This window comes from Isoptericola sp. NPDC057559, assembly GCF_042801555.1.
GTDB lineage: Bacteria > Actinomycetota > Actinomycetes > Actinomycetales > Cellulomonadaceae > Isoptericola.
Genome location: NZ_JBHVFQ010000010.1, coordinates 94,578 through 151,062, shown reverse-complemented (window position 1 = coordinate 151,062; position 56,485 = coordinate 94,578). Strand labels below are relative to the sequence as shown.

The 56,485-nt window shown below is 74.8% G+C and carries 48 protein-coding genes; 25 read left to right on the top strand and 23 right to left on the bottom strand.

Features of this window, described 5'->3' with window-relative positions; genetic code table 11:
• The first annotated feature begins 181 nt into the window (after nt 1-181).
• The 8 genes from mtrA (at nt 182) to secA (ending at nt 12,456) form a co-directional block, all read left to right on the top strand.
• The gene (mtrA, locus tag ACFU5J_RS12110; protein WP_430577195.1) at nt 182-862 is read left to right on the top strand and encodes an MtrAB system response regulator MtrA; all 681 of its coding nucleotides are present in this window, start codon (nt 182-184) and stop codon (nt 860-862) included.
• On the top strand, nt 849-2,630 hold the full coding sequence (gene mtrB, locus ACFU5J_RS12105) for an MtrAB system histidine kinase MtrB (RefSeq protein ID WP_430578864.1): 1,782 nt from the start codon (nt 849-851) through the stop codon (nt 2,628-2,630). The genes mtrA and mtrB overlap by 14 nt, the downstream gene beginning before the upstream one ends.
• Nucleotides 2,627-4,351, top strand: a complete 1,725-nt coding sequence (locus ACFU5J_RS12100) for an LpqB family beta-propeller domain-containing protein (RefSeq protein ID WP_430578863.1) — start codon at nt 2,627-2,629, stop codon at nt 4,349-4,351. Before mtrB ends, ACFU5J_RS12100 begins: the two co-directional genes overlap by 4 nt.
• 131 nt (nt 4,352-4,482) lie before the next feature.
• A complete protein-coding gene (locus ACFU5J_RS12095; RefSeq protein WP_430578862.1) occupies nt 4,483-5,355 on the top strand; it encodes a ComF family protein in 873 nt (290 codons plus the stop codon).
• Nucleotides 5,356-5,547: 192 nt separating this feature from the next.
• Entirely contained in the window at nt 5,548-6,210 is a 663-nt protein-coding gene (gene hpf / locus ACFU5J_RS12090) for a ribosome hibernation-promoting factor, HPF/YfiA family (protein ID WP_430577199.1), read from the top strand.
• A gap of 231 nt (nt 6,211-6,441) precedes the next feature.
• Nucleotides 6,442-7,677, top strand: coding sequence for a winged helix-turn-helix domain-containing protein (locus ACFU5J_RS12085; RefSeq protein ID WP_430578861.1), 1,236 nt, complete (start codon nt 6,442-6,444; stop codon nt 7,675-7,677).
• 94 nt (nt 7,678-7,771) lie between these two features.
• The gene (locus ACFU5J_RS12080) at nt 7,772-9,376 is read left to right on the top strand and encodes a cation:proton antiporter (protein ID WP_430578860.1); all 1,605 of its coding nucleotides are present in this window, start codon (nt 7,772-7,774) and stop codon (nt 9,374-9,376) included.
• Between the two features lie 170 nt (nt 9,377-9,546).
• On the top strand, nt 9,547-12,456 hold the full coding sequence (gene secA / locus ACFU5J_RS12075) for a preprotein translocase subunit SecA (RefSeq protein WP_430577202.1): 2,910 nt from the start codon (nt 9,547-9,549) through the stop codon (nt 12,454-12,456).
• Between the two features lie 78 nt (nt 12,457-12,534).
• On the opposite strand, the gene ACFU5J_RS12070 is transcribed toward secA, so the two are convergent.
• Together ACFU5J_RS12070 and ACFU5J_RS12065 are read right to left on the bottom strand one after the other, a co-directional pair.
• Entirely contained in the window at nt 12,535-13,167 is a 633-nt protein-coding gene (locus tag ACFU5J_RS12070; RefSeq protein ID WP_430578859.1) for an Rv3235 family protein, read from the bottom strand.
• Between the two features lie 43 nt (nt 13,168-13,210).
• Nucleotides 13,211-14,011 carry a LysM peptidoglycan-binding domain-containing protein gene (locus ACFU5J_RS12065; protein WP_430578858.1) on the bottom strand — a complete coding sequence of 267 codons (801 nt, stop codon included), beginning with the start codon at nt 14,009-14,011 and terminating at the stop codon, nt 13,211-13,213.
• A 157-nt stretch (nt 14,012-14,168) separates the two neighbouring features.
• Between ACFU5J_RS12065 and ACFU5J_RS12060 the strand changes: the two genes are divergently transcribed.
• Nucleotides 14,169-14,717, top strand: a complete 549-nt coding sequence (locus tag ACFU5J_RS12060) for a hypothetical protein (protein ID WP_430578857.1) — start codon at nt 14,169-14,171, stop codon at nt 14,715-14,717.
• Between the two features lie 12 nt (nt 14,718-14,729).
• Here ACFU5J_RS12060 and ACFU5J_RS12055 read toward each other — a convergent pair whose 3' ends face one another.
• Entirely contained in the window at nt 14,730-14,939 is a 210-nt protein-coding gene (locus tag ACFU5J_RS12055) for a helix-turn-helix domain-containing protein (protein WP_430578856.1), read from the bottom strand.
• A gap of 133 nt (nt 14,940-15,072) precedes the next feature.
• On the opposite strand from ACFU5J_RS12055, the gene ACFU5J_RS12050 reads away from it, so the two are divergent.
• The 6 genes from ACFU5J_RS12050 to ACFU5J_RS12025 all read left to right on the top strand — a co-directional run bounded on the left by ACFU5J_RS12050 (nt 15,073) and on the right by ACFU5J_RS12025 (nt 20,938).
• Nucleotides 15,073-15,729 (top strand): hypothetical protein, encoded by a 657-nt coding sequence (locus ACFU5J_RS12050; protein WP_430578855.1) that lies wholly within the window; start codon nt 15,073-15,075, stop codon nt 15,727-15,729.
• Nucleotides 15,729-17,087 (top strand): hypothetical protein, encoded by a 1,359-nt coding sequence (locus tag ACFU5J_RS12045; protein WP_430578854.1) that lies wholly within the window; start codon nt 15,729-15,731, stop codon nt 17,085-17,087. Before ACFU5J_RS12050 ends, ACFU5J_RS12045 begins: the two co-directional genes overlap by 1 nt.
• Nucleotides 17,088-17,131: 44 nt before the next feature.
• A complete protein-coding gene (locus tag ACFU5J_RS12040; protein WP_430578853.1) occupies nt 17,132-17,665 on the top strand; it encodes a DUF6912 family protein in 534 nt (177 codons plus the stop codon).
• Between the two features lie 119 nt (nt 17,666-17,784).
• Entirely contained in the window at nt 17,785-18,315 is a 531-nt protein-coding gene (locus ACFU5J_RS12035; protein ID WP_430578852.1) for a PadR family transcriptional regulator, read from the top strand.
• A complete protein-coding gene (locus ACFU5J_RS12030) occupies nt 18,312-19,019 on the top strand; it encodes an ABC transporter ATP-binding protein (protein ID WP_430578851.1) in 708 nt (235 codons plus the stop codon). Before ACFU5J_RS12035 ends, ACFU5J_RS12030 begins: the two co-directional genes overlap by 4 nt.
• On the top strand, nt 19,016-20,938 hold the full coding sequence (locus tag ACFU5J_RS12025) for an FtsX-like permease family protein (protein WP_430578850.1): 1,923 nt from the start codon (nt 19,016-19,018) through the stop codon (nt 20,936-20,938). Before ACFU5J_RS12030 ends, ACFU5J_RS12025 begins: the two co-directional genes overlap by 4 nt.
• A gap of 9 nt (nt 20,939-20,947) precedes the next feature.
• On the opposite strand, the gene hisN is transcribed toward ACFU5J_RS12025, so the two are convergent.
• The 8 genes from hisN to ACFU5J_RS11985 all read right to left on the bottom strand — a co-directional run bounded on the left by hisN (nt 20,948) and on the right by ACFU5J_RS11985 (nt 27,711).
• The gene (hisN, locus tag ACFU5J_RS12020; RefSeq protein ID WP_430577210.1) at nt 20,948-21,769 is read right to left on the bottom strand and encodes a histidinol-phosphatase; all 822 of its coding nucleotides are present in this window, start codon (nt 21,767-21,769) and stop codon (nt 20,948-20,950) included.
• A gap of 76 nt (nt 21,770-21,845) precedes the next feature.
• Nucleotides 21,846-22,418 (bottom strand): hydrolase, encoded by a 573-nt coding sequence (locus ACFU5J_RS12015; RefSeq protein WP_430577211.1) that lies wholly within the window; start codon nt 22,416-22,418, stop codon nt 21,846-21,848.
• Nucleotides 22,415-23,878 (bottom strand): MFS transporter, encoded by a 1,464-nt coding sequence (locus ACFU5J_RS12010; RefSeq protein WP_430578849.1) that lies wholly within the window; start codon nt 23,876-23,878, stop codon nt 22,415-22,417. Before ACFU5J_RS12010 ends, ACFU5J_RS12015 begins: the two co-directional genes overlap by 4 nt.
• Nucleotides 23,875-24,357: a MarR family winged helix-turn-helix transcriptional regulator gene (locus ACFU5J_RS12005; RefSeq protein WP_430577213.1), complete on the bottom strand. Its 483-nt coding sequence runs from the start codon at nt 24,355-24,357 to the stop codon at nt 23,875-23,877. Before ACFU5J_RS12005 ends, ACFU5J_RS12010 begins: the two co-directional genes overlap by 4 nt.
• Before the next feature lie 80 nt (nt 24,358-24,437).
• Nucleotides 24,438-25,487 (bottom strand): ribosome small subunit-dependent GTPase A, encoded by a 1,050-nt coding sequence (gene rsgA, locus ACFU5J_RS12000; protein WP_430577214.1) that lies wholly within the window; start codon nt 25,485-25,487, stop codon nt 24,438-24,440.
• On the bottom strand, nt 25,487-26,854 hold the full coding sequence (gene aroA / locus ACFU5J_RS11995) for a 3-phosphoshikimate 1-carboxyvinyltransferase (RefSeq protein WP_430578848.1): 1,368 nt from the start codon (nt 26,852-26,854) through the stop codon (nt 25,487-25,489). The genes rsgA and aroA overlap by 1 nt, the downstream gene beginning before the upstream one ends.
• 59 nt (nt 26,855-26,913) lie before the next feature.
• A complete protein-coding gene (locus ACFU5J_RS11990) occupies nt 26,914-27,468 on the bottom strand; it encodes a DoxX family protein (protein WP_430578847.1) in 555 nt (184 codons plus the stop codon).
• A gap of 96 nt (nt 27,469-27,564) precedes the next feature.
• Nucleotides 27,565-27,711 (bottom strand): hypothetical protein, encoded by a 147-nt coding sequence (locus tag ACFU5J_RS11985; protein WP_430577217.1) that lies wholly within the window; start codon nt 27,709-27,711, stop codon nt 27,565-27,567.
• Between the two features lie 93 nt (nt 27,712-27,804).
• On the opposite strand from ACFU5J_RS11985, the gene ACFU5J_RS11980 reads away from it, so the two are divergent.
• The 3 genes from ACFU5J_RS11980 to rsrA all read left to right on the top strand — a co-directional run bounded on the left by ACFU5J_RS11980 (nt 27,805) and on the right by rsrA (nt 29,976).
• Entirely contained in the window at nt 27,805-28,770 is a 966-nt protein-coding gene (locus ACFU5J_RS11980; RefSeq protein ID WP_430577218.1) for a helix-turn-helix domain-containing protein, read from the top strand.
• A gap of 238 nt (nt 28,771-29,008) precedes the next feature.
• The gene (locus ACFU5J_RS11975) at nt 29,009-29,698 is read left to right on the top strand and encodes a sigma-70 family RNA polymerase sigma factor (protein WP_430577219.1); all 690 of its coding nucleotides are present in this window, start codon (nt 29,009-29,011) and stop codon (nt 29,696-29,698) included.
• On the top strand, nt 29,695-29,976 hold the full coding sequence (rsrA, locus tag ACFU5J_RS11970) for a mycothiol system anti-sigma-R factor (protein ID WP_430577220.1): 282 nt from the start codon (nt 29,695-29,697) through the stop codon (nt 29,974-29,976). Before ACFU5J_RS11975 ends, rsrA begins: the two co-directional genes overlap by 4 nt.
• A 92-nt stretch (nt 29,977-30,068) precedes the next feature.
• Here the strand turns inward: rsrA and ACFU5J_RS11965 are convergent, their stop codons facing one another.
• Together ACFU5J_RS11965 and ACFU5J_RS11960 are read right to left on the bottom strand one after the other, a co-directional pair.
• Nucleotides 30,069-30,143 carry a 50S ribosomal protein bL37 gene (locus tag ACFU5J_RS11965; protein ID WP_375791718.1) on the bottom strand — a complete coding sequence of 25 codons (75 nt, stop codon included), beginning with the start codon at nt 30,141-30,143 and terminating at the stop codon, nt 30,069-30,071.
• A gap of 65 nt (nt 30,144-30,208) precedes the next feature.
• The gene (locus ACFU5J_RS11960) at nt 30,209-34,909 is read right to left on the bottom strand and encodes a hypothetical protein (protein WP_430578846.1); all 4,701 of its coding nucleotides are present in this window, start codon (nt 34,907-34,909) and stop codon (nt 30,209-30,211) included.
• Between the two features lie 220 nt (nt 34,910-35,129).
• Between ACFU5J_RS11960 and ACFU5J_RS11955 the strand changes: the two genes are divergently transcribed.
• Together ACFU5J_RS11955 and ACFU5J_RS11950 are read left to right on the top strand one after the other, a co-directional pair.
• The gene (locus ACFU5J_RS11955; protein WP_430577222.1) at nt 35,130-35,930 is read left to right on the top strand and encodes a DUF4097 family beta strand repeat-containing protein; all 801 of its coding nucleotides are present in this window, start codon (nt 35,130-35,132) and stop codon (nt 35,928-35,930) included.
• A 35-nt stretch (nt 35,931-35,965) separates the two neighbouring features.
• Nucleotides 35,966-36,493 carry a DUF664 domain-containing protein gene (locus ACFU5J_RS11950; protein ID WP_430577223.1) on the top strand — a complete coding sequence of 176 codons (528 nt, stop codon included), beginning with the start codon at nt 35,966-35,968 and terminating at the stop codon, nt 36,491-36,493.
• Between the two features lie 6 nt (nt 36,494-36,499).
• On the opposite strand, the gene ACFU5J_RS11945 is transcribed toward ACFU5J_RS11950, so the two are convergent.
• Nucleotides 36,500-37,102, bottom strand: coding sequence for a GDSL-type esterase/lipase family protein (locus ACFU5J_RS11945; RefSeq protein WP_430577224.1), 603 nt, complete (start codon nt 37,100-37,102; stop codon nt 36,500-36,502).
• A 125-nt stretch (nt 37,103-37,227) separates the two neighbouring features.
• Nucleotides 37,228-38,154: an aldose 1-epimerase family protein gene (locus ACFU5J_RS11940; RefSeq protein ID WP_430578845.1), complete on the bottom strand. Its 927-nt coding sequence runs from the start codon at nt 38,152-38,154 to the stop codon at nt 37,228-37,230.
• Between the two features lie 137 nt (nt 38,155-38,291).
• Between ACFU5J_RS11940 and ACFU5J_RS11935 the strand changes: the two genes are divergently transcribed.
• Nucleotides 38,292-39,287 carry an aldo/keto reductase gene (locus ACFU5J_RS11935; protein WP_430577226.1) on the top strand — a complete coding sequence of 332 codons (996 nt, stop codon included), beginning with the start codon at nt 38,292-38,294 and terminating at the stop codon, nt 39,285-39,287.
• Nucleotides 39,288-39,395: 108 nt separating this feature from the next.
• Here the strand turns inward: ACFU5J_RS11935 and ACFU5J_RS11930 are convergent, their stop codons facing one another.
• The 3 genes from ACFU5J_RS11930 to ACFU5J_RS11920 all read right to left on the bottom strand — a co-directional run bounded on the left by ACFU5J_RS11930 (nt 39,396) and on the right by ACFU5J_RS11920 (nt 45,402).
• Nucleotides 39,396-43,172, bottom strand: coding sequence for a multifunctional oxoglutarate decarboxylase/oxoglutarate dehydrogenase thiamine pyrophosphate-binding subunit/dihydrolipoyllysine-residue succinyltransferase subunit (locus ACFU5J_RS11930; RefSeq protein ID WP_430578844.1), 3,777 nt, complete (start codon nt 43,170-43,172; stop codon nt 39,396-39,398).
• Nucleotides 43,173-43,516: 344 nt separating this feature from the next.
• Complete coding sequence (locus ACFU5J_RS11925) at nt 43,517-44,656, bottom strand: sensor histidine kinase (RefSeq protein WP_430577228.1); 1,140 nt, start codon at nt 44,654-44,656, stop codon at nt 43,517-43,519.
• The gene (locus ACFU5J_RS11920; protein WP_430577229.1) at nt 44,656-45,402 is read right to left on the bottom strand and encodes a response regulator transcription factor; all 747 of its coding nucleotides are present in this window, start codon (nt 45,400-45,402) and stop codon (nt 44,656-44,658) included. Before ACFU5J_RS11920 ends, ACFU5J_RS11925 begins: the two co-directional genes overlap by 1 nt.
• A gap of 205 nt (nt 45,403-45,607) precedes the next feature.
• Here ACFU5J_RS11920 and ACFU5J_RS11915 point away from each other — a divergent pair, with 205 nt between their 5' ends.
• The 3 genes from ACFU5J_RS11915 (at nt 45,608) to ACFU5J_RS11905 (ending at nt 49,111) form a co-directional block, all read left to right on the top strand.
• A complete protein-coding gene (locus tag ACFU5J_RS11915; RefSeq protein WP_430578843.1) occupies nt 45,608-46,990 on the top strand; it encodes a hemolysin family protein in 1,383 nt (460 codons plus the stop codon).
• On the top strand, nt 46,987-48,051 hold the full coding sequence (locus ACFU5J_RS11910) for a hemolysin family protein (RefSeq protein WP_430577231.1): 1,065 nt from the start codon (nt 46,987-46,989) through the stop codon (nt 48,049-48,051). Before ACFU5J_RS11915 ends, ACFU5J_RS11910 begins: the two co-directional genes overlap by 4 nt.
• A 211-nt stretch (nt 48,052-48,262) precedes the next feature.
• Nucleotides 48,263-49,111, top strand: a complete 849-nt coding sequence (locus tag ACFU5J_RS11905; protein WP_430578842.1) for a D-alanyl-D-alanine carboxypeptidase family protein — start codon at nt 48,263-48,265, stop codon at nt 49,109-49,111.
• Between the two features lie 246 nt (nt 49,112-49,357).
• On the opposite strand, the gene ACFU5J_RS11900 is transcribed toward ACFU5J_RS11905, so the two are convergent.
• The 5 genes from ACFU5J_RS11900 to ACFU5J_RS11880 all read right to left on the bottom strand — a co-directional run bounded on the left by ACFU5J_RS11900 (nt 49,358) and on the right by ACFU5J_RS11880 (nt 54,503).
• On the bottom strand, nt 49,358-49,984 hold the full coding sequence (locus tag ACFU5J_RS11900) for a CYTH domain-containing protein (RefSeq protein ID WP_430578841.1): 627 nt from the start codon (nt 49,982-49,984) through the stop codon (nt 49,358-49,360).
• A 96-nt stretch (nt 49,985-50,080) separates the two neighbouring features.
• Nucleotides 50,081-50,872: a class I SAM-dependent methyltransferase gene (locus tag ACFU5J_RS11895; RefSeq protein WP_430578840.1), complete on the bottom strand. Its 792-nt coding sequence runs from the start codon at nt 50,870-50,872 to the stop codon at nt 50,081-50,083.
• Nucleotides 50,869-52,023: a bifunctional 2-methylcitrate synthase/citrate synthase gene (locus ACFU5J_RS11890; protein WP_430578839.1), complete on the bottom strand. Its 1,155-nt coding sequence runs from the start codon at nt 52,021-52,023 to the stop codon at nt 50,869-50,871. The genes ACFU5J_RS11895 and ACFU5J_RS11890 overlap by 4 nt, the downstream gene beginning before the upstream one ends.
• A 30-nt stretch (nt 52,024-52,053) precedes the next feature.
• Entirely contained in the window at nt 52,054-52,965 is a 912-nt protein-coding gene (prpB, locus tag ACFU5J_RS11885) for a methylisocitrate lyase (RefSeq protein WP_430578838.1), read from the bottom strand.
• Nucleotides 52,966-52,985: 20 nt separating this feature from the next.
• Nucleotides 52,986-54,503 (bottom strand): MmgE/PrpD family protein, encoded by a 1,518-nt coding sequence (locus tag ACFU5J_RS11880; protein ID WP_430578837.1) that lies wholly within the window; start codon nt 54,501-54,503, stop codon nt 52,986-52,988.
• A gap of 398 nt (nt 54,504-54,901) precedes the next feature.
• On the opposite strand from ACFU5J_RS11880, the gene ACFU5J_RS11875 reads away from it, so the two are divergent.
• Entirely contained in the window at nt 54,902-56,395 is a 1,494-nt protein-coding gene (locus tag ACFU5J_RS11875; RefSeq protein WP_430577238.1) for an MFS transporter, read from the top strand.
• Nucleotides 56,396-56,485 lie beyond the last annotated feature (90 nt).

Genomic DNA, 56,485 nt, shown 5'->3' with positions numbered 1-56,485 from the left:
GGGGGGGGGGCGTGGGGGCGGGGGGGGGGGGGGGGGGGGGGGGGGGGGGGGGGCGGGGCGCCCCGGCCCGGGGGGGGGGGGCCCGGGGGGGCCGGCCGCCCCCCCCGACCCTAGTACGCGGGACGGCGTCGCTCACGCGGCGCTCCACAGGACGTCCCGCCGGACCTGGCAGAATGGGCCCATGAAGTCCCGTGTCCTGGTGGTCGACGACGACACTGCGCTGTCCGAGATGATCGGCATCGTCCTGCGTTCCGAAGGGTTCGAGCCGACGTTCTGCGCCGACGGCGACGGCGCGCTCGTCGCCTTCCGCGACGAGCAGCCCGACCTCGTCCTGCTCGACCTGATGCTCCCCGGCAAGGACGGCATCGAGGTCGCCCGCGAGATCCGCGCCGAGTCCGGCGTGCCGATCATCATGCTCACCGCCAAGACGGACACGGTCGACATCGTGCTCGGCCTGGAGTCCGGTGCCGACGACTACGTGACGAAGCCCTTCAAGCCGAAGGAGCTCGTCGCGCGCATCCGGGCGCGCCTGCGCCGCACCGACGAGCCGGGCCCCGAGCGCCTGCGCGTGGGCGACGTCGAGATCGACGTCACCGGCCACAACGTGGTGCGCGACGGCGAGCGCGTCAGCCTCACCCCGCTCGAGTTCGACCTGCTCGTGGCCCTCGCCCGCAAGCCCTGGCAGGTCTTCACGCGCGAGGTGCTGCTCGAGAAGGTCTGGGGCTACCGGCACAGCGCCGACACGCGCCTGGTCAACGTGCACGTGCAGCGGCTGCGCTCCAAGGTCGAGCGCGACCCCGAGAACCCGACGGTCGTGCTGACCGTGCGGGGCGTGGGCTACAAGGCCGGTGCCCCGCGCTGAGTCCGCCGCGCGCCGCGTCCGCCGGACGTGGCGCCGGTGGCGCGCCTGGACCGTCTCGCGGACGCGGTACGTCGTCCGTCGGTGGCGGTCCTCGCTCCAGCTGCGGGTGGTGACGTCGGGCCTCGCGCTGGGCGTGGTCGCCGTCGCCCTGCTGGGCCTGTACCTGTCCGTCTCCATCCGCGACGGCCTGTTCGAGCAGCGCGTCGACCGCATCGAGCGCGAGAACGCGTCCATGACCGAGCAGGTCCGCACCTCGTTCTCGAACTCGCCCGCGACCTCCACGTCCGACCTGCAGCTCCTGCTCGCGCAGATGGTCAAGACGCTCGACGCGGGCGCCTCGAGCGCGCAGGACTTCCTCTTCCTCAACCCGCCGGACCAGCCGCAGCGGCTCGCCGACACCGGGACGCAGACCGGGCTGAAGTCGATCATCAGCGAGAACCTGCGCGCGGCGACGCTCGCCAGCGACGGCCAGGTGCTGCAGTCCGTGCAGATCCCCTCGGAGTTCACGAACTCCGAGGCGCCCGAGCCCGGCGTCGTCGTCGGGTCCACCGTCGAGGTGCCGTCGATCGGGACCTACGAGCTGTACGCCATCTACTCGCTGCAGTCCGAGCAGCAGACGCTGTCGTTCGTGCAGCGCACGCTGGGGATCGGGGCGCTGGCGATCCTCGCGCTGCTCGGTGTGCTCACGTGGGTCGTGACGCGGCAGACGGTCGCCCCGGTGCGGCGTGCGGCCACCGTCGCGTCGCGCCTGGCCGACGGTCACCTCGACGAGCGCCTGCCCGACGCCAAGGGGCAGGACGAGATGGCGACGCTGACCCGCACGTTCAACGAGATGGCCGCGAACCTGGAGGACCAGATCGCGCGGATGGAGGAGCTGTCCGCCGCGCAGCGCCGCTTCGTCTCGGACGTCTCCCACGAGCTGCGCACGCCGCTGACGACGATCCGGATGGCGGGCGAGGTCATCCACGCCTCGCGCGAGGACCTGGACCCGGCCGCGCGGCGCTCGGCCGAGCTCCTGTACGCGCAGCTGGACCGCTTCGAGGTGCTGCTGACCGACCTGCTGGAGATCAGCCGGTTCGACGCCGGCGCCGCCGTGCTCGACGTCGAGCAGCGCGACGTGCGCGACATCGTCGCCTCGGTCGCGGAGGCGTCGATGCCGCTCGCGGAGACCAAGGACGTCTTCCTGTCCGTGACGCTGCCGGACGAGCCCGCGACGGCCGACGTCGACCCCCGGCGCGTGGAGCGCGTCGTGCGCAACCTCGTCGTGAACGCCGTCGAGCATGCCGAGGGCAAGCCCGTCGAGGTCACGGTGGGGGTGGACCAGGCCGCCGTCGCGGTCGTGGTGCGCGACCACGGCGTGGGGCTGTCGCCCGACGAGATCGAGCGGGTCTTCCACCGCTTCTGGCGCGCCGACCCGGCGCGGGCCCGCACGACGGGGGGTACCGGCCTGGGGCTCGCGATCTCGCTCGAGGACGCGCGCCTGCACGCGGGCTGGCTCGAGGCCTGGGGACGGCCCGGCGAGGGGGCGAGCTTCCGCCTCACGCTGCCGCGCCGGGCGGGCATCCGCCTCGAGCGCTCGCCCCTGCCGCTGGAGGGCCCGTCGAAGGGCGTGTCGGCGCCGCCCACGGGGCAGCTGCCGGTGGTGAACCCGCCGACCGGCCCCACGCCGACGGCGATCCCCGAGCTCGGCGTCGTCGACTTCGACGGGGTGGACATCGTCCACCAGCCCGTCCCGCAGCTGAGGCCGGACCACGAGGAGGACCGATGACCGCAGACCCTGCCCGCCGGCGCTCCCGCGCGGCCGCCGCCCTGGTCTCGGCCGTCCTCGTGCTCGTCGTGACGGTCGCGTGCGCACGCATCCCCACCAACGGCCCGGTCCGCGACGGCGACACGCAGCTCGAGAACCTCAGCGAGATCGGCTACATCCCCGCGGGCCCGACGGCGGGCGCCAACCCCGACCAGATCGTGTCGGGGTTCCTCAGCGTCGCCCAGCTCGGTCCGACGTCGAACACCTCCTACTCCGTCGCGCAGGAATACCTCACGGCGCCGGCGTGGGAGGGCTGGGACCGCTACTCCCGGGTGCTCGTGCTGGCGGAGGACCCGCAGCTCGACCCCGTCGACGTGCCCGAGGACGCGACGGAGACCACGGTCACCGCCTCGGTCCGGGTGGTCGCGACGCTCGACGAGCGCGGGATGTACACGGAGGAGGCCACGCCCTACACGTTCGACGTGGCCTTCGGGCTCACGCGCAAGCCGGGCGGCGAGTGGCGCATCTCCCAGCTCGACGACGGCCTCATGCTCCCGTCGGCGTTCTTCAGCCAGGCCTTCCACACCACGACGCTCTACTTCCCGACGCCGGACCTGACCTGGTGGGTGCCGGACGTGCGCTGGTTCCCGCGTCAGACGTGGCGCACCGACGCCACCAGCGAGATCCTCGCGGGCCCGCCCGAGTGGCTCCAGGACTCCACGACGACCGTCATCCCGGAGGGCACCTCCCTCGCCATCGACGCCGTCACGGTCACGGACGACGGCTCCATCGACGTCAGCCTGACCTCCACGATCACGCAGGCCAGCGCCGAGGACCGCGCCCTCGCGGTCGCGCAGCTGCAGGCGACGCTGGCGGAGGGGGAGGGTCGCACCGTCGTCCTGTCCGAGGGCAACACGCCGCTCACCACGACCGGCACCAGCGCGCTGTCCGTGCCGCGGACGACCGGTGACGCGCTCGCCGTGACGGACGGGCGGCTCCAGCGGGTCGTCGGGCGCGAGCTGACCGAGCCGAAGCAGCCGGTCTCGCTCGCCGGCCTCGACCCGACGGCCCTCGCGGTCGGGCCGGGCGACGACCCGGTCGTGGTGCGCGACCGGTCGCAGGGGATCGTCCGCGTCTCCGGCGACGACGCGCCCTCCGTGCTCATGACCGGGAAGGACCTGGTGCCGCCGTCGATCGATCGGTTCGGCGCGGTGTGGACCGCGCAGGGGTCGAAGCTCCGGGTCGCGCTCGCGTCGGGGCAGGTGCGGACGCTGGACGTCGACTGGCTCTCGTCGCGCAACGTGCGGTCCGTGCGGGTCTCGCCGGAGGGCGCGCGGGTGGCGATCGTCAGCTCGGGGCCCAGCGGGCGGCTCGTGCACGTGGCGGGCGTGGTCCGCGACGCCGAGAACGTCCCGACCGGGCTCTCCGCGCCCGTGCAGGTCGGCGCGTCCGTGCGGCAGGTGTCGCAGGCGACCTGGCAGGACGAGGCGACCCTCGCCCTGCTGGGCAAGGAGTCCGACGGCGACGGCGCGGTGTTCCTGGCCGGCGTGGGCGGCCTCGCGGGGCAGGGCGGGCTGTCGCGGGCGCTGGCCGGGGTCACCGACCCGAGCTGGGTGACCGGCTCGGTCGGCACGGGCGCGATGCTCGCCATCGACGACGGCGGCACCCTCTACTCGCGGCAGAGCTCCGCGCTGTGGTCGATGGTCGCCGACGACGTCGACCTGGTCGCCTACCCCGGCTGACGCGTCCGCGCGCACGCGCCCGGGACGCTCCGCCGCCGCGCACCGGACGGACGCTGCCCCCAGGTCGGTGCCGTCCACGGCACGGCCGCGGGGCCGCCGTCCGGGACGCGGTGCCGGCGAGCCTGGTCGGTATGCGCCCACCGCCCGCCGCGCCCGCCGTCCGACCTGCCGAGACGCCACCGGCCGCCCGCCCGCCCGCGCCGCCCGCGTCGCGCTCCTGGCCGGCCGGCTGGCTGCGCGAGCTGGGTCGGCTGGTCGTCCCCGTGGCGTGCCCGGGCTGCGGCGCGCTCGACGTCCTGTGGTGCGCCGGGTGCGCCGCGCTGCTCGACGGGCCGGCGTCCCGGGTCGAGGGGGCCGCGCCCCGGCTGGACCGGCTCGACGGCGTGCCGCCGCTGCCGGTGTGGGCGCTCGCGGCCTACACAGGCCCGGTGCGCGAGCTCGTGGTCGCCTGGAAGGACCGCGGCCGCGTCGACCTCGACCGGCTCGTCGCGCCCCGCGTGCGCGCCGCTGCCCGGGACGCCGCCCCGGCCGTCCGCGCGGCGTGCCGCGGACGCCGGCTCCTCGTCGTCGGTGCGCCCTCCACCGGCGCCTCCCGACGGTCCCGCGGACGCGACCACGTGCGGGCCCTGACCCGTGCCGTCGCGGCCGGTCTGCGCGACGCCGGGGTCCCCGCTGACGTCGTCCCCGCGTTGGTCCGCCGCGGCCGCGGGCGCGACCAGGTGGGGCTCGGGGCCCGCGCCCGTGCCCGCAACCTCACCGGCTCCGTCGCCGTGCGGCGGGGCGTCGTCGAGAGCCCCGACGGCGGCCCCGCGGCGGTGCTCCTCGTCGACGACGTGCTCACCACCGGGTCCACCCTCGCGGCCGCCGAGCGGGCCCTCGAGGGGGTCGGTGCCGACGTCGTCGGTGCCCTCGTCGTGGCCGCGACACCCCCGCCCGGGACCGTCACGAGACCCGTGACGGATCTCCCGCCGCCCCCGGTATACCTCGCGCTCGGGAGGGGTTAGCCTGGGGGTCCCACGCGGGCGGACAGCCCCGAGACCATGGTCCGGGACGTCCTTCCGTGCGACCCACGAGCGGTCCGGACCAAGCGTCCGGCGACCCGGGAGGTGGTGCCGAACACGGCGCCCCACAGGGTGCCCAGACCGGAACTCGGGGCCGCTCGCGAGGGTGGCCTCACGACGAAGTGGAGCAACACGATGGAGATCGTCGTCGTCGGCAGGCACACGGAGGTGGCGGACAGGTTCCGCCGTCACGTGGAGGACAAGCTGAGCAAGGTGACCCAGCTCGCACCGGCTGCCCGTCGGGTGGACGTGGAGGTGACCCGGGAGAACAACCCGCGGCTCTCCGAGGTCCGCGAGCGGGTCGAGCTGACCGTGCGCGACAAGGGGCCCGTGATCCGCGCGGAAGCCGCGGCGGACGACCGGTTCGGCGCCCTCGACATCGCGTTGGACAAGCTCACGGAGAGGTTGCGCCGCTCGCGCGACCGCCGCAAGGACCACCGCCGCCGCGCCAACGACGTCCTCCCTGCCGTGGACGTCCGCACCTTCGACCAGGTGGCCGCGGCCGAGCCCGTCGCCCCGACGCCCGCGCCCGTCGCGCTGGCCGAGCCCGGCGACGCCGTCGAGCAGCAGCTCGGCGACTCCCCGGTCGTCATCCGCCGGAAGCTGCACCACGCGGAGCCCATGACCGTGGACGACGCGGTGTACCAGATGGAGATGGTGGGGCACGACTTCTTCCTCTTCATCGACAAGGAGACGGCCCGCCCGTCCGCCGTGTACCGGCGCCGGGGCTGGACCTACGGCGTCATCGAGCTCGACTCGACGGTCGGTGGCGTGGAGCCGGTGACCGAGCTGACGTGATCTGACCGCACCTGCGTGGTGCGGTTCGAGCCGGTCGAGGCCTGCGGCGCGGGGACGCGTTCACGGGCGCCAGGGCGCCCTCCACTTCGGGAGGGATACGTCCCGCGCCGCAGGCCTCGACCGGCTCTTTCGTGCCCGCTCGCCCCGGAGGCGGGGTGACCCCGGCCCGGCTCTGGGGGAGGCGGGCGAGGGCTGGCTGGTGCTGTCGGTGGGGTTCGGCAGGATGGGCGGGTGGACTCCCTCTCGCTCGCGCAGGCCCGCCGTGTCGCCCTCGGGGCCCAGGGGCTGCACCGGCCGAGGCCTGACGTCGCGGACGGCGGCGTGACGATGCGGCGGGCGATGGCGACCGTCGAGCGGCTCAACCTGCTGCAGATCGACTCCGTCAACGTGCTGGCGCGGGCGCACCTGATGCCGCTGTACTCGCGGCTGGGGCCCTACGACGTGGGGCTGCTGGACCGGGCGGCGGGCCGGGCGCCGCGCAGGATGGTCGAGACGTGGGCGCACGTCGCGTCGTACGTGCCGGCGGAGACGTACCCGCTGCTCGACTGGCGGCGCCGGGACTACCTCGGGGAGGCGTGGGGCACGATCTCCGGCACGCCGCTGGCGCACGCCGCCGAGCTCGAGCTCGTGCGGGGGATGGTCGCCGAGCGGGGGCCGGTCACCGCGCGCGAGATCCACGACGAGCTCGTCGCGCACGGGCACTCCGGCCCGCGCTCGCGCGAGGAGTGGGGCTGGAACTGGACGATGGCCAAGCGTTGCCTCGAGTTCCTGTTCTTCACGGGCGAGGTGATGTCGGCGCGGCGCAACACCGCCTTCGAGCGGTGCTACGACCTGCCCGAGCGGGTGCTGCCCACCGCGGTGCGCGCCGCCGGCCCCGTGCCCGACGACGAGGCGGTGCGCCGCCTCCTCGAGCTCGGCGCGCGGGCGCACGGCGTGGGCACCCTCCGCTGCTTCGCCGACTACTTCCGTCTCAAGGGACCCGCGGTGCGCCGCGCGCACGCGGAGCTCCTCGAGGAGGGCGTGCTGCAGCCCGTCGAGGTGCGGGGCTGGGGCGAGCGCACGTTCCGGCACCGCGACGCGCGGCTGCCGCGCCGCGCCGAGGCCAGGACGCTGCTCAGCCCGTTCGACCCGCTCGTGTGGGAGCGGCGCCGGCTCGAGGCGCTGTTCGACGTCTTCTACCGGATCGAGATCTACGTCCCCGCGCCGCAGCGGGTGCTCGGGTACTACGTGCTCCCGTTCCTGGAGGGCGACGCGATCACCGCGTTCGTCGACCTCAAGGCCGACCGGCAGGCCGGGGTGCTCCGCGTGCAGGCGGCGCACCCCACCGTGCACGCCGGGCCCGGTACCGCCGGCGCGCTGGGCGCCGAGCTGGACGTGCTCGCGGGATGGCTCGGCCTGGAGTCCACCGGGGTGTCGCCCGCCGGGGCCCTCGCCCCGGCGCTCGCGGACGTCGTGCGCGCGGCGTGACCCGCGCCGCGGCGGCGGCGCTCGTAGGATCGGCGCGTCACGACGTCGGGCGTGCCGCCGTCGGACCCGGATCGGGAGCAGGTCAGGAGCGCTGATGGCCACGGCCGTGCTGTACCTCGCCGCCGCGCTCGTGGGCGGGCTGGCGGCGACCTTCCTGCGCCTGCCGCCCCTCGTCGGGTTCCTCGCCGCAGGGTTCGCGCTCGGGGCCACCGGGGCGCCCGAGCTGCCCGGCCTGGAGACGGTCGCGGAGCTCGGCGTCGCGCTGCTGCTCTTCGCCATCGGGCTCAAGCTCGACGTCCGCTCGCTGCTGCGGCCCGAGATCTGGCTCACCACCCTCGTCCATCTGGTGCTGAGCGTCGCCGTGGCGGTCGGGTTCCTCGGCCTGCTCGCGGTGGTGGGCATCACCCTGCTCGCCGACGAGTCGTTCGGCTCGCTGGCCCTCGTGGGCCTCGCCCTGTCGTTCTCCTCGACGGTCTTCGTGGTCAAGGTGCTGGAGGACCGCTCCGACGCGACGGCGCTCTACGGCCGCATCGCCGTCGGCGTGCTCGTGGTGCAGGACGTCGTCGCGGTGGTCTTCCTCGCGGTGTCCACCGGCGAGCCGCCGAGCCCCTGGGCGTTCGCGCTCGTGGCCCTCGTCCCCGGCGCCTGGCTGCTGCGCCGCATCTGGGACCGTGCCGGGCACGGTGAGCTGCAGGCGCTGTTCGGCGCGTTCGTCGCACTCGTGCCCGGCTTCTGGCTCTTCGAGATCGCCGGCCTGTCCGGCGACCTGGGCGCGCTGGTCATGGGGGCGCTGCTGGCGGGGCACCCGCAGTCCACCGAGCTGTCGCGCTCGCTGCTGACGGTGAAGGACCTCGCGCTGGTCGCGTTCTTCCTCCAGATCGGGCTGCACGGCATGCCGGCCCCGGTCGATGTCGCCATCGCGCTCCTCCTGCTGCTCATGCTGCCGCTGCAGGTGGCGGTCTACGCCCTCCTGCTGTGGCTGATGCGGCTGCGCCGCCGCACCTCTTTCCTCGCGGGGCTCGCGCTCGGCAACTTCTCCGAGTTCGGGATCATCGTCGTGGCCTTCGGCGGCACCGCCGGCCTGCTCGACGAGGAGTGGACCGTCATCGTGTCCCTGGCGGTCGCGGCCAGCTTCGTCGTCTCCGCCGTCGTCAACCGGCGGGGCGTGGAGCTCGCCACGCGGCTCACCGCCCTCCTGCCGCGCCGGGACGTGGACAAGCTGCACCCCGACGACCGGCCGGTCGACATCGGCCAGGTGGACGCCCTCGTCCTGGGCCTCGGACGCGTCGGCTCGGCCACGTACCGGCGGCTGCGGGACGTGCACGGCCTGTCGGTGATGGGCGTCGAGCACGACCGGACCCGGGTGGCCGCGCTGCGCGACGAGGGCATCGCCGTCGTGCCGGCCGACGCCACCGACACCGAGTTCTGGGCGCGGGTCAAGCGGGCCGGTCGCGTGCGCCTCGCCGTCCTCGCGATGCCGTTCCACAAGGCGAACCTCATCGCGCTCGCGCGGCTGCGGGCCGCGGGCTTCGGCGGCCGGGTGGCGGCGATCGCGCGGTACGACGAGGACGCCGCGGAGCTGCGCCGGCACGGCGCCGACGCCGTCTTCCACCTGTACGGCGCGGCGGGCGCCGAGCTGGCGGACCGGGCGGCGAGCGAGCTCGCCGCGGGCGGCGGCCGCGGCGACGCGGCGTCCTGACCGTTCGTCCGTCGCGAACCCGCACCTGACTTTCAGGTGATCGGCCTAGGATGGCTTCGGTGTGACCCAGGCGACGGCGCGGACGGGCGAGCTCCCGCCGCCCCGTCGGCCGTCCGTCGCGCCGCACGGTCCCGGACATCCCCGGGGCGCCACCGACCCTGGAGTACTGCGTGCCTGCGATCCTCGAGAAGGTCCTCCGAATTGGCGAGGGCCGGATTCTCAAGAAGCTCAACAGTCTGGCCGAGCAGGTCAACCGGCTCGAGCCCAGCTTCGAGGAGCTGAGCGACACCGAGCTGCACGAGGAGACCGACCGGTTCAAGGAGCGGCTCGAGCACGGCGCCGGCCTCGACGAGCTGCTCCCCGAGGCGTTCGCCGCCGTCCGCGAGGCCGCGCGCCGCACCCTGGGGCAGCGGCACTTCGACGTGCAGCTCATGGGCGGCGCGGCGCTCCACCTCGGCAACATCGCCGAGATGAAGACCGGTGAGGGCAAGACGCTCGTCGCGACGACGGCCGCCTACCTGAACGCGCTCGAGGGCAAGGGCGTGCACGTCGTCACGACCAACGACTTCCTCGCGAAGTACCAGGGCGACCTCATGGGCCGCGTGTTCCGCTTCCTCGGCATGACGACCGGCGTCATCGTCTCGGGCCAGTCGCCGGAGGAGCGCCGCAAGCAGTACGCGGCCGACATCACGTACGGCACGAACAACGAGTTCGGCTTCGACTACCTGCGCGACAACATGGCGTGGTCGCCCGACGACCTGGTCCAGCGCGGCCACCACTTCGCCATCGTCGACGAGGTGGACTCGATCCTCATCGACGAGGCCCGCACCCCGCTCATCATCTCGGGGCCGGCGTCCGGCGACGCCAACCGCTGGTACACCGAGTTCGCCAAGGTCGTGCGCCGCCTCTCCCTCGACACGGACTACGAGGTCGACGAGAAGAAGAAGACGGTCGGCGTCCTCGAGCCGGGCATCGAGAAGATCGAGGACTACCTCGGCATCGACAACCTGTACGAGTCGCTCAACACGCCGCTCATCGGCTTCCTCAACAACGCCATCAAGGCGAAGGAGCTGTTCAAGCGCGACAAGGACTACGTCGTCCTCAACGGCGAGGTCATGATCGTCGACGAGCACACCGGCCGTATCCTCGCGGGCCGCCGCTACAACGAGGGCATGCACCAGGCCATCGAGGCGAAGGAGGGCGTGGAGATCAAGGCGGAGAACCAGACCCTCGCCACGATCACGCTGCAGAACTACTTCCGCCTCTACGACAAGCTCGCCGGCATGACCGGTACGGCCGAGACCGAGGCCGCCGAGTTCCAGGGCACGTACAAGCTCGGCGTGGTGCCGATCCCCACCAACCGGCCGATGGTCCGCATGGACCAGGCCGACCTGGTCTACAAGAACGAGGACGGCAAGTTCAACGCCGTCGTCGACGACATCGTGGAGCGCCACGCGAAGGGCCAGCCGGTGCTGGTCGGCACCACGAGCGTCGAGAAGTCGGAGCTGCTCTCGGGCCTGCTCAAGCGGGCCGGCGTGCCGCACAGCGTGCTGAACGCGAAGGAGCACGAGCGCGAGGCGTCCGTCGTCGCGCAGGCGGGCCGCAAGGGCGCCGTCACCGTGGCGACCAACATGGCCGGCCGCGGCACCGACATCATGCTCGGCGGCAACGCCGAGTTCCTCGCGGTCTCCGAGATGGCCGAGCGGGGGCTCGACGCTGCGGAGGACCCGGAGGAGTACGAGGCCGCCTGGCCCGACGTCCTCGAGAAGGCCAAGGGCGCGGTGGCCACGGAGCACGAGGAGGTCACCGAGCTCGGCGGCCTGTACGTGCTCGGCACCGAGCGTCACGAGTCGCGCCGCATCGACAACCAGCTGCGCGGTCGTTCCGGCCGTCAGGGCGACCCCGGCGAGTCGCGGTTCTACCTGTCGATGCAGGACGACCTGATGCGCCTGTTCAACTCCGGCCTCGCGTCGTCGATGATGGACCGCGCCGGGTTCCCCGATGACATGCCGCTCGAGTCGAAGATGGTGACGCGCGGCATCCAGAGCGCGCAGTCGCAGGTCGAGGCCCGCAACTTCGAGATCCGCAAGAACGTGCTCAAGTACGACGACGTGCTGTCCCGGCAGCGCTCCGTCATCTACGCCGAGCGCAAGCGCGTCCTCGAGGGCGAGGACCTCGAGGACCAGGTGCAGCACTTCCTCACGGACGTCGTCACGGCGTACGTCGAGGGCGCGACCTCCGAGGGCAACCCCGAGGCGTGGGACCTGGACTCGCTGTGGACCGCCCTGAAGTCGGTGTACCCGGTCACGATCACGCCCGAGGACGTGGTCGAGGAGGCCGGCGGCGTCGGTCGCCTCAGCCACGAGATGGTCCTGGAGGAGCTGCTCTCGGACGCCCGCGTGGCGTACGCGGCGCGCGAGGAGACCCTCGGCGAGGCCGCGATGCGCCAGCTCGAGCGCCGCGTGGTCCTCTCCGTGCTGGACCGCAAGTGGCGCGAGCACCTCTACGAGATGGACTACCTCAAGGAGGGCATCGGCCTGCGCGCGATGGCGCAGCGCGACCCCCTGGTCGAGTACCAGCGCGAGGGCTTCCAGCTCTTCCAGGCGATGACCGAGGCCATCAAGGAGGAGTCGGTCGGGTTCCTGTTCAACCTCGATGTGCAGGTGCAGCAGCCCGGCGCCCCCGGTGGACCGGTGATCTCCGCGGCCAGCGCGGCGGCCGCCGCGCAGTCCGGCGCCGGCCAGCTCGTCGGCGCCCCGGTCGCCGAGCCGACGCCGGTGGTCGAGCCCGAGGCGCCCGCGGAGCCCGAGCCCGCCCCCGTGGCGGAGGCGGAGCCGGTGCTCCTGGCCAAGGGGCTCGACGCCCCGGCGCCGCAGCGGCTGTCGTACTCGTCGCCGAGCGAGGACGGCTCGACCACGACGACGGGCGGCGCCACGCGTCGGTCGCGCCGGGAGCTGCACGGCGAGGCGACCGCGGCGACCAGCGACGGCCGGAGCTTCCCGGGCACGCCGCGCAACGCCCAGTGCCCGTGCGGCTCGGGCAAGAAGTACAAGGTGTGCCACGGCGTCAACGAGGAGTGACCCGGACGCCCTGAACCGCCGGTGAGCACGGAGCCCCGACCCGCGACAGCGGGCCGGGGCTCCGTCGTTCCGGGACGGTCAGCCGATCTCGAGCACGGCCACCCGCCAGGCCCCGCGCCGGGCCTCCAGCCGCACGGCGGCGGCGCGCACCCGACCGTCGTCGTCCAGCACGACGGTGGCCTCGGCGACGTCCTCGCCCAGCCGGACCAGGCGGACCCGCCGCACCTGGACGGGCCGGTGCTGCTCCGTGTGGCGCACGGGGTCGTGGGCGAGCCCGATGCGGGCGCGCTCGGCGAGCTGGTCGCGCACCTGCGGCGTCACCCAGCGGGCGAGCTGCGCGGAGGGCCGTTCGCCGCGCAGCACCTCCACGGCGGCACGCACCACCGCGCAGCACTGCGCCGTGGGGTCGGGCAGGGGCGCCGGCTCGTCCTCGCGGAGCGGTCGGCGCGGGGCGTCCGCGTCGTCGTCCCCGGGCCGCCGCACGCCCTCGGAGCCGACGCGCACCCGCCGCACCCGGGGCCCCGGGCGGGTGCTCGCCTCGGGATAGCCCGCCGGGCGGTCCCGCCGCGGCGGGGCGGAGACGCGGAGCGGGCGGTGGCCGGCGCCCTCGGCGGGGGCGGCGTCCGCAGGTGTCGCGGGGCCGGGCGTCTCCGGCGCGGGCGCACGGAGCTCGGCGGTGGTGGTCTCGGTGGGGGTGGTCGTCGCGGTCATGGTGCCCTCCGGTGGGTGCGGGTGTCGTGGGACGTCCGGGCCGTCAGGCGGGGGCGCGCAGGATCTGGCCGGGGAGGATGCGGTCCGGGTCGTCGCCGACGACGTCGCGGTTGGCCTCGTGCCACCGCGTCACCTCGCGGAGGACCTCCGCGTCGGACGGGGCGCCGCCCAGGGCGTCCCGCGCGATGTCCCACAACGTGTCGCCACGGAGCACCACGCGGGTGCCGTCGGTGTCGTCCGTCGCGTCCTGGACCGCGGAGGTGCGGGCGACGGGAGTCGCGGCGACCGTCTCCGACCGCTCCGCCGCGGGCGGGACGGCGGTGACCCCGGCGGTGTCCGCCCCACCGGCGGCGTCCGCGGGCGCGACGTCCTCGGAGGTGGGCTGCCAGCCGAGGTCGAGGACGACCGACGCCTCCCCGGCGGGCTCGACCGGCGGGAGGTCGGCGGCGAGGGCGGCCGTGGGGGCGAGGGCGAGACCCGCTCCGACACCCACGCCGACGGCGGAGCGGACGAGCCGCCGGACCGCGGCCGGCGCGAGTCGCTCGACGGCGGCCTCGCCCGCGCGCCAGCGGCGGCCCAACCGTGCGGCGGCGACGCACACGAGGGCGAGGGAGCCGCTCAGGAACAGCCACGCGGCGGCGACGAGCCCCGCGGCGAGCACCCCGAGCTCCACCCACCGGTCGACGGTGAGGCCGGTGGCGCCCGCCGACGTCACCGGCACGAGGGACGCCGTGCGCAGCACCAGCGCCGTCCCGACCACGCCGGCGACGAGGGTCAGGAGGACCAGGCGGCCGAGACCGTCGTCGTCCCGCGGGTGCCGTGGGGTGCCGCTGCTGCCGGACATCAGGTCTCCTTCGTCCTTCGCCTCGACCAAAGTTCACATCTGATGATAATGGTTGATAGCGGTTGATGGTGTCTGGTGCTCGATATTGAAGCGGACTGGTGCCGGTCTGTCTACCCGGGCATCCTGTGGGCACCGGTCGCGCGACGAGAGGAGCCTCATGACGGGCACGGGTCCGGCCAGGTGGGAGCTGCTCTTCGCCGACCTCGAGGCGCGCTTCGACGCCGAGGCGGCCGCGGAGCGCGAGGGTGCCGTGGCGGAGCTGACGCGTGCCGAGCAGGCGTCGATCCCGCTGGTCGACCGGCTGCGGGCGGCGACCGGTGCGGTGCTGCGCCTGGAGCTGCTGGACGGGGAGGGCGTCGAGGGTCGCGTGGCGAGGGTGGCGCGCACGTGGGTGCTCCTCGACGGCCGGGGAGCGCGCGGCCGGGTGCAGCACCTGGTGCCGTTGCCGGCGCTGGCCGCGGTGGTCGGGCTCGGGCTGCACGCGGCGCCGTCGCGCGCCCGGACCGACGGGCTCGGGCTCGGTCACGTGCTGCGCGGTCTGCAGCGCGACCGGGCGCGGGTGCTGGTGCGGACCGCCGGGGGGTCGGTCACCGGCCGGATCGGCCGGGTGGGCGCCGACCATCTCGACGTGGAGGAGACCGACCGCGCGCGGCCGGTCGTGCGCACGGTGCCGTTCGGTGCCGTCCTGCGGGTCAGCGAGGCCTGACGGCGGCTCGGCTCAGAGCTCGCCCGAGGCGATCCGCTCGCGGGTGCGGGCGTACTGGTGCTCGATGTACTCCTCGAGCTTGCTGGCCTCGACCCGCCACACCTTCTTGGGGCCCACCTGGATCGCGGGCAGCTCGCCCGAGCGCACCAGGGAGTACGCCTGCGTGCTGGAGATGTTGAGCAGCTCCTGCACGTCGGCGAGGGAGAAGAACCGGCTGGTCATACGGGCATTCTGGCACAGCGATGATCGCCGTTGGCGGCGGTTGTCCACAGTGGATGCCCGAAGCACACGTGGGGTCGCCGATGATAGGTTCCGGCCGGCGCGACGCTGCGCCCCAGAACCCCGGAGGACGTCCGTGAGCACCGACCCCTTGCCGGCACCCGTCGCGGCACGACTGCGCCGCCCCACCTGGCGCGACCCCCGGCTGGTGGTCGGGGTCGTCATCGTCGCGGCTTCCGTGGCCCTCGGGTCGTGGGCCGTCTCCTCGGCGGGGCGCACGGTGCCCGTGTACGTCGCCGACGGCACGCTCACGCCCGGCGAGACCGTGGACGTGGCCCGGCTGCGCACGGTCGACGTGCGGATCGACTCGGGCACCGAGCTCTACGTGCGTGCCGACCAGGAGCTGCCGGAGTCCGTGGTGGCGCTGCGCGTGGTCGACGACGGCGAGCTCGTGGCGCGATCGGCCCTGGGGGATGCGGCCGACGTGGACGTCCGCTCCGTCTCCGTGCCCGTGGACCAGGCGATGTCCACGCGTGTCACGCCGGGCGCCGTCGTCGACCTGTGGGCGGTGCCCGAGGCGCCCGCGGGGTCCGACGCCCCCGCCGCGGACCCGTCACCGCTGGTCACGGACGTCGTCGTGGAGCAGGTGGACGAGGCCGGCACGGGGCTCGTCGTGTCCGACGGGGCGACGCTGCACGTGCTCGTCCCCGCCCCCGACCTGCCCGCGGTCCTGCGGGCGCTGGGCGACTCGGGGACCGTCACCGTGGTGCCGCAGGCCGGGACCGGCGTGTGATGGCCGCCGCGGTGACCGTGCTCTGCGCGGTGCGGGGAGCAGCCGAGACCGACGTCGTCGTCGCGCTCGGCGCGCCCGGGTCGGGGACGACGGTGACGCGCCGCTGCGGCGACCTCGCCGAGCTCCTGGCCGCCGCCGCGGCGGGAGCCGGGACCGTGGCGGTCGTGTCCGCCGACCTCGCGGGCCTGGACCGCGAGGCGGTGGGCCGGCTGCACGCCGCCGGGGTGCGGGTCGTCGCGCTCGGCGACGACACCGCGCCGGTCGCCCGCCTGCAGGGCCTCGGGGTCGACGCCGTCGTCGAGCGGTACGACGAGGCCGTGCTTCTCTCCACCGTCCGCGACGTCGCCTCCGTGCGCACGGGTCCCGGCGGTCCGGGAGGTGGGCCCGCCGACCTCGTGCTCGGGTCCGGCGGCCCGCGCGACCCGCTCGACGACCTGGTCGCCGGGGACGGCGGCGAGGATCTCGCGGCGGACGACGCCGGGCCGCGCCACGGCCGGGTGGTGACGGTGTGGGGACCGGTCGGAGCGCCGGGCCGCACGACGACGGCGCTCGAGCTCGCGGCCGCGCTCGGAGGCCTCGCCGGTCGACGTCGGCGGCACGGCCGGGCACGTCGCGACGCGCCGGCGCCACGGCAGGACGCCGTGCTCCTGGTCGACGCCGACACCTACGGGGCCTCCGTGGCCGCCCGGCTGGGCCTGCTCGACGACGCGCCGGGCCTGGCCGCCGTCGCTCGGGCGGCCGGCCAGGGCGCCCTCGACCTCCCCACCCTCGCCCGCCACAGCCCGGTGGTCGGGGGCCGGCTGCGGGTGCTGACCGGGATCACGCGCGCGGCGCGGTGGCCCGAGCTGCCCGCCAGTGCCGTCGAGGTCGTGCTGGAGCGGGCCCGGGAGCTCGCCGACTGGACCGTCGTGGACTGCGGCGCGCTCCTCGAGGCCGACGAGCTGCTCATGTACGACACGCACGCCCCGCAGCGCAACGCCGCCACGTTCGCCGCGCTGCAGGCGGCGGACGTCGTGGTGGTGGTCGGGGCGGCCGACCCGGTCGGGATCCAGCGGCTCGTGCGCGGCCTGGAGGACCTGCGCGACGTGCCGGTGGCCGTCGCGGGGGAGCGGGTCGTCGTCGCGAACCGGGTGCGGTCGTCGGCGGCCGGCGCCCGTCCGGAGGGCGCCGTGCGGGACGCGCTCGCGCGGTACGCGGGCGTGGACGACGTACATCTCGTCCCGGACGACCCCGCCGGGCTCGACGCCGCGCTGCTCGCCGGGCGCACCCTCGCGGAGGAGGCGCCGGACTCGCCGGTGACGGCGGCGTTCGAGGCGCTCGCGGGGCGCGTCCGGGCGGCGGCGTCCGCGGCCGTCTGACCGGGGTGCGAGCGGCACGGCGCCCGGGGCGGCAGACTGTGCGCATGCGCATCTATGTTCCCGTCACGCTGGACGAGCTCGAGGGTGCGGCCGTCGCCGCCGGGGGCGTGCGCTGGGACCTCCCCGCGCGCCGGGCGCACGCCGTGACGCCGGCCCTGGTGCGCGAGCTGTCCGACGACGACGACGAGGCCCGCGAGTACGAGGCGTTCCTCGCCGCCGCGGACGATTCCCTGGCTCTGGTCGCCGCGCGCCGCGGCGTGCCCCCGCTGCGCGTGGTCGTCTCCCTCGACGCGCCCGACGCCTCCGTGACGGCGGCCGACGGCGCCGAGGAGCCCAGCGCGGTGGACGTCGGAGCGCTGGCCGGGGTCGCGGTCGTCGCCGTCCACGTCGACGAGCCGGAGGCCGCCGCCGACGTCCGGGCCGTCCTTGCGGCCGCCGACGAGGAGAACGACGCCGAGCGCGCGGGCGACGTCGGCGCCCTGTCCGAGGAGGCGCTGGATGCCGCGCTCCAGCGCGTGACCGACCGCGACCTGCTCTGGTACGACCCCACGGAGATCCCGCAGATCCCGCGCCCGTGAGGGCGCGGTGAGCGGGAGGGCCCTGGTCGCGGCGTCGGCCAGGGCCCGACTTCTGCTCGGCGCGGCCCGCCTGCGCCCATGTATTCACTCGGTGTATACACTGGGTGTATGGTCTCCGCATGACGGTCCCGATGGCGTTGCTCGCCCTGCTCGACGACGGCCCCTCCCACGGCTTCGACCTCAAGCGCCGATACGACGCGCTGCTGGGCCAGGACCGGGAGCTCAAGTACGGGCAGGTGTACTCCACGCTCGCGCGGCTCGAGCGGGACGGGCTCGCGTCCGGGGTCGGCGTGGAGGCGGGCGCCGGCGGCGACCGCAAGGTCTACGCGATCACCCCCGCGGGCGTCACCGAGCTCGACGAGTGGCTCGCCGCCCCGAACCCCCCGGGCGGTCGGCCGTCCGAGCTGTTCACCCGCGTGGTCCTGGCGCTCGTCGTGGGGAGGTCCGCCGACCAGGTCCTCGACGCGCACCGGCGCGCGTACCTGGACCGCATGCGCGAGCTCACCGCGTCGCGGCGTGGCGGCGACGTGGTCGACCGGCTCGCGGGCGACTACGAGATCGCGCACCTCGAGGCCGACCTCCGCTGGATCGAGCTCGCCTCCGCCCGGCTCGGGGCGGTCGCCGACGAGGTGCGGGAGGCGGGCCGGTGAGCGCCGTCCTCGAGGGCCGCGGGCTGCGGCACGCGTACGGCGCCACGCCCGTGCTCGGCGGCGTGGACCTGGCGCTGGAGCCGGGCGAGGTGGTCGCGTTGCTCGGCCCGTCCGGCTCGGGCAAGTCGACGCTGCTGCACCTGCTGGCGGGGCTGCTGCGCCCGGACGCCGGGGAGGTGTGGCTCGCCGGGGAGCGGTTCGACCCGCTGTCCGAGCGGCGCCGCTCCGACCTGCGGCTGCGGCAGATGGGCTTCGTGTTCCAGCTGGGCGACCTCGTCCCCGAGCTGACCATCGCCGAGAACGTGGAGCTGCCGCTGCGCCTCACCGGCGTCCGCGCGACGAGCGCCCGGGCGCAGGCGCTCGCCATGCTCGACCGGCTCGGCGTCTCGGAGCACGCGCACAAGCGGGTCAGCGAGGTGTCGGGCGGCCAGGCGCAGCGGGGCGCCGTCGCGCGGGCGCTCGTCCACCGGCCGCCCGTCGTGCTGGCCGACGAGCCCACCGGGTCGCTCGACACCACCACCGGTGAGCTCGTGCTCGAGGCCCTCGTCGACGCGGCCACCGCGCAGGGCACGGCGGTCCTGCTCGTGACGCACGAGCTGCGCGTGGCGGCGTGGGCGCACCGCGACGTCCTGCTCCGGGACGGCAGCGTGCTCGGCGGCGCAGGTTCCGGCGTGGCGGTCGCGGCGACGGCGGTCGGCGCGTGACCGCCACCGTCGCCCTCGGCCTGCGCCTGGCGCGCGCCGGCGGCCCGCTGCGGGGGTGGTCGATCGCTACGGGCAACGCCGTCGGGGTCACGCTCCTGCTCGTCGCGCTCGCCCTGCCCGTCGCGATCCACCCGGACCCGGTCGCGCGGGCCCTCGCGCGGGTCCAGCTCCTGGGGATCGACCTGTTCCTGCTGCTGCCCGCGATCGTGCTGCTCGTCACCGTCGGGCGGCTGTCGTCCGGCGTCCGCGACCGGCGCCTCGGCGCGCTGCGGATGATCGGGGTGACCCCGCGCCGGGTGCGCGCCGTCGCCGCCGTCGAGAACGGCGTCCTGGCGCTCGCGGGGTCCGTCGTCGGCGCGGTGCTCACCGTGCTCGCCGCGCCCGTCGCCGGCCGCGCCGTCGTCGACGACCCGGCCTGGCTCGCGCAGCCCCTGGAGATCTCGTGGGGCGCCGCCGGGGCGGTCGCGGCTGCGGTCATTGCGCTCTCCGTGGTCGTCGGGACCGGCGCCACCTGGAACCGGGAGCTGCCCGGCCGCGCCCGGTCGGAGGCCGTCGCCCGCGTGCCGCGCCCGTGGCGACTCGTCGTCCTCGCCCTGGGCCTGGGACTCCTCGGCCTCCTCGCCGCCGCCGAGCCCGGGAGCCTGACCGGGATCGACACGTTCCTCCTCCTCGCCGGCGCGGCGGTCACCGCGGTCGGCATCGCCCTGGTCACGCCGCTCGTCACGTCCTGGGTGGCGCGGGTCCTCGTGCGCTCGCGCGGCGTGGTCGCGGTGCTCGCGGGCCGGTCCGTGCAGGTCGACGCGGCCGGGGCGTCGCGGGTCGTCGCGGGGCTGGGCGCCGCGACCTTCCTCGCGATCGGTGCCCTCGCGGTGATCGGCGCGTTCGAGAGCACGCCGCAGTACCGCTACGCGCTGCAGAGCGTCGAGGACGGGCCGCAGAAGATCTGGCTCGACGCCACGAACCTCGACGAGGACCCGGACGCGACGCTGGACCCGGTCGCGCTCCGCGCCCTCGACGACGTCCCAGGGGTCCTCGGGGTCATGCCGAGGAGCGATGCGTCCTACGTCTGCAACCCGGAGGTCGAGAGCTGTGGCGAGGTCTTCGTCGGCACCTGCGCGGAGCTGTCCCTCGTGGTCGAGCAGAGCGGCTGCGTCGACGGGCGCCCCGCACGCCTCGCCGCGGACCGCCCCGACTCGGAGATCTGGACCGACCTTCCGCGAGCAGGTTCGCCGAGCCTCGTCGAGCCGTTCACGCTGCAGGTTCGGGCGCCCGCGGAGCGAGCCTTCGAGATCCGCCCGTCGTCCCCGATCGTCGTCGACGTGGCCGCCCAGACCGACCGCTGGGTGTACGGGCGGCCGGACTACACGGTCTTCGTCCCCCCGGCGCTCGCCGGGGTGGCGGGAGAGGGCCTGAGGCGGGCCGACGTGGTCGCCGAGGGCGGGGTCGACGTCCAGGACCTGGTGGTCGCCTGGGCCGAGGAGAACGGCTACGCCGCGTGGCCCTACCCGATGGACGACGTCGCGTCCGTGGACAGGGTCCGGGCGGCGGTGGTCGCCCTGGTCGGCCTGGCAGTCGGCGTCGGTCTGCTGGTGCTCGCGCTGACGGCGACGGACCGCGCCGTCGAGCGCCGTCGGGCTGTCGCGCGCCAGGTGATGGTGGGCGTGCCGGGCGGCGTGCTGCGCTCGGGCCAGCTGGTCCAGGTGCTGGTGCCGGTGGCGGTCTCCGCGGCGCTCGGCGCGGGCTGCGGCCTGGTGCTTGCTGGTGCGTACGCGCGGCTGGCCGGTCTGGACGACCTGCTCGGGCCGGGCCGGTGGGGGATCGCGGTCGCGCTGGTCGTCGGGGGCGGCGTGCTGGTCGCCGTCGCGACGGTGCCGCTGATCCGCACGCGCATCACCCCGGAGCTGCTGCGCCGCGAATAGCGGACACGTTCACCCCAGGTAGACGAGCGCCTCGTCGTGCAGGTGGCCGTTGGTGGCCAGGGCGCTGCGGTGCCACGGGCCGGGGGCGCCGTCGAGGGCGGTGAAACGGCCGCCGGCCTCGGTGACGATCGGCACGAGGGCGGCCATGTCGTAGACCTCGAGCTCGGGCTCGGCAGCGACGTCGGCCGCGCCCTCGGCGACGAGCATGTACGACCAGAAGTCGCCGTAGCCGCGGGTGCGCCAGACCTGCCGGGTGAGGTCGAGGAAGCCGTTGAGCTTGCCGTGCTCCTCCCAGCCGGACAGGGAGGAGTAGGCGAACGAGGCGTCGGAGAGCGAGCTCACGCCGGACACCGCCATGCGCGACGCGGACGCGAGCGACTTGCCCGTCCAGGCGCCGGAGCCCTTCGCGGCCCACCAGCGGCGGCCGAGCGCGGGCGCGGAGACGAGGCCCATGACGACGTCCTCGCCGTCGGCCAGCGCGATGAGCGTGGCCCACACGGGCACGCCGCGGACGAAGTTCTTGGTGCCGTCGATCGGGTCGATGATCCAGCGGCGGGCGCCGCTGCCGGCGGAGCCGTACTCCTCGCCGACGATGGCGTCGCGGGTGCGCGCCCGGTGCAGCTGCGCCCGGATGAACTCCTCGGCGGACCGGTCGGCGTCGCTCACGGGGGTGTTGTCGGGCTTCGTCTCCACGCGCAGGTCGAGCGCCTTGAAGCGGGACATCGTGATGGCGTCCACCTGGTCGGCGATGACGTGGGCCAGGCGCAGGTCGTCCTCGTACGTGCGCGCGGGGCCGCTGGTCGGGCTGGGAGACGGCTGTGTGTACGGCACGGTCACACCGTAGCGGTCCGACGGCGCCGCCAGGGCCCCGGCACGCGGGCGCGAGACAGAAGGCGGGACGCGGAGGTCAGTCGCCCAGGATCTCGAGCAGCTGGGCGGTCGTGCCGCACTCGCCGAGGCGCGGGAAGAGGCGCTCGGTGGAGTGGCGGTGGTCCTCGGCGGACCGGTCGCCCATGGCGTCGGTGACGAGGGAGACGTGGTAGCCGTGCTCCTGAGCGGCACGGGCGGTGGACTCGACGCCGATGCTCGTGGCGATGCCGGTCAGCACGACCTGGGTCACGCCGCGCCGGCGCAGCTGCAGGTCGAGGTCGGTGCCGTAGAAGGCCCCCCAGTTCCGCTTGGTGACGACGATGTCCGACGCGGCGGTGTGCAGGTCGGGGGAGAGGACGTCCCAGCCCTCGGGGCGCGCGCCGCCGCGCGGGGCGTCGGTGCGGCCGGGCACGGCGTCCGCGCCGTCGGGCGCCGCGGTGACGCGCACGAGGACGACGGGCAGGTCGCGGGCGCGGAAGGCGTCGGCGAGCGTCGCGCTGCGGGCGAGGACGGCGTCGGCGGGGTGCGGCTCGACGGGCATCGCGAGGATGCCTGCCTGAAGGTCGACGACGACGAGCGCGGTGCGGGGGTCCAGGGTGGTGAAGGTCATCGGGGGTTCTCTCCGGAGGTGGGGGCGGGCGGGGACGTGGGGGCGGCCGGCCGGCGCCGCAGGGAGCGGTCGGCCAGGGTGAGGACGCCGGCGGCGACGGCGCAGCCGATCATCGCCAGGGCGAGGTCGTGCAGGCCGGTGGTGGTGGGGCCGTCGGCGTAGAGGGCGGCGATCGCCGCCGTGGAGACGAGCGCGCCGACGTACATGAAGGTGCGCAGCAGCCCGGCGGCGGCGCCGACGGACGCGCTGTCCGCCTGCTGTGCGAGGGCCTTCTGGTTCGCGAGCCCGGACAGGCCCTGCATGCCGCCGATCCCGACGCCGGCGACGACGAGCACCCAGGTCGGGCTGCCGGGCTGCACGACGGCGAGGACGGCGCCGCCGACCAGCAGGGACGCCGCTCCGACCAGCAGCGCGGCCCGGACGGGCGCCCGGCGCCCTGTCGCCGACGCCACGGTGACCGCGACGACCGAGGTCGGCAGCATGAGGAGCCCGGCGGCGGCCTCGCCGAGGCCGCGGCCCTGCTCGAGCCACTGCACGTAGCCGAACATGAACGCGTACGTCGCGGTGGCCGTCAGGAGGGCGCGGGCGTACGTGAGCAGCAGCGGGCGGTTCCCGGCCAGCAGCCGGAGGTCGATGAACGGGTGGGCGGTGCGCAGCTCGTGCCGCGCGAAGCCGGCGCCCGTCACGACGGTCACGGCGAGCACCCACCACGGGGTCGCGCCGACCAGCACCAGCATGAGCGAGGTGAGCGCCGCCGCGAACAGGGCCACCCCGGCCACGTCGAGGCGCGCCGCGACGGAGGGGCGGGCGGCGCCGTCGGCGACGGTCAGGTCGGTGGTGCCCGCCACGCGGGGCAGGCGCAGCCCGCCGAGCACGAGGCACGCGACCGCGAGCGGGACGTTGACCAGGAAGAGGGTGCGCCAGCCGCCGAGCCCCACGAGGAGGCCGCCGAGCGTCGGGCCCACGATCATCACGACCTGGTTCGTCACCGCCAGGACGGTGAGGACGGCGGCGGTGCCGCGCCCCTCGCCGGACCTGTCGGTGGCGCGCCGCACCAGCGACATCGCCGCCGGGTACGCGGCGCAGGTGCCCAGGCCCAGGAGGGCGCGGGCCAGCACGAGCAGGCCGAGCGTGGGCGCGAACGCGCCGAGCAGCCCGGCGACGCCCACCAGCGCGGTGCCCACCAGGTAGGGGCGGCGGGGCCCGACGAGGTCGACCACCCGGCCCACGACGGGCTGCGCCACCGCGGTGACCAGGTAGAGCGCCGTGACCAGCCAGACCGTCTGCGCCGCCGGGGCGCCGAACGCGATCCCGATGGGCACCAGGGCCACCGCGATCATCGACGAGTTGATGGGGTTGAGCAGCGAGCCCAGCGCCAGCGGCAGGGTGAGGCGGGTGTCGTAGCCCTCCGCCGCGGCGGCCGTGGCCGGGCGGGAGGAGGCGCGGTGCAGCAGCGTCACGGGCGGGCGGCCCCCCGGGGGAGGGCGGCGTCCGGACCGTCCAGCAGCGTGCGGTCCAGGAGGGCGAGGACGGACGTGACGGCGGCGAGCTCGTCGCCGCTGAGGCGCTCCTGCAGGGCGCGGGTCAGCCACTCCTGCCCGGCCTCGCGACGGCCTTCGACGAACGCTCGGCCGTCGTCGGTGAGGGACACCACCTGGCGGCGGCCGTCGGTCGGGTCGGGGTCGCGGCGCACGAGCCCGCGCACGTCGAGGACGCCGAGGGTGGCGCCGAGCGACTGCGGCCGGACCCGCTCGGCGGCGGCGAGCGCGCTGGGAGACGCCGGGCCGTGCTTGGCCAGCCGCGAGAGCAGCGCGGTCTGCGACGGGGTCAGCTCCTGGTTGTCGCTCAGCTCGATGAACCGGCGGCGGAGCCGGCCGACGAGGGAACGCAGCTCGCGGGCGGCGGCCGCGGCCTGGGCGGGGTCGGGGGAGACGGGCACGACTCCACCGTAGAACTCATCAGTCCAGACTGACAAGTCTTGCCTGACGAATCACCGCCGCCCGCAGCGGGCGCGCGACGTCAGTCGGCGGAGTGGCGCGCGGTCAGCAGGCGCCGGAACGACGCGACGCGGGCCTCGCGGGCCGGGCGCTCGTCGTCGGACGACGCCGCGAGCCAGTCGTCGAGGGCGCAGTCCGGCGCGTCGGCGAGGTGCGTGCAGCCCCGGGGGCACTCGGCCGCGACCTCGGCGAGGTCCTCGAACGCCTGCAGCAGGTGGTCCGTCTCGACGTGCGCCAGCCCGAACGACCGGACGCCGGGGGTGTCGACCACCCACCCGTCGTACCCGTCCTGGCCGTCGGGCCCGCCCGGCACGGGCAGCCGCAGGGCCACCGCGGACGTGGACGTGTGTCGGCCGCGCCCGGTCACGTCGTTCACGACCCCCGTGGCGCGGTCGGCGTCGGGGACGAGCGCGTTGATGAGCGTCGACTTGCCGACGCCGGAGTGCCCGACCAGCACCGACGTGCGGCCGGCCAGGCGCTCGCGGACGGTCTCGACGCTGGCCGGGTCGTCGCGCCGGGTGACGACGACCTCGACGCCGATCGGCGTGTAGAGGTCGCGCAGCGGCGCGGGGTCGGCCAGGTCGGCCTTGGTGAGGCACAGCAGCACGTCCATGCCGGCGTCGTACGCGGCGACGACGCAGCGGTCGATCATGCCCGTGCGCGGCTCGGGCTGCGCGAGCGCCGTCACGACGACGAGCTGGTCGGCGTTCGCGACGACGATCCGCTCGTACGGGTCGGTGTCGTCCGCCGTCCGGCGCAGCACCGACGACCGGTCCTGGATCCGCACGATCCGCGCCAGCGTGCCCTCCTCGCCGGAGGTGTCGCCCACGACGTCCACCCGGTCGCCCACGACGACGCGGGTGCGCGTGAGCTCGCGCGCCTTCATGGCGAGCACGGTCCGCTCGTCCGGGGTGCCGTCGTCGACGACGAGCGTGTACCGCCCGCGGTCGACGCCCGTCACCATCCCCGTGACGGCGTCGGCGTGCTCGGGCCGCTGCTTGGAGCGGGGCCGCGAGCCGCGCTTCGAGGGTCGCGCGTACTGCGCGTGCTCGTCGACGGCGCGGCGGCCCATCAGGCCTCGACCCCGCGCGCGCCGGCGTCCGCCCCGAGCATGCGGAGCCACATCGCGTCGAACCCGGGCAGCGTCTTGGCGGTGGTCCCGACGTTCTCCACCCGCACGCCGGGCACGCGCAGACCCAGGACCGCGGCCGAGGTCGCCATGCGGTGGTCGGCGTACGTGCGGAACAGCCCGCCGTGCAGGGGGCGCGGCGTGATGACGAGGCCGTCGCGCGTCTCCTCGGCCTGGCCGCCGAGGCGCGTGATCTCGGTGGCCAGCGCGGCCAACCGGTCCGTCTCGTGGCCGCGCAGGTGGGCGATGCCGCGCAGCCGGGAGGGGGAGTCGGCGAGGGCGGCGAGGACGGCGAACGTCGGGGCGAGCTCGCCCGCGGCGCGCAGGTCGAGGTCGACCCCGCGGATCTCTCCGGTGCCGGTGACGCTCACGACGTCGCCGTCCTGCCGCACGTCGGCGCCGAGCCGGGCGAACAGGTCCGGGAGAAGCCCGCCCGGCTGGGTCGTCTCCGCGGGCCAGCCCGGCACGCGCACGGTGCCTCCGCCGACCAGCGCGGCGGCCAGGAACGGGGCCGCGTTGGACAGGTCGGGCTCGACCCGCACGTCGCGCGCGGCGACCGGGCCGGGGGAGACCTGCCAGATGCCGTCGCGGGAGTCGTCCACCGTGACCCCCGCGTCGCGCAGGGTGGCCACGGTCATCGCGATGTGGGGCAGGCTCGGCAGCGTGGTGCCGATGTGCCGCAGCGTGAGGCCGCGCTCGAAGCGGGCCCCCGCGAGCAGCAGGGCGGAGACGAACTGCGAGGAGGCGGACGCGTCGACGTCCACGGCGCCGCCCGCCACCCGGCCCGTGCCGTGCACGGTGAAGGGCAGGTGCGTCGGCCGGTCGCCGTCGGCGGCCGTGACGCGCACGCCGAGGGTGCGCAGCGCCTCCAGCACGGGAAGCATCGGCCGGACGCGGGCCTCCGGGTCGCCGTCGAAGCGCACGGGCCCGTCGGCCAGGGCCGCCACCGGCGGCAGGAAGCGCATGACGGTGCCGGCGAGGCCGGCGTCGACGTCCACGTCGCCCCGCAGCGGGCCGGGGGTCACGCGCAGGGTGCTCGGGTCGCCGTCCTCGTCGATCCCGGCGCCGAGGGCGCGCAGGGCGCCGATCATGAGGTCGGCGTCGCGCGAGCGCAGCGCGCCGCGCAGGGTGCCGGGGCCGTCGGCGAGCGCGGCCAGCACGAGGAGGCGGTTCGTCAGGGACTTGCTGCCCGGCACCTCGACCGTCGCGTCCAGTGGGCCCGTCGCGACCGGCGCCGTCCAGCCGTCGTCGGCCGGCCCGCCGGCGTCGGGAACGGCGGGGGCGGAGTGCGGCGGCACGGCGGCGGTCATGGCACCGAGGCTAGTTCACCGGTCGTGGCGGTCGCCGCGCGTCTCGCCCGGTCGAGGCCTCAGACCGCCTCGGCGACCTTGGCACGCAGCTTCGCGGCCTCCGCGGTCGTCGCGGCCTTGACGGTGTCCGCCTTGGCCCGGACGGTCCCGGCCTTCGCCTCCGCGACGCGGGCGGCGTGCTCGCGCGCCTGGTGCACGCGGTAGCTCACGCCGGGGCGGCCCTCGAGGTCGATGCCGGCGATCACGGCGGCGCCGACCTTGCCGAGGTCCTTGACGAAGGCGGCCGTGCGCAGGCTGCGCTCGGCGCCCTTGCTCGTGAACGGCTGGTGCGCGACGGCGAGCGGCGCGGTGAGGGCGGCCAGCGCGAGGGCCGCGGTGCGCGGGGTGCGCCCGACGGCGAGGAGCAGTCCGGCGGCGGCGGTGACGGCGCCGTGCGCGCGGACCACCAGGCCGAGCTGGCGGTCGCTCAGCGGCTCGGCGCCGACGGCGTCCGTGACCAGCGCGGCGCCGTCGCGGGCGGCGTCCACGTGCTCGGCCGGGTGCAGGGCGGCCTGGATCCCGTCGTAGACGAACGGTGCGGCGAGGAGGGGGCGGGCGATACGGCGCAGCAGCATGGGCCCACTGTGGCAGAGGGGTCCGTGGCTTGCGCGGCGACGTGCGGGCGCGCCGCCCGGTGGCGTCGGGTGGTGTCGGGCATGGTCGGAGGGCGCTCAGGCGAGCGGCGCGCCCTCCCACCAGTCGTGGTGCGACCGCGGCGGCCGCCGCGACCCGAGCCCGTCGCGGCGGACCGTGCGGACGAGGCGCGCGCCGTAGGTGGCGACCAGCAGGAGGGCGAGGATCAGCAGGATCGTGGTCATGGCAGTAAGTCTTCGCGCAGCGCACTCCTGCCACGAGTGGCAGGAGTGCCATGATGCATCGACATCCCGCCATGATCGTGGGACGCTGGTCGCATGATCCGCAAGGTCGCCGCCGTCGTCGTGCCGGGCGTCGCGCCGTTCGAGCTCGGCGTCGCGTACGAGGTGTTCGGCATCGACCGCTCGGACACCGGCGGCCCCGCGTTCGAGTTCACCCTCTGCACGCCGCGGCCCGGGCCGGTGATGACCAAGGGCGGCTTCCCCGTGGTCGTGGAGCGCGGCTTGGACGCGCTCGACGACGCGGACCTCGTCGTCGTCGTCGCCTACGGGATCGACGAGGAGGGCGACGAGGTGCTCCCGGGCGCCTACCTCGACGCGCTGCGCGGCGCCCACGACCGGGGCGCGTGGCTGTTCGCCATCTGCTCGGGCGCGTTCGCGCTCGCCGGGGCGGGCCTGCTCGACGGGCGGCGGTGCACCACGCACTGGATGTACACGGAGCGGCTGGCGGCCGAGGTCCCCACCGCCGACGTCGACCCCGACGCCCTCTACGTGGAGGACGGTCGGGTGCTCACCAGCGCCGGCACCGCCGCGGGCATCGACGCGGCGCTGCACCTGGTGCGGTCGGAGCTCGGCGCCGAGGCGGCCCGGAGCATCGCGCGGCGCATGGTGGTGCCGCCCCAGCGGGAGGGCGGGCAGGCGCAGTTCGTCGTCGACCCGCTGCCCCGCGAGGGGGAGTCCCTCGCGGGCCTGCTCTCCTGGATGCGCGCGCACCTCGCCGAGGAGCACACCGTCCCGCGCCTGGCGCGCCGCGCGGCGCTCTCGGAGCGGACGTTCGCGCGCCGCTTCCGCCAGGAGACGGGGACGACGCCGGCCGCCTGGCTGGCGCGTCAGCGGGTGGCCCGCGCGCAGGAGCTGCTCGAGACCACCCCCGCGCCCGTCGACGAGATCGCCCGTGTCTGCGGGTTCGGGAGCGCGCCGGTGCTGCGCCACCACTTCGCCCGGCAGCTCGGCACCAGCCCCGTCGCCTACCGTCGCCGGTTCGCCGCGCCGGTCGCTTCCTGAGCTCTCCCGGGGCGGGAATGCGCGGGGCCCTCCCGCGGTTGCCACCGACGTGAACACCCGCACCTCGCCGACGGCGCTCGCCGCCGTCCCCGACGCCGGACCTGAGTCCGTGCGGCTGTTCGCCGTCCCGGCCGACGCCCTGACGGCGAGCACGTCCCGCCCGGCGACCGGCAGCAGCAGCCCGCAGACCCCGTGGATCGGAGGACCCCTCCCTGTGCCTGGACTAGGCTCGACGGTGATGACCCAGGATCTGGACCCGGCAGGCGGCGACGCGCTGCACGGGAGCACCGGGACCACCCCGGACAGCGAGGAGATCCCCGAGGACACGGAACGTGCCCCCGAGGGAGAGAGCAGCGCGGCGCGTGCCGCGCGCTTCGAGCGTGACGCGCTGCAGTACCTGGACCAGCTCTACTCCGCCGCGCTGCGCATGACGCGCAACCCCGCGGACGCCGAGGACCTGGTGCAGGAGACGTTCGCCAAGGCGTTCGCCGCGTTCCACCAGTACAAGCCGGGCACGAACCTCAAGGCCTGGCTGTACCGCATCCTCACCAACACGTTCATCAACAGCTACCGCAAGAAGCAGCGCGAGCCGCAGCAGTCCCAGGCGGAGGACGTCGAGGACTGGCAGATCGCGCGCGCCGCGTCGCACACGTCGCAGGGGTTGCGGTCGGCCGAGGCCGAGGCGCTCGACCGGCTGCCGGACTCCGACGTGAAGCGGGCGCTGCAGGAGCTGCCCGAGGACCGACGCATGGTCGTGTACTACGCGGACGTCGAGGGCTTCCCCTACAAGGAGATCGCCGAGATCATGGGTACGCCGATCGGGACGGTGATGTCCCGGCTGCACCGCGGGCGCCGGCAGCTGCGCGAGCTGCTCGCCGACTACGCCGCGCAGCGCGGACTGGTCTCGGCTCGTGGAGGAGCGTCATGACCGACCCCGTCACCCCCATCCCGCACGAGCGTGCCGAGGGTGAGAACGAGTGCGAGCACGCCCTCGTCCACCTGAACGAGTACCTCGACTCCGAGATGACCCCCGAGGACGAGCAGCGGATGCGCGCGCACGTGGCGCACTGCTCCCCGTGCCTCGCGGAGCTGAGCGTCGAGGAGCTGGTCAAGCAGCTCGTCCGGCGCTCCTGCTCGGAGCGCGCGCCGGAGACCCTCCGCGTCCGCATCCACGCGCAGCTGACGGTGATGTCGACGGTCGTCTGACCGCCGGCAGGCACCGGACACGTCGAAGGGCCGGGAACCCCGTGGGGTTCCCGGCCCTTCGACGTGTCCGGCGGACGTCCCGGCCCGAGTGATCAGGCGTTGGGACGCTTGCCGTGGTTCGCGCCGTTGCCCTTGCGGCTACGACGCTTACGACCGCGCTTGCTCATGGTGGTCTCCTCACGAAGGATGGACGGGGTCGCGTCCATGATCCCACATGGCTGCCACGACCTGATCAGCCGTCGCGCCGGCGCGAGCGGGAGACGACCACCCCGGCGACGCCGAGCGCGATGGCGGCGAGAGCGGCCGCCAACCACGGCACGAGGTCCGCGCCGGTGATCGGCAGGCTGCCGAGCCCCGTCGGGGGCGCCTCGGCCCCGGGCCCGCCCGGTCCGGTGGACGGCGACGCGGTCGGCGTGCCGCCGGACGGCTCGGGGGAGGGTGACGGGGAGGGCGCCGGACCCGCGTACGAGTTGACGATCACGCAGGTGGCCTCCTGCCCGGGCTCCAGCCCGCTCAGCTCACCCGCTCCGCCGCCGAGGTCCTCCACCGCGGGCGCCGCGCCGGGGCCGTCGTCGAGCGTGCAGGCCCAGCTGCCGTGGGTCCACTCCGACTCGTCCAGGCCCTCGACCGCCGACTCGGCGAGCGAGATGCTCACCTGCGCGGGCACGGCCGTGCCGGGGACGTTCCCCGGTGCTCCGTCGGGGTTGACGATCGTCCGGCCGTCGACGGCGCCCGTGAGCACCCAGTCCTCGGGCGTGCCGTCGCCGCCCTCCACCTCCTTGACGAGGTGGAGGACGGGGTCGACGGCGCGGTTCTGCGCCTCGCACCGGACCTGCTGGCCGGGGGCCAGCGGGGCGAGCGCCGCGGAGCCGTCGTCGCGGGTGACGATCTCGGGCTCGGGGGCCGCGGGGCCGTCGACCACCGCGCACGTCCAGCCGAGCTTGTCGTACCCGGAGTCGTCCCAGCCGTTCGGCGCCTCGTCGAGCACGAACGACTCGCCGAGCCCGACCACCTGGACCGGCGCCTCCGCCCCGGGCGAGCTGCCCGGGTTGCGGAGCGTCGTGCCGGCGTCGCCCTCGCCCGACAGCGTCCAGTCGGACGGCTCGCGGTCGGTGCCACCCGACACCTGCTTGTCGAGCTGCAGCTCCGGCGGGATCGCGGTGTTGGTGACGGTGCAGGTCACGTGCTGGCCGGCGCCGAGGCCGGGGAGGGTCGCCGTGCCCGGACCGCCCGCGGTGACGGCGACGTCGGCCCCGTCGGCGTCCTGGCACGCCCAGGCCCCGAGGTCGAAACCGCCGTCGGCCTCTCCCTCGCGTGCCCACGCCTCGCCGAGCGTGATGTCCGTGCCGATGGTGACGGGGGCGGCGGCCACGTCACCGGGCTCGCCGTCGGGGTTCACGTCGTCGTCCCCGTAGGCGCCGCTGAGCGTCCAGTCCGCGTCGCTGTACCGCTCGTCGCCGCCGGCGTCCACGATCTTGTCGAGCGCGAGGCTGGGCTCGTCGGCGGTGTTGGTGATGGTGCACGTGACGCTCTCGCCGACCGTGAGCCCGGGGAGCGTGGCGGCCCCCGGCCCGTCGACGTCGAGGGCGACGTCCTCGCCCTCCGCGTCCTGGCAGGCCCAGTCGCCGGGGGTGTATCCGGTGGCGTCGAAGTCCCCGGCCGGGGCCTCGGTGAGGGCGATGTCCTCGTCGACGGCCACCTGGCCGGTGGCGGTGCCGTCGCCGGTGACGCTGCTGCTCGCGCCGGTGCCGGTGAGGGTCCAGTCCGCGGCGCGGACGTCGGGGTCGCTGGACACGACCTCCTTGGCGAGCGACAGCGTCGGGGGCACCGCCGTGTTGGTGACGGTGCAGACGACCGCCTGGCCGACCGTGAGCGCCGGGATCGTGCCCTCCGCCGACACCGCGACCGCGGACGCCGGGTCGGTGCTGGTGTCCTCGCAGGTCCAGTCGCCGGCGGTGTAGCCGCGGTCGTCGAAGTCGCCGCGGGGCGCCTCCGAGAACGCGTACCCCGTGTTGGTGTAGACGTCCGTGACCTCGGTGTCCCCTCCGTCCGGGTCGGTGACGGTCGGCGCGACCGGGTCGACGACCTCCGTCGGCTCCGCCGCGAGGACCCAGTCCGTCGGCGTGGCGGGGCCGCCGCCGGCGACCTCCTTGACCAGCTGCAGGGTCGGCTGGATCGCCGTGTTGACGATCTCGCACGAGGCGCCCTCGCCGTCCGGCAGGTCGATCTGCCCGGTGCCCAGCGGGAACGGGGCGTCGGGCTGGGAGTCCAGCGTGCACGTCCACGTCTCGCCGTTCTCGTACCCCGCGACCGTCGACTCGGTCGGCACGTAGCCGCCCGGCAGGACCGGCTGACGCTCGACGCCGCCGGCCCCGCTGACAGGCTCCTGCTCCCGCGGCGGCGTGAACGTGCCGCCGGCGGGGTCCGGGGCGACGGGGGACGTCCACGCGGCCCCGAGGGTCCACCGCTCGGCCCCCTGGGTGGTCTCCCGCCCGTCGATCGCGACGGTCTTGACCAGCTCCAGCTCCGGCTCGGCGACGTTCTCGGCGGTGCACTTGGCCCATTGCCCGGCGCTGACGGTGACGCCGCCGTTGCGACCGTCGAACTGGTCGGTGCCCCAGGTCGGGGTGCCGTCGTCCCCGACCCCGGCCGCCGTGACGCAGAGCCACGACCCGGTGGCGCCGTTGGCGGCGGCGTCGTTCCACTGACCGGTCAGCGACGGGTTCCAGCGCTGGACGTAGCTCGACGACCCGCCGGTGGTGCCCTCCTCGCCGAGGGCGTACCGGACCTCCGGCGTCACCGGGCTCGTCGCGTCCTCCCTCCCGCTGACCGCGCCCTGCGGGCCGGGGAGCGCACCCGTGGCGTCGATCGCGGACGCGCTCAGCTCCCAGTCGTCCGCCGTGGCCGGGCCGGTGCTCTCCACCCACTTCTCGAGCGTGAGCCGGGACTCGCAGGTGACGGTGTTGACGACGGTCACCGCGTTGACGAACGGGGAGGAGTCGTCGCCGGTCGGTTCCAGCCCCACGTCGCCCGTGCCCGTCGCCTCGTTCGTGCAGAGCGGAGGCAGGCCCGTGACCGTCTCGCCGACGTCCACCGTCCCGCCGGGCACGAGGTTGCCGTAGGTGGTGCCGAAGTAGTGCGGTCCGTCGGGCAGGCCGACGCCGTCGCCGGAGAGCGTGAGCGCGGCGGACAGGTTCGCGATGGGCAGCACGTCGTCGGGCCCGTACGGCCCGTCGAGGTCCTCGCCGTCGCCGTCGAGGTCGAACCACCACTGCTTGTCGACCTCGAGCATCGCCGTCTGGGTCTCGGCCTGGTTGATGATCTGGCAGGACACGATGGCGCCCTGCGGCACGTTGACGGTGAACCCCGGGCCGTCGGCGTCGTTCTCGACCGCCACGGACTCCGTCGTCCAGCTGTTCGTGCAGGCGGCGTTGTCGCCGTCCTGGAGCTCGAGCGAGTAGCCGCCCACCGTGTCCTCGACGACGTGGACGTCGTCGTCGGTGTCGATCGGCTGGTTGAGCTGGAAGCTCACCGCACCGGTGGAGCCCGTCGCCGCCTGTGCGGACGTCGCGAACTCGTCGGTGCTGCCCGACACCTTGACGATCGGGGTCGCGGCATCGGCGGCCATCTGCCAGCCGGAGGTGGCGACCGGCGCGCCGCCGCCGGCCGGCCGGACCAGCTTGGTCACGTTCACGGTGCTCGCGCACCCGCCGCTGGCGAGCGTGCGCATCGTCTGCTGCAGCGCGGTGTAGTCGCTCACCGCGAAGTAGTCGGTGTTCGCGGTCGGGCCCGAGACCGCCACGAGGTTCGCGGGGGAGCCGGCGATGCCGCTCCCCACACCGATGGCCTGGACGGTCACCCCGGACTGCTTGACGGCGTTGGCCGAGGCGACGGCGTGCTCGAGCTCGATGAACCGCGTCGTGCTGCCCGATCCGTCGCCGTTGACGTTGTAGTAGGTCGGGAGGCCGTCGGTGATCATCACCACGACGTCGAGGCCCTGGTCCGCCAGCGTGCTGACCCCGCGGAAGCCGGCGTCCCAGTTCGTCCCGTTGTTCGTCGGGACGGTGAGTCCGGCGACCTTGTCGCGGACGGTCTGCGCCCCGGTCGTGGTCGCGACGGAGGTGAGGCCGAGGGTCGAGTTGCCCGTGCCCGACGACGGCGAGGTCGTCCCGAAGGTCTGGATCGCGACGCGCGACGGCGTCCCGGCCAGCGCGTTGACGTAGGCCGTCGCAGCAGTCTTGAGGGCGTTGACGCTGCCGGAGTTCGAGACCGAGGTCGAGACGTCGACCAGCAGAGCGACGTTCAGGCCGCACTTCACGGCGAGGGCCGGGTTGTCGGCCGAGGCCGGCATCGCCGTCCCGGAGGTGGTCTGGTTCCGGGTGGTCGCCGCCGCCACGGTGGCGGGGACGGTGTAGGCGGTGTCCGCGTAGACGGGGCCGGTCTGGTACTCGAGGGCCACGGTGCTGCGGTTCGCCGTGGTGCCCGTCGTCACCTGGTCGATCAGGGTGTAGCCGGCCGGCACGGCGGTCGCCACGGCGATGTAGCCGTACGGCGTCGCGTTCTGGCCGCCCGTCGACGCGAAGCGCGGCGCCAGGGTCACGTTGCACATCCCCGTGCCGTCCGTCGTGCAGGTCGCGCCGTCGACCAGCGCGCCCCGGGCCCCCGTGCTGGTCGCCTGGTAGAACTGGAAGGTCGCGCCGGCCAGCGGCGCGATGGTGCCGTTGGCCGCGCGGGCCCCGCCCGCCTTGATCGTGATGTTTCCCTGGTCCGCCACCGGGAGCCCCTTGCCGGGGGCGCCCACCGCCGCTGCGGCGGTCGGCGTCACCGGCCCGAGCGGAGCCACCAGGGCGATCGCGGCGACCACGGCGAGGAGGGTCCCTGCGACCCTGCGCCGCGGGTCGGTCCTGTGCCGCTCGCCCGAGACTCGATCCATCACGCGGTTCCTCCGTCAGCCGGTCAGCCCGTCGCCCGCCCCGAGGGGCGTGGGTCGCCGGCAGCCCGCGGCGCACCCGCCTGTCTGCGATGTAACCATGGCCCTAGGGGGACCGCGAACGGTCCCCAGGGTCGGATTCCGGGGCATCCCCGATCCGGGAGGCGGTCCGCTCTGAGAGGGTGGACCCGTCCCCAGCAGCCCGAGCACCACAGGGAGCCTCATGAGCACGGAGTCGTGGGCGGTCGCCGCCCCGCAGACCATCGACGTCGAGCAGGCGACGGGGGTGACGCTCCGCCTGCAGGACGGGCGCGCCGACGTGGTCGCCGACCCGGCGGCCACCGGCGTGCGCATCGAGCTGCTCGAGGTCGGCGCGAAGCCGCTCCAGGTCGTGCGCGACGGCGACCGGCTGCGGGTCGGCTACGAGTCCTCGGTGCTCGACTCCGTGATGGCGAAGCTGCGCAACCCGCGCCAGAGCGAGCGCGCCGTGGTGCGCGTGGTCGTGCCCGCGGACGGCGCTGTCGACGTCGGCACGCTCGGTGCGGACGTCCAGGTCACGGGCGGGCGGAAGGTCGCGGTGAAGACCGTCACCGGCGCCGTCCGCGCCACCGGCACCACCGGTCCGATGTCGCTCAAGACCGTGTCGGGATCGATGTCGGCGCAGGAGCACACGGGCGACGTGACGGGCTCGAGCGCGGCGGGCTCCATCGCGCTCTCGGGCGCCCTCGCGAGGGTCTCCCTGAACACGGTGTCGGGGGCCGCCACGATCACCGCGACCCAGGCCAGCCCCATGATCACCGCGAAGACCGTCTCCGGCGCGATCGACCTGCGCCTGCCCGCCGGCACGCCCGTCAACCTCCGGGTGCGCGGGGCGTCGGGCCAGGTGGTCCTCGACGGCTCGGTGCTCCCCAGCGCGGGTGCCACCCTGGTCGTCGACCACGGCGAGCAGCCGGCCGACGGCCGCAGCGCCGCCTACCTGTCCGCGACGGTGACGTCCGCGCACGTCACCGTCGACCGTCGTTGACCACCGACGCCCACGGGCGTCGGCGAGGAGGACCGATGACCGCACCGTCCGCACCCCACGTCGCCCTGCTGGAAGACGCCTTCGGGCGCGTCGTGGGGGAGGCCCGCCGCGTGCTCCGCGGCGCCACCGCCGAGCGCCTCGCGTACCGGCCCGACCCGGACGCGAACACGGTCGCGTGGCTCCTCTGGCACCTGGCACGGGTGCAGGACGACCACGTGGCGGACGTGGCGGGCGTCGAGCAGCGCTGGACGGCGGGCGGCTGGGCCGCGAAGTTCGCGCTGCCGTTCGACCCGGCCGACACGGGGTACGGCCACACGCCGGAGCAGGTCGCGGCCGTGCGCGCCGACGCGACCCTGCTCCGCGGCTACCTCGAGGACGTGCACGCCGCGACGACGGCGTACCTGGCGACCGTCACCGCCGCTGACCTGGAGCGTGTGGTGGACACCCGCTGGGACCCGCCGGTCACGCTGGCGGTGCGCCTCGTGAGCGTCGCCGCCGACGACCTGCAGCACGTGGGGCAGGCCGCGTACGTGCGCGGCCTGGCCCAGCGGGCGGGCGCCTGAGCCCGGTCACTCGTCGGCGGGCAGCCCGAGCCAGGAGTGCCAGCCGGTGTGCAGCACGAGCCACGCCATGAGGCCGTAGCCGGCCTGCCCGGGGTAGGTCGAGCCGCTGGTCGCGAGGTCGGCCAGCCACTGCTCGTGCTGCGCCAGCGGCGTGTAGGTGTCGACGTACGGCACCCGGCGCCGGCTGGCGACGTCGGAGAAGGCGGCGGAGAGCTCGGCGATCCGGCCGCCGTCCTCCGGTCGGCCCGGCGGCGGCCCGACGACGAACGCCGGGACCCGGCTCGCCTCGGCCACGTCGAGGATGTTCGCCAGGTTCAGCCGCGACCGGGCCACGGACAGCGACGAGGCGACGTCGTGCCGCCCGAGCGCGACCACGAGGCGGTTCTCGCAGGTGTCCTCGGGCCCGAACCGCGAGTCCGTCTCGGCCTGCCAGCGCGCGCCGAGCGCCGAGCTGGTCTCTCCCGGCACGGCGAGCGTGAACGCCATCGCGGGCCGCCCGAACCGGGTGCGCGCCATGACGCGGCCCGTCCATCCCAGGGCGCGGGCGTCCCCGACGCCCACGCTGAGCTCGTCGCCCACGACGCAGATGCGCACCTCGGTCTGGGTCACAGAGCCTTCACCGTCCAAGTCCTGTCTCGCAGTTGCGCGGCCATTCTGCCCGCGGCCCGGCCGGGTGGCGGGATCCCACGCCGGGCCGGGCCGTGCGGCGGGCCGAGGGCATGCCCCGGACGGCGTCAGAGCAGGGTGGCGCCCCAGCGCACGACGTGCTCGTCGCCGGGGGCGAGCCGCACCAGGCGCTCCCCGGTGTTGAACGCGTCGGCGACGCAGCTCATGGGCTCGGCCGCGAGCCCGAACCGCTCGTAACCGGTGATGTGGTCGGCCGAGCAGACCTGCCAGCAGTCCATCGAGCCGTCCATCCAGATCGCGGCCGTGCGCCCGTCCGGGCACCCGAGCCGCGCCCAGGAGAGGCCGGCGTCGTCGCGGGTCGCGTCGACCCACGCGTCGTCGAGGTCCAGCCCCGCCATCGACCGGGTGGCGCGCAGGTCGTACGGGCCGGCGACGGGCTCGGTTCCGGTGGGCAGCAGGCGGCCGTCGACGGTCACGTGGGTCGTGGCGTCGAGGCTCACGGTGCACGCGTCGAGCGACGCGCCGCCGGTCGAGAGCCAGGGGTGGAAGCCGACGCCGTACGGCGCGGTCCCGGCGCCCACGTTGCGCGCCCGCGTCACCACCTCCAGGCCGGCGTCGGAGACCGCGTAGCGCACCTGCAGCACGAGCTGGAACGGCCAGCCCTTCTGCGCCGGGAGCGCGAGCTCGAGGGTCACCGCGTCCTCGGCGACCTCGACCGGCGTCCACCGGTACCAGCAGACGAGCCCGTGGAGGGCCGTGCCGCGGTCGGGCTCGCTCACCGCCACCTGGTGCGGCACGCCGTCGACGACGTAGGCGCCGTCGCGCAGGCGGTTGGGCCACGGCTGGAGGACGGCGGCGTTGAAGACGGGGGCGGCCTCCTCCTCGGCGAAGGGGACGAAGACGTCGCGACCGCCGACGGCGTACTCGCGCACCATCGCACCGACCTCGGTGATGGTGGCGCGGTGCTCGCCGGCGGCGATGCGGAACTGCCGGCCCGACGGGGTGGGGACGGCGGAGGATTCAGCGGTGTTCACGCTCACACCGTAGTCGGCACGCCGGATCGGTGCGGGCGACGTAGCGTAGGGGAGCCAGATCTGACGACACGTCTCCTCGCGCGCGCGAGGGGTCCGCGCCGACGTCGACGACGGCGGTGCCACCGAACGGGGGAACGATGGAGAAGCAGGTGCTCGGCCGCACCGGCCGGCTGGTGTCGGTCGTCGGCCTGGGAACCTGGCAGCTGGGGGCGGACTGGGGCTCGGTCGACGACGACCAGGCCCGGTCGGTGCTCGATGCCGCGTTCGAGTCCGGCGTGACCTTCTTCGACACGGCGGACGTCTACGGCGACGGGCGCAGCGAGCAGACCATCGGCGCGTTCCTCGCGGACCACCGCGACGACGGGCTCACCGTGGCCACGAAGATGGGCCGCCGGATGGACCAGGTGCCGGAGAACTACGTGCTGGCGAACTTCCGCGAGTGGACCGACCGGTCGCGCCGCAACCTCGGCGTCGAGACGCTGGACCTCGTCCAGCTGCACTGCCCGCCCACCGCCGTGTACTCGGACGACGAGGTCTTCGACGCGCTCGACACGCTCGTCGCCGACGGCGTGACGGCCGCGTACGGCGTCTCGGTCGAGACGGTCGACGAGGCGCTCACCGCCATCGCGCGGCCGGGCGTCGCCACGGTGCAGATCATCCTCAACGCGTTCCGCCTCAAGCCGCTCGAGCAGGTGCTCCCCGCGGCGTCCGCGGCCGGCGTGGGGGTCATCGCGCGGGTGCCCCTCGCGTCCGGCCTCCTGTCGGGCCGGTACACGCACGAGACCACGTTCTCCGAGGACGACCACCGCACGTTCAACCGCGAGGGCAAGGCCTTCGACGTCGGGGAGACCTTCGCGGGCGTCCCGTTCGACGTCGGGGTCGACGCCGCCGCACGGTTCACGGAGCTCGCGGGCTCCGCCGCGGGGCAGGACCTCACGCCCGCCCAGGCGGCCATCGCCTGGGTCTGGCAGCAGCCCGGCGTCTCGACCGTCATCCCCGGCGCGCGCAGCGCCGAGCAGGCGCGGCTCAACGCGGCCGCCGGCTCCGCCGAGGTGCTCGGGCCGCTGTTCACCTCCGGCGTGCGCGAGATCTACGACGAGGCGATCAAGGAGCACGTGCACGACAGGTGGTGAGGCGGAGGTCCCGCCGGACCTCGCCGCCGCACCGGACGTCGCAGCACGAAGGGCGCCCCTCCACCCGCAGGTGGAGGGGCGCCCTTCGTCGTTCCCGTGCGCGGCGCGTCAGACGCGGTCGAAGGCCTGCGCGAGCAGGACCTCCTGCTGCTCCTTGTGCCGCTTGGCCGTGCCGGGCGCGGTGGCGGCGGACGCCGGGCGGGACGCGACGCGCACGCGCGGCATGTCCTCCGGGAAGGCCAGGTGGAGGAAGGACCAGGCGCCCTGGTTCTCCGGCTCGTCCTGGACCCACACGACCTCGGCGCCCGGGTACTGCGCGAGCTGCGCGCGGATCTGCTCCTCCGGGAACGGGTAGAGCTGCTCCAGGCGCACCAGGGCGGTGCGGGTGTCCTCGCGGCGGGTCCGCTCGGCGAGCAGGTCGTAGTACACGCGGCCCGTGCTCAGCAGCACGCGGTCCACCTGCGCGGCGTCCACGGTCGGGTCCGGCAGGACCGGCTCGAACGTGCCCGTCGTGAAGTCCTCCACGCTGGAGGCCGCGGCCTTGAGGCGCAGCAGCTGCTTCGGCGTGAAGACGACCAGCGGGCGGCGCGGGCGGGCGTACGCCTGCTGACGCAGCAGGTGGAAGTACGACGCCGGCGTGGACGGCTGCGCGACGGTCATGTTGTTCTCGGCCGCGAGCTGCAGGAAGCGCTCGATGCGGGCGGACGAGTGGTCCGGCCCCTGGCCCTCGTAGCCGTGCGGCAGCAGCATGACCAGCGACGAGCTCTGGCCCCACTTCTGCTCGGCCGACGAGATGAACTCGTCGATGACCGTCTGGGCGCCGTTGACGAAGTCGCCGAACTGCGCCTCCCAGAGCACCAGGGCGTCCGGGCGCTCCACGGAGTAGCCGTACTCGAAGCCGAGGGCCGCGTACTCGCTGAGCGAGGAGTCGTACACCCAGAACTTCGCCTGGTCGCCCGCCAGGTACAGCAGCGGGGTCCACTCGGCGCCCGTGTTGCGGTCGTGGAGCACGGCGTGGCGCTGCACGAACGTGCCGCGGCGCGAGTCCTGCCCGGCGAGGCGCACCGGGGTGCCCTCCATGAGCAGCGACCCGAAGGCGGCGAGCTCGCCGAAGCCCCAGTCGATGCCACCCTCCTTGGCCATGAGCTGGCGCTTCTCCAGCATCTGGGCCAGCTTCGGGTGCACGGTGAAGCCCTCGGGGGCCGACACCTGGACGGCGCCGACGCGCTCGAGCACGGCGTGCGGCACGGCCGTCTGCCAGCCCACCATGTCGCCGGCGCCCTCGCGCTGCGACTCGGGCCGCTCGAGGCCGAGGATCTCGTCGTCGCCGTCGGGCGTCGTGGCCGCGCCCGCCGACTTGGTCTCGGTGAAGACCCGCTCGAGCTGGGACTGGTAGTCCTGCAGCGCCTGCTCGGCCTCCTCGACCGTGATGTCGCCGCGCGCCACGAGGTTCTTCGTGTAGAGCTTGCGCACCGACTGCTTGGCCTCGATGAGGTTGTACATCAGCGGCTGCGTCATCGAGGGGTCGTCGCCCTCGTTGTGGCCGCGGCGGCGGTAGCAGACCATGTCGATGATGACGTCGCGGTCGAACTGCTCGCGGTAGGCGAAGGCGAGCTCGGCCACGCGCACGCAGGCCTCGGGGTCGTCGCCGTTCACGTGGAAGACGGGGACCTGGTAGCCCTTGGCGACGTCGGTCGCGTAGGTGGTGGAGCGCGACGACGACGGTCCGGTGGTGAAGCCCACCTGGTTGTTGATGATCACGTGGATCGTGCCGCCGGTGCGGTAGCCGCGCAGCTGCGCGAGGTTGAGCACCTCGGGGACCACGCCCTGGCCCGCGAAGGCCGCGTCGCCGTGGATGAGGATCGGCAGGACGGAGAACCCGTCGCCGCCCAGGTCGATGCGGTCCTGCTTGGCGCGCACGATGCCCTCGAGCACCGGGTCGACCGCCTCGAGGTGGGACGGGTTCGCCGCGAGGTAGACCTTCGTGGTCGCGCCGGTCTCGGCCGTGAAGACGCCCTCGGTGCCGAGGTGGTACTTCACGTCGCCGGAGCCCTGCACGCTCTTCGGGTCGAGCTGGCCCTCGAACTCCTTGAAGATCTGGCCGTAGCTCTTGCCCGCGATGTTCGCCAGCACGTTGAGGCGGCCGCGGTGCGCCATGCCGATGCCGACCTCGTCGAGCCCGCCCTCGGCGGCCTTCGACAGGATGGCGTCCAGCAGCGGGATGACGGACTCGCCGCCCTCGAGCGAGAAGCGCTTCTGGCCGACGTACTTGGTCTGCAGGAAGGTCTCGAACGCCTCGGCGGAGTTCAGGCGGCGCAGGATGCGCAGCTGGTCCTCGCGCGGCGTGCGGGCGTAGCCCGACTCGAGCCGCTCCTGCAGCCACCTGCGCTGGGCCGGGTCGGCGATGTGCATGTACTCGACGCCGATGGTGCGGCAGTACGAGTCGCGCAGCAGGCCGAGGATGTCGCGCAGCGTGTCCTTGGTCTTGCCGCCGAAGCCGCCCGTCGGGAAGCGGCGGTCCAGGTCCCACAGCGTCATGCCGTGGTTCTGGATGTCCAGGTCGGGGTGCTTGCGCTGGCGGTAGGCGAGCGGGTCGGTCTCCGCCATGAGGTGGCCGCGCGAGCGGTAGGAGTGGACCAGCTCGGCGATGCGGGCCGGCTTGGCGGCCTCGACGTCGGCGTCCACCGTGTTGTCGCGCACCCACCGGACCGGCTCGTACGGCACCCGCAGGGCCGCGAAGACGCGGTCGTAGAAGCCGTCGAGGCCGAGCAGCTTGCCCGCGAGGACCTTGAGGAACTCGCCGGACTGCGCGCCCTGGATGATGCGGTGGTCGTAGGTCGACGTGATCGTCATGACCTTCGAGATCGCCATGCGGGCCAGCTGCTCCTCGGACGCGCCCGCGAACTCCGCGGGGTAGTCCATGGCGCCGACGCCGATGATCGTGCCCTGGCCGGCCATGAGGCGCGGCACGGAGTGCACGGTGCCGATGCCGCCCGGGTTGGTCAGCGAGATCGTGGTGCCGGCGAAGTCGTCCATGCCGAGCTTGCCGCCGCGCGCCTTGCGCACGAGGTCCTCGTACGCGGCCCAGAAGCCGGCGAAGTCGAGCTCCTCGGCCTTCTTGACGCTCGGCACCAGGAGCTGGCGCGAGCCGTCGGGCTTGGCGAGGTCGATCGCGAGGCCGAAGCCGACGTGCGCGGGGTGCACCACGTGCGGCTTGCCGTCGATGCTCTCGTAGTGCGCGTTCATCACCGGCATGTCGGACAGCGCCTCGACGAGGGCGAAGCCGATGAGGTGCGTGAACGAGATCTTGCCGCCGCGGCCGCGGGCCAGGTGGTTGTTGATGACGATCCGGTTGTCCACCATGAGCTTGGCGGGCACGGCGCGCACCGACGTGGCGGTCGGGACCTCGATCGAGGCCTCCATGTTGGTGACGACGCGGGCCGCGGGGCCGCGCAGCTTCTGCACGTCGTCGGTGGCGTCGTCCTCGGCGGCCTTCGGCGAGGCCTTCGCGACCTCCGCGTAGGGCGCCGTGGCCGGGAGGGCCTCGGCGACGGGGCGGACCGCGCTCACCTCGGGGTCGGCCGGGACGGGTGCCGCCTTCGCGGCCTTGCTGGCCGCCTTCGCGGCCTCGGCCGCGGCGGTGCCGGACCCGCTCGCGGGGGCGGGGGCCGCCTGGGGCGCCGCGGGCGCTGCCGGGGCGGGAGCCTGCGTCACCGGGGCCGCGGGCTGCGCGGGCGCCGCGTCGGCCGCGGCGCCGTCGTGCTCGCCGGGCTCGTAGTCGGCGAAGAAGTCCCACCACGCGGGGTCCACCGCGTTCTTGTCCTTGAGGTACTGCTCGTAGAGCTCGTCGACAAGCCATTCGTTGGCTCCGAACGCGCTCGCCACGCTGATCGACTCTGACCCGTCCTTCGGGGACACCACGCGCGGATCGCCCACTTTCACACCGTTGCAACTCGTTCGACCGGAAAATACGCACGGCGGTGCCGCACGCAGGTCCCAGCCTATGCCCTTCGCGGCGTGTCGCCGGGGAGGCCGAGCGGCGTCAGACGGCCGTTCCGGGGGCCCCGGGGCGGCATCGTGACCGTCCGGTAATGCGGGGGGCAACGGCTCCTCGGGTCGACCCGATGACTCCGTTGTCCGGCGTCATGGGCGGACCAGGCCTGGCACGACGTGACGGACGAGTGTGAGCAACGTCACGCCGTGACGGCGGCCGGTGCGCGGGGCGACGGTCAGTCGTCGGACTCGGTCGTGACGCCGGGTGCTGGCCGGGCCTGGGCGGGGAGCGTGACGCGCATCGTCGCGCCGCGGGCGGTGTCGGCGACCTCGACGTGCCCGCCGTGCAGGTCGACGGCCCAGCGGACGATCGCCAGGCCGATGCCGGTCCCGCCGCTCGCCATCCCGGCGGGCGGCGCGGCGTGCGGCCGGCCGGCGGCCGCGCCGCTGGCGAACCGCTCGAAGATGCGGCCGCGGTCCTCGGGGGCGATGCCGGGTCCCTCGTCGCTCACCTCGAGGACGACGTCGTCGTCCACGGGGTAGGCGTCCAGCCGCACCGTGCCGGCGTGCGGCGAGTGCCGGATCGCGTTCTGCAGCAGGTTGGTGACCACCTGGCGCAGGCGCTCCACGTCGCCCTCGAGCGTGAGGTCCGGTGGCGTGACGTCCACGACGTAGCTCAGGCCCTTGGCGGCGTCGACCATCGACATCGCCTGCGCCGTCTCCTCGAGGAAGTCGCCCACCGAGAACTCGCTCAGCACGAGGGCGGACGCCCCGGCCTCCACGCGCGACAGGTCCAGCAGGTACGTGACGAGCCGGGTGAGCCGCTCCGTCTGCTCCAGCGACAGCTCGAGCGCCGACGGCGTCGGCTCGGTGACGCCGTCCACCATGTTCTCCAGCTGTGCCTGCAGCGCCGCGACGGGCGTGCGCAGCTCGTGGGAGACGTTGGCGATGAGCTCGCGGCGCACGCGGTCGGAGGCGTCCAGGTCGGCTGCCATGACGTTGAACGCCTCGGCGAGCTGGCCCACCTCGTCGCGGCTCGTGGCGCGTACGCGGATCGAGTAGTCGCCCGCCGCCATCGCCTGCACGGCCGCCGTCATGTCCCGCAGCGGCGACGTCATGCCGCGGGCGAGGAGCTGCACGATGACCAGCGACAGGAAGATCGCCAGGGGGAGCGTGCGCGTGGGGCCGAGCTCGTTCTGCAGGCCGATCCACGTGATGAGGACGGCGAACGTCACCGTCGCGACGACCAGCACGCCCAGCTTCGTCTTGAGCGACCGCAGCGGGTCGAGCGGGCGGACGTCGGGCAGCCGGTGGTGCTCCTTGCGCCGCGGCGGGGGACCGGGCCTGTCGTCCGGTCCGCCGGGGCCGGCGTCCATCAGGACTCCGGCGGCTCGAAGGCGTAGCCGACGCCGTGCACGGTGCGGATCAGGTCGGGCCCGAGCTTGCGGCGCAGCGCCTTGATGTGCGAGTCCACGGTGCGGGTGCCGCTCGCGTCGGCCCAGTCCCACACCTCGGCCAGGAGCCGCTCGCGCGTCTGCACCGTCTTGGGGGAGCTGGCGAGCATGACCAGGAGCTCGAACTCGGTGGGCGTCAGGTGCACCTCGTCGCCCCCGCGGTGCACGCGCCGCTGCGCCCGGTCGATCGTGACGTCGCCCATGACCATCGGCGGGTCGGCGGGCGTCGTGACGGCGGCCTGCTGGGCGCGCTCGACGCGACGCAGCAGCGCCTTGACGCGGGCCACGAGCTCACGCATGGAGAACGGCTTGGTCATGTAGTCGTCCGCGCCGACGCCGAGGCCCACCAGCATGTCGGTCTCGTCGTCCCGGGCGGTGAGCATGAGGATCGGGATCGGGTGGTCCGCCTGGATGCGGCGGGTGACCTCGAGTCCGTCGATGCCGGGCAGCATGACGTCCAGCACGATCGCGTCCGGGTGGAGGCGGGAGGCGGCGTCCACGCCGGCGAGGCCGTCGCGCGCCACCTCGACGCGCCAGCCCTCGGCGGACAGCCGCTGCGCGATGGCGGCCGCGATCGCTGGCTCGTCCTCGACGACGAGCACGGTGGCGTTCTGCTGGCCCGACGTGCCCGAGGTGCCCGGGGTGCTCGGAGGGGTCGCGGTGGTCATGGTGCCATCTTGCACCGCGAGCCTGGGGGAGCGCTGTACACACGCTGTCCGGGGTGGACGCCGACTCGCCCGGGGCCGGCCGCCGGATAGCATCGAGCACGATGGACGAGAGCCGATATAGCGCGCGGCCGCCCGCGCCGATCCGCCTGGCCACCCCGCCGCCGCACCGTTCGGTGCCGCCGCGCCGCACCCTCCGGAGCCGCTCGTGCTGAGTGACGTGCTCATGATCGTGCTGGGCGTCGCGCTCACCGCGGGCACCGCGGTGTTCGTGGCCAGCGAGTTCTCCCTCGTGACCCTCGACCCGGCCGTCCTCGGGGCCGACGACGAGGAGGGCGACAGTCCGCGGCCCGGCGGCGACACGACGACCGCGCGCCCGTCGGACCGGCGGGACCGGGCCGTGCGCGCCGGGCTCAAGCACCTGTCGACGGAGCTGAGCTCCGCCCAGGTCGGCATCACCATCACGACGATCCTGCTGGGCTACACCGCCCAGCCGGCGCTGCTGTCCCTGTTCGCCGACGCGTTCGCCGCCACGGCGATGGGGCAGGGCGTGGCCGGCGTGCTCGCGGTCGTGCTGGCGCTCGTGGTCGTCAACGCGTTCTCGATGCTGTTCGGCGAGCTGATCCCGAAGAACTTCGCGCTGTCCGCCCCGCACGCGACGGCGCGGCTCGTGGTCCCCGTGCAGCGCGTCTTCACCATGCTGTTCCGGCCCCTGATCGTCGTCCTCAACGGATCCGCCAACGCGCTGCTGCGGCGGGTCGGGGTGGAGCCGCGCGAGGAGCTCTCCGGGGCCCGCTCGTCGTCGGAGCTGCTGTCGCTGGTGCGCCGCTCGGCGCAGGAGGGCACGCTCGACCAGTCGGTCGCGACCCTCCTGACCAACTCCCTCGAGCTCGACGAGCTCTCCGCGCGCGACGTCATGACCGACCGGATGCGCATGGCCGTCGTCGAGCGGGACACCACCGCGGCGGAGGTGGTCGCCCTCGCCCGCCGCACCGGCCACTCGCGGTTCCCCGTGATCGGCGAGGACCGGGACGACGTCGTAGGCCTGGTGCACCTGCGCCGGGCCGTCGGCGTCCCGCACGACCGGCGCGGGGAGGTGCCCGCCGCCGCGCTCATGGTCGACGCGCCCCGCGTCCCCGAGACGGTGCGGCTCGGCCCGCTCCTCGTGGAGCTGCGCGGGCTGGGCCTGCAGATGGCCGTCGTCGTGGACGAGTACGGGGGCACGTCGGGGATCGTCACGCTGGAGGACGTCGTGGAGGAGCTGGTGGGCGACGTCGCGGACGAGCACGACCCCCGCCGGGCCGGCGTCGTGCGCGGCACCGACGGGTCGTGGGTCGTGCCGGGCGTGCTGCGCCCCGACGAGCTCGAGGAGCGCACCGGCCTGGTCGTGCCCGAGGGCCCGGCCTACGAGACGCTGGGCGGCCTCGTGATGGCGGAGCTGGGGCGCGTGCCCGAGCGCGGCGACGAGGTCCGCTGCGGCGACGTGCTGCTGCGGGTCGAGGCGATGGACGGGCGTCGCGTGGAGCGCCTGCGCGTCCTCGCCGACCCGCCCGACGACGACGCCGACGACGCGCGGGGGGAGGGCCGATGACCACCGGGACCGCCCTGCTGCTCGGCGTGCTGCTGCTCGCCGGCAACGCCTTCTTCGTCGGCGCCGAGTTCGCCGTCATCTCCGCGCGCCGCAGCGCGATGGAGCCGCGGGCCGAGGCCGGCGACCGCCGTGCCCGCACCGCCCTGTGGGCCATGGAGCACGTGTCCCTGATGCTCGCCTGCGCGCAGCTGGGCGTCACGGTCTGCTCCACCGGTCTGGGCATCGTGGCCGAGCCCGCGCTGGCGCACCTGCTCGAGGTGCCGTTCGAGGCCGTCGGGGTGCCGGTGGCCCTGCTGCACCCCGTCTCGCTGGTCCTCGCGCTCGCGATCGTCGTGTACCTGCACGTGGTGCTCGGCGAGATGGTGCCCAAGAACCTCGCCGTCGCCGGCCCCGAGACCGCGGCCCTCTGGTTCGCGCCGCCGCTGGTGCTGCTGGGCCGGGCCGTGCGCCCGGTGATCTCCGCGCTCAACTGGGTCGCCAACCACGCGGTGCGCCTCGCGGGCGTCGAGCCCAAGGACGAGGTCGCCTCCGCGTTCACCGCGCAGGAGGTCCAGTCGATCGTGGAGCACTCCCAGGCCGAGGGCGTGCTCCGCGACGAGCAGGGGCTGCTCGCCGGCGCGATCGAGTTCTCGTCGCGGACCGCCGGGGACGTCATGGTCGCCCTCGACGAGCTCGTGGTGGTGGGGCCCGAGACCACGCCGGACGACGTCGAGCACCTCGTGGCACGCACCGGTTACAGCCGCTTCCCCGTGCGAGGCGACGCGGACGACGACGACGCCGACCGCACGGGCGGCGCCCTGCGGGGCTACCTGCACCTCAAGGACGTGCTCTACGCGGCGGACGGCGACCGCTACCTGCCCGTCCCGGCGTGGCGCGTGCGCGCGCTCGCGTCCGTGCGGCCGGGCGACGAGGTGGAGGACGCCCTGCGTGCCATGCAGCGCTCCGGGTCCCACCTCGCGCGCGTCGAGGGGCCGGACGGGGTGCTCGGCGTCGTGTTCCTCGAGGACATCCTCGAAGAGCTCGTCGGCGAGGTCCGGGACGCGATGCAGCGGCGACCCTGACCAGGGTGGACACCCTCCCACCCGAGAGGGCGCGCGCCGCGGGCAACCACGGGGCGGACCGGGACTTGGCGGGGGAGCGCGACCCCGTTATGGTTCCGTGACGGATCGCCCTTGCGGCCGCGTGCGGGACACGCGGCGACGGGCGGTCCGTGTTCGGGTCCGGAGACCCGGGCGGCCACGGCGGCCGTCCCGGTACGAGCGCGGAGGTGCTGTGGAGGCGACGTCGCAGGGTGACGCAGCCGCGCCGCGCTCACGCCGGGAGATCCGGGAGGCCGAGCTCGCCCGCGCCGGCAAGAAGCCTCGCAAGCGCTCGTCGTCCTCGCGCGGCGACGGGCGGCACGCCGCCCCCGCCGGCCACGCCTGGGTCACGCGCCTGACCGTCCTCGGCTCGCTCGCCGCGGCCACCATCGCCGCGCCCCTCGTCACCGACGCGCAGGCCAGCCACGGCGGCACCCCGTTCGACCTCGACACGCAGCCGACCGGCCCCTCCACCCTCGCCCTCCTCGAGCAGGGGGTGGACACCCCCCGCACGTCCAGCGCGATCGCCGCCGCGCCCCGCGACGTGCGCGTCGAGGCCTCCGCCGCCAGCCGGAGCGCGGAGCGCAGCCCGCTGCCGGACTGCGACGCCGACGCCCCGATCGACGGCACCAACGGCCAGCTGGCCGACCACTCCCTCTGCAACATCTGGCAGGACGGCGAGAAGCTCCGGGCCGACGCCGCCGTCGCCCTCAGCGGCCTCAACGACGCCTTCCGCGCCCGCTTCGGCCGCGACCTGTGCCTCGTCGCCAGCTACCGCTCGCTGTCCACCCAGTACGCCGTCAAGGCCAGCCGCGGGTACCTCGCGGCGCAGCCCGGCTCGTCGATGCACGGCTGGGGGCTCGCCGTCGACCTGTGCGGGCAGGAGTACCGCACCAGCGACGTCTACGGCTGGTTGTGGGAGAACGGCCCCGCCTACGGCTGGGAGAACCCGCCGTGGGCGCAGCGTGGTGGCTCCGGCAACTACGAGCCCTGGCACTTCGAGTACCGGCCGGGCGTCGAGGAAGTCTCCGTCTGGCACTGAGCGCGCCGCTCCGGTTCTGAGCGGTGTCGTGGCGGGGTTCGCGGGGCGGCCGAGGACCTTCGCGCGTCGCGTTCACGCGCCCCAGCGGGCGCTCCGCTTCGGGAGGATACGACCGCGCGACGGACCTCGACCGCCCCGCTCGTCCGGAAACGCGTGGTCGCGTCCCGCTGTCGCACCGGGCGCGCCGCGTCGGCAGGGCGAGGGTGCCTCGACCGTCGCGACCGTCGCGATCGCGCCGACCGGCCGTCAGGTGGTGATGGTGGTGTTGCCGCCGAAGTCGTCGCGGAAGCGCGGGCCCTGGGCGGCGAGCTCCTGCGCGTACGCGGCGGACCAGCCGCGGAACGGGTCCACGGCGAGGGACTCGTTGGAGAACCGGCGGTCGTCGGTGAGCTCCGTGACGCAGAAGTCGGGGATCTGCAGGTCGGTGACCGGGCCCGAGCGCTCGCACTCCGCCACGACCAGGGGCGCGTTGGCGCCGCCGAAGACGTCGATCGACCAGCCGTCGGCGCCGAGCCAGGCCGCGTAGCGGGTCTTGACGACCTGGGCGCCGCCGCGGCGCACCAGCTCGACGCCGACCAGCGGGTCCAGCTGGCGCTCGGCCTCGTACCGGGTGCCGCCCACGGACGGGCCCTTGACCGTGACGGCGGCGAAGTCGACGCGGGACCCGTACAGCTCCAGCACGTCGCGCGCGTCGCTGTCCGCGCCCAGCCGGGCCTCGACGCCCGTGGCCTGCACGCGCACCCGCAGCGCGTACCCGCCGTCGGAGAGGAAGTAGGACTGCACGATGAGGGCGGGCGCGTCGCGCAGCGCGTCGGGGAGCTCGCGGACGAAGAACCGGCGCTCGAACTCGAAGTCGGAGTAGTCGGCGGACATGCCGTCGAGCCTAGTGCGCCGCGGTGACGTGGCCGACCGACCGACCGCCCGACCGCCCGGTCGCCCGCGCCGCGGCACGACGGCTCGCCGGGCGGCTCAGCGGCGGCGGGCGCGCAGCACGCCGGTCCGCATCGGCAGGACGAACTCGCCCCGCGCCGTCTCCGGCCGGTCCGCGAGGTAGGCGCGGATCCGCCCGGTGGTCCCCGCCCGCTCAGCCTCCGGCATGACGAGCACGCCGGCGCGCGTCGCGAGCGTGGCGACCAGGGAGCCCGCGGTGCGGCGCTGCTCGTGGGGCAGCTCCGCACGCTCGGGCGGGTCGAACGGCGCCACGTCCGGTCCGGGCATCAGGGCGGACGTCGCCGCCCGCCAGGCCGCGGGCGTGTCGCGCGGCCCGACCACGGCGCTCCCCGCCACACGGGCGAGCCCCGCCACCCACCCGACGCCGTCGTCCAGGAGGTTCCACAGGCCGGCGAGGACGCCGCCGGGGACGAGCACGCGCGCGATCTCCGGGCCCGCGGCCGCCATGTCGAACCAGTGCAGGGCGTTGCCGGCCAGCACGGCGTCGACGGAACCGTCCGGCAGCGGGATCTCCTCGGCGCTGCCGGGCAGGGCGCGGGCGCCGGGGGAGGACCGTCGCAGCTCCCCCAGCATGGCGGGGTCGGGCTCGACGGCGACGACCTCCGCGCCGGGGACGACCGCCGGGTCGAGCAGCATGGCGGTGAGCTTGCCGGTCCCGGCGCCGAGATCGAGCACGCGCGGGCCGGGCGCGGGCTCGAGGGCCCAGCGCACCGCCGCCCGCGCGTAGTCCGGGCGGTGCGCCGCATAGGCGCCGGCGGCCCCGCCGAACGACGAGGCGGGGCCGGCCGGCGCCTGCCCGCCGACCGTCACGACGTCGCGGGCGGTACCTCGCGGCGCTCGGGACCCACGTACGCCGACAGCGGGCGGATGAGGGCGTTGGCGGCCTGCTGCTCCATCACGTGCGCCGTCCAGCCCGTGACGCGGGCCGCGACGAACAGCGGCGTGAACGTGGCCGTGTCGAACCCCATGAGGTGGTACGCCGGGCCCGACGGGTAGTCGAGGTTCGGGTAGATGCCCTTGCGCGCCACGAACTCGGACTCGAGCGCGTCGTAGAGGGCGCCCAGGTCGGCGCGGTCGTAGTGCTCGACCAGCGTGTCGAGGGCGGCCTTCATGGTCGGCACGCGGGAGTCGCCGTGCTTGTAGACGCGGTGCCCGAAGCCCATGATCTTGCGCTTCTCGGCGAGGGCGTCGTCGAGCCACGCCGCCGCCCGGTCGGCCGAGCCGATCTCGGCCAGCGTCTCCATGACGGCCTCGTTGGCGCCGCCGTGCAGCGGGCCCTTGAGCGCCGCCACCGCGCCCACGACGGCGGAGTGCAGGTCGCTCAGGGTGGACGTGATGACGCGCGCCGTGAACGTGGAGGCGTTGAAGGAGTGCTCCGCGTACAGGGTCATCGAGCGGCTGAACGCGTCGGCGACCACGGGGTCCGCCTCGGCCTCGAAGGTCGTCCAGAGGAAGTTCGCGGCGTAGTCGAGGTCGTCGCGCGGGGCCACCGGCTCCAGGCCGCGGCGCCGGCGCTGCCCGTAGGCGACGACCGCGGGGAGCGCGGCGAAGAGGCGCACGCTGCGGGCGAGGTTGACCTCGGGGTCCGCGGCGGCCTCCAGGGCGGTGAGCCCGGCGGCCTCCCGCGCGCCGATCACGCTGACCGCGGTGCGCAGCTCGTCCATGGGGTGCGCCGTGACCGGCAGCAGGTCGATCGCCGCGCGCACGTCGTCGGCGAGGGGCCGGTGCTCCCGCTCGGTGGCGCGCAGGCCCGCGAGCTCGTCGGACGTGGGCAGCTCGCCGTGCCACAGCAGCCAGGCGACGGCCTCGAACGGCTGGGTGGCCGCGAGGTCCTGCACCGGGTAGCCCCGGTACAGCAGGGAGTTCGTCTCGGGGTCCACCTTGGAGATGGCCGTGACGTCGGCGACCACCCCCGCCAGCCCGCGGCGGACCTCCGGCTCGGACCCGGTGTGCTCTGTCATCGATGCTCCTTTGCTGCGATGGTGCGGCGGTCAGCCGTGCAGGTTGTCGTCCAGGGTGAAGTCGAAGACGCCGGTGTCGAACGACGAGTAGCCGGCGTAGTCCACGAGCTCGTACAGCCGGGCCCGGGTCTGCATGTGCTCGACCTGCCCCGCGAGCGAGCCCTCGGCCCGCAGGGCGTCCAGGCCGCGCTCGGCCGCGCCCATCGCGAGGCGCAGCAGCGAGACCGGATAGATCACGAGCGCCACGCCGGCGTCGGCCAGCTGCCGGGTGGTGAACAGCTCGGACTTGCCGAACTCGGTCATGTTGGCGAGCACGGGGACGTCGACGGCGCTCGCGACGGCCTCGAACTCCGCGAGGTCGCGCATGGCCTCGGGGAAGATCGCGTCCGCCCCGGCGTCGACCAGGGCCTTGGCCCGGTCGATCGCCGTCGCCAGGCCCGCGACGGCCCGCACGTCGGTGCGCGCCATCACCAGCAGGTTCTCGTCCCGGCGGGCGGCGACCGCCGCGCGCACGCGCTGCAGCGCCGTCGGCTCGTCCACCACCTGCTTGCCGTCCAGGTGACCGCAGCGCTTGGGGTTCACCTGGTCCTCGACGTGCATGCCGGCGACGCCCGCGTCCTCCATCGCCTGCACGGTGCGCGCGACGTTCATCGCCTCGCCGAACCCGGTGTCCGCGTCCACGAGCGTCGGCAGGTCGGTCATCCGGGCGACCTGGCCGGCCCGGCCGGCGACCTCGGTGAGCGTCGTCAGGCCGACGTCGGGCAGCCCCAGGTCGGCGGCGACGACGGCGCCCGAGACGTACACGCCGTCGAACCCCTTGTCCTGGATCAGCCGCGCCGCGAGCGGGTTGAACGCGCCCGGGAGCTGCAGCAGCTCGCCCGAGCGCAGGCGCTCGCGGAACGCCGCGCGCTTGGCGGCGGGGGTGGTGGACGAGTAGAGCACGGCGGGTCCCCTCCGGGTCCTCAGAAGATGCCGGGCGCGACGGGGTGCGCCGCCAGCGCGTCGGCGAGCGGGGTGACGGTGAGCCCGGACAGCTCGGCGGCGGTGAGCTCCGGGAGCCGCTGGGCGACGTCGAGGAACCGCTCGGTCTCCTCGTCGGCCAGCACGCCGGCCGCGAGGGTGCGGAACTTCGCCACGTACTGCTCCCGGGCGAACGGGCGGGCGCCCAGCGGGTGCGCGTCCGCGACGGCGATCTCCTCCACGACGCGCGAGCCGTCCGCGAGCTCGATCTCCACGCGCCCGCCGAACGCCTTCTCGGCCGGGTCGACCGAGTGGTAGCGGCGGGTCCACTCCGCGTCCTCGGCCGTCGTGACCCGGCGCCACAGCTCCACCGTGTCGGGGCGGCCGGCGCGCTCCGGCGCGTAGCTGGCCACGTGGTCCCAGGCGCCGTCCTGCAGCGCGACGGTGAAGATGTACGGGATCGAGTGGTCGAGGGTCTCGCGGCTCGCCGTCGGGTCGTACTTCTGCGGGTCGCCGGAGCCCGAGCCGATGACGTAGTGGGTGTGGTGGCTGGTGTGCAGCACGACGGACCGGACGTTCGCCGGGTCGCGCAGCTCGGGCCGCTCGGTGCCGAGGCGGCGCGCCAGGTCGATCCAGGCCTGCGCCTGGTACTCGGCCGAGTGCTCCTTGGTGTACGTGTCGAGGATGGCGCGACGGTCCTCGCCCGCGGCCGGCAGCGGCACGGTGTAGCGGGCGTCGGGCCCGTCGAGCAGCCAGGCGATCACGCCGTCCTCGCCCTCGTAGACGGGGCTGGGGGAGGTCTGTCCGCGCATGGCGCGGTCCACGGCCTCCACCGCCATCTTGCCCGCGAACGCGGGGGCGTGGGCCTTCCACGTGGAGATCTCACCCTTGCGCGACTGCCGGGTGGCGGTGGTCGTGTGCAGGGCCTGGCCGACGGCCTGGTAGATCGTCCCGGCGGGCAGGCCCAGCAGGGTGCCGAGGCCGGCCGCGGCCGACGGGCCGAGGTGGGCCACGTGGTCGATCTTGTGCGCGTGCAGGCTGATGCCCTTGACGAGGTCCACCTGGACCTCGTACCCCGTGACGATCCCGCGCAGCAGCTCGGCGCCGCTGCGGCCCAGGTGCTGCGCCACGGCGAGGATCGGCGGCACGTTGTCGCCGGGGTGCGAGTACTCGGCCGCGAGGAACGTGTCGTGGTAGTCGAGCTCGCGCACGGCGACCCCGTTCGCCCACGCCGCCCACTCGGGGCTGGTGCGGGCGGGCGAGCCGAAGATCGTGGCGCCGGCGCCGCCCCGGGAGACCTGGTGCGCCTCCGCCTGCGCGCGGGCCGCGAGGATGGGCGCGCGGCCGAGGGACGCCGTCGCCACGGCCGCGTTGTCGATGACGCGGTTGATCACCATGTCGGTGACCTCGGGCGTCGGCTCGAGCTGCTCGGCCGCGACCTCCGCGATCTTCCACGCCAGCTGCTCGGTACGCGGCAGGGGCTCGTCGGAACGGTAGACGCGGACCTCGTGGTCGATCATGCGGGGGAGTCCTCCGGCTGCAGGCATGCGGGCAGGCATCGGCTGCCGGCGTCGTCGCCGCCCGGTGCTCCGGGCTGCCCCGAGAACGTAACGCCCGGCGGGCGCAGGGTCCAACGAGGGAGCGGGACGAGGCCCGCCGCGGCGCCGTCGGGAGGCCCTGTGGTGGGGTTCACGAACGGCGTGCCAAGGAACGGTGTCGTCGCAGGTGACGGCGCCGGCCCAGGTGCCGGTCCCGCACCATGATTGCCCCGGTGAACTTGCATCGGGGTCAAGAATCGGTAACGTGGCCGCCCATGTTCGGGCTCGGCGTCCGCCCCGCGGGGTGGACGCCGGCTCCCTGTCACGGGCCGGGCCGCTGCGACACACCGCGTGCCGCCGCGCCGGCCACGGAAGGAAACATGACCGCCGTACGACCTCAGGAACTGCCCGGCAACACCTCCGCGACCGCGGCCGCGCGCCGCAGGCTGCGCGTCTCCGACGTCACCGTCGTCGACAACTCCATGCTCAAGAAGACGATCGGCGGCACCGCCGTCGGGAACCTCATGGAGTGGTACGACGTGGGCGTCTACGGCTACCTCGCCGTCACCATGGGTGCCGTGTTCCTGCCGCAGGCGTCGTCCGGCGTGCAGATCCTCTTCTCCCTCGGCGTGTTCGCCGCCACCTACGTGGCGCGCCCGCTCGGCGGCATCGTGTGCGGCCGCATCGGCGACCGGGTGGGCCGCCAGAAGGTGCTCGCCTTCACGCTCGTGATGATGGCCAGCTCGACCTTCCTCATCGGCCTGCTGCCCACCTACGGCGTCCTCGGCGTCGCCGCGCCGCTGCTGCTCGTGCTGCTCAAGCTGGCGCAGGGCTTCTCGACCGGCGGCGAGTACGCCGGCGTCACGACCTTCGTCGCCGAGCACGCCCCCGACCGCCGCCGCGGCTGGGCCGCGTCGTTCCTCGACTTCGGCAGCTACCTGGGCTTCGCCCTCGGTGCCGTCGTCGTGACCGTGCTGCAGGTGACGCTCGGCCAGCAGGCGATGCTCGACGGCGGGTGGCGCATCCCGTTCCTGATCGCGGGCCCGATCGGCGCGTTCGCCGTGTGGTTCCGCCTGAAGATCGAGGAGTCCCCGGCCTTCCAGGCGCAGCAGGTCGCCGCCGAGGCCGCGAAGGACCACGGCGGGACCGCGCCGGCCCCCGCGGCCGACGTCACGCTGCGCTCGCAGTGGCGCCCGCTCGTCGTCGCCATGGTGCTCGTGGCCGTGGCCAACACGGCCGGCTACGCGCTCACCAGCTACATGCCGACCTACCTCACCGACACGCTCGGCTACGACGCCACGTCCGGCACCCTGCTGACGGTGCCCGTGCTGGTGCTGCTCGCCGTGATGATCCTCGTGGCTGGCCCGGTCAGCGACCGGGTGGGTCGCCGCCCCCTGCTGTGGTTCGGCGCGGGCTCCCTGGCCGTCCTCGCGGCGCCGGCGTTCCTGCTGCTGGCCCTGGGCCACGTGTGGTCCACGCTGCTGGGGCTGTGCCTCATGGCGGTGCCGGTGGCGTGCATGGTGGGCGTCCAGGCGGCGACGCTGCCCGCGATGTTCCCGACGGCCGTGCGCTACCGCTCGATGGGTCTGGCCTACAACGTGGCGCTCGCGGTGTTCGGCGGTACGACGCCGCTCATCGTGGAGTCGCTCACCCAGGCCACCGGTTCCAGCATGGCGCCGGCCTACTACCTCATCGGCTTCGCCGTCGTCGGCGCGGTCGCCGTGTGCTTCGTCAAGGAGAGCGCGGGCAAGCCGCTGCCGGGCTCGATGCCGTCGGTGGACACCGACGCCGAGGCGAAGGCGCTCGTCCGCACCCAGGAGAAGAACCCGGACCTCGACCTCGACGCGATGCCGGGCCTGGTCCCCGCCCGCTGAGCCGCCGTGCCGACCCTGACGTAGCGATCGGTCGTCGTCCCGCCGCCGGGCGGCGACCGCTCGCTACCGAGGGGTGGGTGGTCCGCGGAG

What these genes read in the sequence shown, in the direction of transcription:
- mtrA (WP_430577195.1), top strand. Translation starts at nt 182, where the DNA reads ATGAAGTCCCGTGTCCTGGTGGTCGACGACGACACTGCGCTGTCCGAG.
- ACFU5J_RS12100 (WP_430578863.1), top strand. Translation starts at nt 2,627, where the DNA reads ATGACCGCAGACCCTGCCCGCCGGCGCTCCCGCGCGGCCGCCGCCCTG.
- ACFU5J_RS12095 (WP_430578862.1), top strand. Translation starts at nt 4,483, where the DNA reads ATGCGCCCACCGCCCGCCGCGCCCGCCGTCCGACCTGCCGAGACGCCA.
- hpf (WP_430577199.1), top strand. Translation starts at nt 5,548, where the DNA reads ATGGAGATCGTCGTCGTCGGCAGGCACACGGAGGTGGCGGACAGGTTC.
- ACFU5J_RS12080 (WP_430578860.1), top strand. Translation starts at nt 7,772, where the DNA reads ATGGCCACGGCCGTGCTGTACCTCGCCGCCGCGCTCGTGGGCGGGCTG.
- ACFU5J_RS12070 (WP_430578859.1), bottom strand. Translation starts at nt 13,167, where the DNA reads ATGACCGCGACGACCACCCCCACCGAGACCACCACCGCCGAGCTCCGT.
- ACFU5J_RS12065 (WP_430578858.1), bottom strand. Translation starts at nt 14,011, where the DNA reads ATGTCCGGCAGCAGCGGCACCCCACGGCACCCGCGGGACGACGACGGT.
- ACFU5J_RS12060 (WP_430578857.1), top strand. Translation starts at nt 14,169, where the DNA reads ATGACGGGCACGGGTCCGGCCAGGTGGGAGCTGCTCTTCGCCGACCTC.
- ACFU5J_RS12055 (WP_430578856.1), bottom strand. Translation starts at nt 14,939, where the DNA reads ATGACCAGCCGGTTCTTCTCCCTCGCCGACGTGCAGGAGCTGCTCAAC.
- ACFU5J_RS12045 (WP_430578854.1), top strand. Translation starts at nt 15,729, where the DNA reads ATGGCCGCCGCGGTGACCGTGCTCTGCGCGGTGCGGGGAGCAGCCGAG.
- ACFU5J_RS12040 (WP_430578853.1), top strand. Translation starts at nt 17,132, where the DNA reads ATGCGCATCTATGTTCCCGTCACGCTGGACGAGCTCGAGGGTGCGGCC.
- ACFU5J_RS12035 (WP_430578852.1), top strand. Translation starts at nt 17,785, where the DNA reads ATGACGGTCCCGATGGCGTTGCTCGCCCTGCTCGACGACGGCCCCTCC.
- ACFU5J_RS12015 (WP_430577211.1), bottom strand. Translation starts at nt 22,418, where the DNA reads ATGACCTTCACCACCCTGGACCCCCGCACCGCGCTCGTCGTCGTCGAC.
- rsgA (WP_430577214.1), bottom strand. Translation starts at nt 25,487, where the DNA reads ATGGGCCGCCGCGCCGTCGACGAGCACGCGCAGTACGCGCGACCCTCG.
- aroA (WP_430578848.1), bottom strand. Translation starts at nt 26,854, where the DNA reads ATGACCGCCGCCGTGCCGCCGCACTCCGCCCCCGCCGTTCCCGACGCC.
- ACFU5J_RS11990 (WP_430578847.1), bottom strand. Translation starts at nt 27,468, where the DNA reads ATGCTGCTGCGCCGTATCGCCCGCCCCCTCCTCGCCGCACCGTTCGTC.
- ACFU5J_RS11985 (WP_430577217.1), bottom strand. Translation starts at nt 27,711, where the DNA reads ATGACCACGATCCTGCTGATCCTCGCCCTCCTGCTGGTCGCCACCTAC.
- ACFU5J_RS11980 (WP_430577218.1), top strand. Translation starts at nt 27,805, where the DNA reads ATGATCCGCAAGGTCGCCGCCGTCGTCGTGCCGGGCGTCGCGCCGTTC.
- ACFU5J_RS11975 (WP_430577219.1), top strand. Translation starts at nt 29,009, where the DNA reads ATGACCCAGGATCTGGACCCGGCAGGCGGCGACGCGCTGCACGGGAGC.
- rsrA (WP_430577220.1), top strand. Translation starts at nt 29,695, where the DNA reads ATGACCGACCCCGTCACCCCCATCCCGCACGAGCGTGCCGAGGGTGAG.
- ACFU5J_RS11960 (WP_430578846.1), bottom strand. Translation starts at nt 34,909, where the DNA reads ATGGATCGAGTCTCGGGCGAGCGGCACAGGACCGACCCGCGGCGCAGG.
- ACFU5J_RS11955 (WP_430577222.1), top strand. Translation starts at nt 35,130, where the DNA reads ATGAGCACGGAGTCGTGGGCGGTCGCCGCCCCGCAGACCATCGACGTC.
- ACFU5J_RS11950 (WP_430577223.1), top strand. Translation starts at nt 35,966, where the DNA reads ATGACCGCACCGTCCGCACCCCACGTCGCCCTGCTGGAAGACGCCTTC.
- ACFU5J_RS11935 (WP_430577226.1), top strand. Translation starts at nt 38,292, where the DNA reads ATGGAGAAGCAGGTGCTCGGCCGCACCGGCCGGCTGGTGTCGGTCGTC.
- ACFU5J_RS11925 (WP_430577228.1), bottom strand. Translation starts at nt 44,656, where the DNA reads ATGGACGCCGGCCCCGGCGGACCGGACGACAGGCCCGGTCCCCCGCCG.
- ACFU5J_RS11920 (WP_430577229.1), bottom strand. Translation starts at nt 45,402, where the DNA reads ATGACCACCGCGACCCCTCCGAGCACCCCGGGCACCTCGGGCACGTCG.
- ACFU5J_RS11910 (WP_430577231.1), top strand. Translation starts at nt 46,987, where the DNA reads ATGACCACCGGGACCGCCCTGCTGCTCGGCGTGCTGCTGCTCGCCGGC.
- ACFU5J_RS11900 (WP_430578841.1), bottom strand. Translation starts at nt 49,984, where the DNA reads ATGTCCGCCGACTACTCCGACTTCGAGTTCGAGCGCCGGTTCTTCGTC.
- ACFU5J_RS11890 (WP_430578839.1), bottom strand. Translation starts at nt 52,023, where the DNA reads ATGACAGAGCACACCGGGTCCGAGCCGGAGGTCCGCCGCGGGCTGGCG.
- ACFU5J_RS11880 (WP_430578837.1), bottom strand. Translation starts at nt 54,503, where the DNA reads ATGATCGACCACGAGGTCCGCGTCTACCGTTCCGACGAGCCCCTGCCG.
- ACFU5J_RS11875 (WP_430577238.1), top strand. Translation starts at nt 54,902, where the DNA reads ATGACCGCCGTACGACCTCAGGAACTGCCCGGCAACACCTCCGCGACC.